The organism is Psychrobacter cibarius, from assembly GCF_016107535.1.
Lineage (GTDB): Bacteria > Pseudomonadota > Gammaproteobacteria > Pseudomonadales > Moraxellaceae > Psychrobacter > Psychrobacter cibarius.
In genome coordinates this window covers 1-57,671 of sequence record NZ_JABASQ010000018.1, presented here as the reverse complement: position 1 = coordinate 57,671, position 57,671 = coordinate 1, and the positions used below count along the sequence as shown (strand labels likewise).

Below are 57,671 nucleotides of genomic sequence, written 5' to 3'. Positions count from 1 at the left end.
CTCTTCGGCAAATATCTCAAGGTCATCACGGCGCGCCATCGTACCATCAGCATTGATGATTTCGACAATCACTGCTGCGGGCTCAAGCCCTGCTAGGCGTGCTAAATCACAACCAGCTTCGGTATGTCCAGCGCGGTGCAAGACGCCACCATTTTGAGCCATGATTGGGAAGATATGTCCAGGCTGGACGATGTCTTCAGGTTTTGCCGAAGAAGAAACCGCGGCTTGAATAGTACGTGCACGGTCAGCAGCAGAGATACCCGTGGTAACGCCTTCAGCGGCTTCGATAGAAACCGTAAAGTTGGTGCTAAATTTTGCTTCGTTACGATCAGACATCAGCGGCAACGCCAACTGCTGGCAGCGTGCTTGTGACAAGGTCAAGCAGACCAAACCACGTGCATGAGTAATCATAAAGTTAATATCTTCGGGGCGCACATGGGTCGCTGCCATAATGATATCACCTTCATTTTCACGGTCTTCATCATCCATTAAGATGACCATCTTGCCAGCACGAATGTCTTCGATAATCTCAGGAATCGTATTTAAACTCATAGTAAGTCTCAATATTTTATTATTTATAGATAGGTGTGATGTGGAATATAAAGCATTGTCTGTCTATTGTAGCAGTAGATGCTACAGAGCGCTGTTGCGGTTAGGCAAAGTGCATGGAATCAAATTGATCCACCGTAGACATTATCTAATCATTGCTCATATATCAATATGAGGACATTTTAACGCTTTTCAGCCCACTGTGCTGCTTCATCTCAAAACTATATGGACCAGTCTGTCAAATATAGTGATAAGTATTACTAATGGTCACGACGATTCATGTATTCAATGGTGTATTAAGCAAAGGGCTAATCGACCATGTGAGCCATCAGTCATTACTGGCTGCTTGGCTTTTTAGCCAATCCATAAACTGTTTGCTGTGTTGCTCGCGTTGGTTGTCGGCAAATTCATAAAAGCTGCTACCAACTAAATTGTCTGGCAAATAGCTTTGCGGATAATAGTGATTGGGATAATCGTGTGGATAGGCGTAACCTTGACCATAGCCTTGATTGCGCATCAGTTTGGTTACGCCATTACGTAGGTGTAGCGGCACAGGAGAGGCATCTTTTTCTGCCAACGCCATCGCAGCATTGATGGCTTTATAAGTGCTGTTACTTTTGGCACTGGTCGCCAGATAAACCACTACTTGCCCCAAGATAATACGCGCTTCTGGCATACCAATTGATTGCACACTACGTAATGCTGCATCGGCAAGGAGTAAAGCATTAGGGTTGGCATTACCAATATCTTCACTGGCCAAGATGACCAAACGCCGCGCGATAAAATCAGCAGGCTCACCGCCAACTAACATCCGCGCCATCCAATAAAGCGCAGCATCAGGGTCTGAGCCACGTACGGACTTTATCATCGCCGAGATAATATCATAATGCTGATCGCCATCTTTGTCATAGCGTACCAGCGCGGTCTGAGCGACACGAGCGACCAATTCATCGTTAATGACGAGCGGTGATTGCTTAGTGTCCGCCGTTTGAATAGCAAGCTCTAATAAATTCAGCGCCTTCCTCGCATCGCCATGCGCCAGTTGACTGATAGTGTCCTGTGCTTGTAAATCAACCGTCAAATTCTTCAGCACTGAATCTTCTGAAATTGCTCTTTGCAATACCGCACTGATTTGCTCAGGCGTCAGTGGCTCTAAACGATATACTTGGCAACGTGATAGCAGGGCATTATTGACACTAAAAGAAGGGTTTTCAGTTGTCGCACCAATCAAGGTAATATCACCAGATTCGACCGCGCCCAGTAAGGCATCCTGCTGAGCCTTGTTAAAGCGGTGTATCTCATCGATAAAAACCACAGGTGATTCAAATGCCAATGAGTCCTTATTGTCTAACACTTCTCGCAGCTGTTTGACCCCAGTATTCAAGGCAGACAAGGCATGAAAAGGCCTGCCAACAGCATCAGCCAACAGCATGGCAATAGTCGTTTTGCCGATGCCAGCTTCACCATGCAAAATAATCGATGGCAGATGCCCTTGTTCGACCAAACGCAGCAAGGGCGCACCTGCCGCTAGTAGATGTTCTTGACCAATGATTGCATCAAGTGTCGTTGGGCGCATACGCTGGGCAAGGGGTGTATCGGCATGAAAATTAGGCGGCATAGAAATCTCTATTATCAATTTAAACAGCTATCAATTAGTTCATAACGACAGTGATTAATGGGTTTTTATTGCTGCATCTAAATGACTACATCCTAGATTACATTCATCATTGCTATGGAAAAAGACCATATCTGTCTGTTTGGCATGATTTTCGCACTAATGAATATTAGACATGAGTAGTAAAAGTAGGCTAATTTATAAAGATGCTATTTAGTATGTGTCTTGGTATGTGTCTTGGTATGTGTCTTGGTATGTGTCTTGGTATGTGGCATACACGATAGGCTAACGCAGATTTACGTTAATAAAAGTCAATCAAGTGTACAGCTTATGTCCCAAATACTTTGATTTTTATGCTTTTATCCCTATTAACGGTTCAACAGCATTGATAGATCGCAGATATCACGCGCGATTTACGACCTATCATTTGTGATCATCCATTCATTAGGCATAAGGTATTACCGTCATGATGTCTCCGCCGATATTGCAGCGCTTGTTCGCTCGCTATTTATATCGCAGTGCCAAGCAGCAATCACGTTTGCTTACTACAGGTGAGATAGCGCTGGCGCGTTCAGTATTTGGCGACAGTATCAATCTCGATGAGGTTCAGCTCAAGACTGCTTGGTGGGTGTTGAAACATTATGCCGTTAGTCCTAATGGCAATATTTATTTTAACCCAGCAGATTGGATAATAGATTTTAGCGATGCTTCATTGAGTAAAAAAAGCTGGCTGATACATGAATTAACCCATGTATGGCAATTACAGCAAGGCTTAAAAGTGGTGCGCGGTGCACTTATTGATCGCCGTTATGATTATGTGCTCAAGACAGGCAAATCCTTCTTTAACTACGGTATCGAACAGCAGGCGCGTATGGTTCAGGATTATTTTATTCGTCGTCAGCGTGGACAAGACTGTCAAGCATTAGAAACTTGTATTCCATTTTTAATTGTGAAGTCTGACGACAATATGAAGTGATATCCATTGGCAATGGATTGCCATGACGACTTTGGTTTTTATTATTTTGCCTTAACAAGGACACGTACCCTTATGTTTAAATTTTTGTCAAAAAAGCCCAATTATAAAATGAATAAAGATGTGGTTGATGATTCTATCAATCAAAACAACAACCTTTTACAGCACTCGTCAACCTTGCTTGCGGCAACACTCAGCGGCGTATTGCTGTTAAGTGGTTGTCAGCAGCAAGCAGAGACTCAACCTGCGCCAGAAGACAGTCAGAGCGTTGAAAAAACGAGCACTGAAGACAGTCAGCCTATGCGCCCAAGTGATTCTGCTGCTACCCGTATAAAGCAGTTTCAGCCTATCTATGTCGCGCAAGCACAAAGGCTACAGCGTCGTTTACAAGCAGAGTATGAATCCTTACAAGCCGCTGATAGCTCAGATAGTGAGGATTCATTGCTGATAAATGATGATACTGCTGCTAGCGATACTAATACTAATAACGTGATGAAGAATAACAGCGATACAACTGATAGCAGCTCACTATCTGCTAACACCACAGATGATGAAGTGGATATCCCCGCTGAGGCTGATATCAATACCAGTACGGAAGTTGGCGAGCGTGATTTAACGGTGTTAAAGCGCATTAGCCTTGAGCCGCGTAAGCCCGTCATGCTAACAGAAGATCAAATCATCGAAAGCTACCAGAAAGCGATGGAAGCGCTTTATCAGCCTGTGACGACGCCTCTTAGCGCAGAAGATGTTGATACGTTAATTAATATCGCGACGTTAGTACCGCAATTATTTGAGCATGCAGAAATTGCTGGTAGACTCAGTGCCAAGAGCCCAGCATTAGCGCGTTTGATTATTCAGCATCAGGTTTGGGAGCAGATAGAAGCTCAGCAAGTGCTTGATATGCAGCAGATGAAACTGAATCAACAAAAAGAATTTGAGACGCTTATGACTAAGTTTAATGACACCATTAAAGGTTATGATGAGCAAATTGCCAAATATGAGCAAACACTAACAGAATTCCAGTAGCCGCAATTCTGTCACTCAACCAGTTATTCATTCAGTAACCGATAGGGTTTTTATAAAATGTAATGTGGCTAACCGTATCAAATGAGACAGTAAGAACCATAAAAAAAGAACCATAAAAAATCCCGCACGATGGCGGGATTTTTTATGGTTCTAAAAACTAAAATATAAGTGACTATTTACGGTCTTCAACTTTAACGAAGTCGCGATGCGTTTCACCAGTGTATAACTGACGTGGACGACCAATTTTGAACGGTGTGCTGTGCATCTCTAACCAATGGCTGATCCAACCAGAAGTACGAGCCAATGAGAAGATTACGGTAAACATTGACGTCGGGATACCGATGGCTTTTAGGATAATGCCCGAGTAAAAATCAACGTTTGGATACAAGTTACGCTCAACGAAGAACGGGTCTTCTAAAGCGATTTTCTCAAGTGCCATGGCAAGCTCAAGCTTAGGATCATTGATGCCCAATGCGCCTAATACTTCGTCACAAGTTTCTTTCATCACTTGTGCGCGTGGATCAAAGTTTTTATAAACGCGATGACCAAAGCCCATCAGTTTCACTTCACGGCTTTTCACTTTTTCCATGAATTCAGGCACATTTTCAACTGAACCGATCTCATCTAACATCTCAAGCACGGCTTCGTTCGCGCCGCCATGTGATGGTCCCCAAAGGGCGGCGATACCAGCAGCGATACACGCATAAGGGTTTGCGCCAGTAGAACCAGCTAGACGTACCGTAGACGTTGACGCGTTTTGCTCGTGGTCAGCATGCAAAGTAAAGATTTTGTCCATGGCGCGAGTGATGACGTCATTGGTTTGGTAATCAACATCAGCAGGCGTGGCAAACATCATGTATAAGAAGTTTTCAGCATAGCTAAAGTCATTGCGTGGGTACATGAACGGTTCGCCTTGCGAGTATTTATAACTCATCGCAGCAAGCGTTGGCATTTTAGCGATTAGACGGATAGCCGTGATTTCACGATGCTCTTCGTTACTGACGTCTAATGCTTCATGATAAAACGCGGATAAAGCACCAACGACACCAACCATAATGGCCATTGGATGTGCGTCACGGCGGAAGCCTTCAAAGAACTTGCGCAACTGATCATGAACACCCGTATGCTTACGGATTTTTTCAAAGAAATCTGCTTTTTGCTCAGCGTTCGGCAAGTCGCCATGAATCAAGGCATAAGCCACTTCTAAATATTCAGCATTGTTTGCCAATTGATCGATAGGGTAGCCGCGGTGTAGTAGCTCACCTTTACCGCCATCAATATAAGTAATCTTTGATTCAACAGGAGCGGTTACTTTAAAACCAGGGTCATAAGACCAAAATCCTGATTCTTGTAGAGCAGCAATATCTAGAACTGGACGCCCTAAAGTACCTTCGATAATAGGAAACTCGTATTCTTTACCATTGACGGTTAGTTTGGCATTAGTGTCAGCCATAAATTGCTCTCCATTGGTTTTAGCTTGTTAGAATAAAATTACGACAGACGCACACCCTCGGTCTATCGTTAGTCAAATCATAAAAATGCATTTAACTCATTTAATACGCAGGGTATATTAGCAGTAATTACTTATGATTTGAAAAGACTTTTACCATCAATAGCACCAATTGGCACGGTTTAGTCGTGTTTATTCACTGTAATTTTTGTATCAAAATATGTCTGATTGGTTATTTTGCTTAGAAAGCTTGTTTTTATGACAGTAAGTACAGCTACATTATCTGCATAATTTTTAAAGAATTTTACGATAATAATGTAGCAGGTTTGATTAATATTCGGGTTAAAAACAGACAGAGTATGCGTAGTAGACGAATTGAGTTTGGCGCAAATTCCCTCAAAATTGAGCAATTTTGGCAAATACGTATGACCACTGTCTATTTATTTGTTAACCCAGCGTTTGCCTTTTACTACTTAGGGGATAAATTTGTAATTATCGCCCAGTCATTTTATAATTGTAGGAACTTAACTGGCACTCGCTTTGTGCAAATTGATAAGTGGTCATGATGTAGTGTCGTTTTTCTATTCATACTCGTTTATAGCTGAGTAGCACAAGAGCAACGACGCACTAGCGTTTTGATAGACAATATCTGTAATCCAGGGTTTGAATGCTTTTGTTAACTGTTCTATTTTTAAGTCATTAGTAAAAGGGCTGTATTGATATCGATGACGGAGTAGCGCTGTCTTTATTGATATGACCAGTAAAAATAGACTAGTTAATCGATCTTACTCATGTTTATTTTCTTTGTTGTATAATAGACGGGTTGTTTTATAGACCTGTCGATTTGACGAGCGATATTAAACAGTTTATCAATACCTTGTACCCCACGATCCTTTCTTCATATTTAGCGCAAACTAAACGAAGTCAGCTAGCTCTTCCTTACTTTATTCGTCTCGTGTGTTGCTCAATGCTTAATCGACATCAGTGATATCAAGCGTTGATAGCAGATACAGGAGTATAACCGCAAAAAGGATGCCCGCTGTGAAAAGCAACCGACCTATTGATCTGCCTTTAAGCCAAGTGATTAGCGTTAATCGCTCACCGATTGCGATCGCCTCTATCTTGCATCGTATCTCTGGCATTATTTTATTTTTATTGATTCCTGTCATGCTGTGGTTACTACAGAACTCATTGGCTTCGGCTGAGAGCTTTGAAACCGTATTTGACAATGTACTTGTGCGCTTCTTAGCATGGATATTTGTTGCCGCGATTGCTTATCACTTTGTGATGGGTATTAAGCACTTATTCGCTGATATGGGCATGAACGAAGAGCTAAAATCTGGCCGCACTGCGTCTATGGTTAGTTTTGTGATTGCAGCGATTCTAATTGTCGCGTCATTTGTATGGGTGATGTTCTAATGATAAAAAATGATTCAGGAATCAAAAGTGCGACTGGTCTGACTGGTTCAGGCTCACGCGATTGGATTATCCAGCGTATTAGCGCTGTCGTTTTAGCCGTTTATAGTGTGGTATTGCTGGGCTTCTTTTTGACGCACGGCGATGTTACTTATCTTGAATGGTCATCATTCATGACCAGTTTACCGATGCGTCTATTTAGCTTGGTGGCGGTGCTTGCCCTAGCTGGTCATGCTTGGGTTGGTATGTGGACCGTGTTCACCGACTATATTACCACGGGCAAATTGGGCTCAAGCGCAGCAGGTCTACGCTTAGTGCTACAGTCATTGATGATTATCGCTATTTTAGTGTTTCTATTTTGGGGCATTATGATTTTTTGGGGTACTGGTTTCGGTGTGGTTGCTGTTTAACGATAGCCAATCCCCTATAATCTGGATACGGTGTCAGGCTCGCTTAGTCAACTATTTGTAGTTCTGGTGACTCGCCCTCCTTGTATCCATATTATATTGAACAGACTATGTATTGATAATATTTATTTATCTGTAACTTGATTTATCTGTAACTTGATTTATCTGTAAAAATAACGGACGTGACTAGCAAACGTCAAAGTCATCCGTTAGTAGCCAAAAATAGTCATAGCCCATCATAGCGTTGGACATCATTGACTTAGCCAGTCACTTATATAATAGGTGCGCTATGGTTTAGTCAGTGAACGAACCCAATATAACGATAGATATGCAAATTAGGTGGTTAAAGGTTGTGAGCGTCATCTACTTTTATAATTGCAAATAGTGGCAAGACAATAAAGTGTTTTGTCCAGCAATAGGATGATTTTGAGACAGCCTTTTTATTTACTTCTAAGCATTAATAGGCATTAGGAAAACCGTAATGGCAACTAGACAAGATAATACCATTAGTAATATTAAGACGCTAAACTACGATGCAGTCATCGTTGGTGGCGGTGGCTCAGGTATGCGTGCTTCACTACATTTGGCAGAAGCGGGCATGAAAGTTGCCGTTTTGACCAAAGTATTCCCAACCCGTTCGCACACGGTTGCGGCTCAGGGCGGTATCGGCGCAAGTTTGGGCAACATGAGCAACGATAACTGGCATTTTCACTTTTATGACACCGTTAAAGGGTCAGATTGGTTGGGTGACCAAGACGCGATTGAATACATGTGCCGTGAAGCGCCTAAAGTCGTCTATGAGCTTGAGCACATGGGCATGCCGTTTGACCGTAACGAAGACGGCACGATTTATCAGCGTCCGTTCGGTGGTCATACCTCAAACTATGGCGAAAAAGCCGTACAACGTGCGTGTGCTGCAGCTGACCGTACGGGTCACGCGCTATTACATACGTTATATCAGAAGAATTTGCAGCAAGGCACTGAGTTCTTTATCGAGTGGATTGCGCTTGATTTGATTAAAGACGAAGCGGGTAATATCAACGGTGTTATCGCGCTTGAGCAAGAGACAGGTACGGTTGCCGTATTCCAATCACCGATTACTGTCCTAGCGACAGGTGGTGCAGGTCGTATCTTTGCTGCTTCTACTAACGCTTATATCAATACTGGTGACGGTATTGGCATGGCAGTTCGTGCTGGTATTCCATTACAAGACATGGAGTTTTGGCAGTTCCACCCAACGGGCGTTCATGGTGCAGGCGTATTGTTAACTGAAGGGTGCCGCGGTGAAGGCGCAATCTTACGTAACAAAGATGGCGAAGCGTTCATGGAGCGTTACGCGCCAACCGTGAAAGATTTGGCACCACGTGATTTGGTTTCTCGTTCTATGGATCAAGAGATCAAAGAAGGTCGCGGCTGTGGTCCAAACTCTGACCATATCGTAATGGATATGACCCATTTGGGTGTAGAAACTATCATGAAGCGTTTGCCATCGGTATTTGAGATTGGTAAAAACTTCGCTAACGTCGATATCACCAAAGAGCCAATTCCCGTTATTCCAACCATTCACTATATGATGGGCGGTATTCCAACCACCATCCATGGTCAAGTCATTAAGCCTGATCTAGAAGCAGGTACGGATGAAGACGGTCTATATGCAAAAGGCAACGTGGTTAAAGGTCTTTATGCTATCGGTGAATGTGCTTGTGTCAGTGTTCATGGTGCCAACCGTTTAGGTACTAACTCTTTGCTTGATCTATTGGTATTTGGTCGTGCTGCTGGTAAGCATATCGTTGATGAATTCCATCATGCCGATCATAACTATAAGCCTCTAGATCCACGCGTGCTAGATTATACGGTGGGTCGTTTAGACAAGCTGCAACAGTCGACTGAAGGCTACAATGCCCAAGACGTGGCTGACGAGATTCGTGCAACCATGCAAGCGCATGCGAGTGTGTTCCGTACGCAAGCGATGATGGACGAAGGCGTTGAGAAGATTTTAGCGCTTGGTGACAAGATTGAAAAAATCCATCTGGCTGATAAATCACAAGTATTTAACACAGCGCGCATTGAAGCATTCGAAGTGGCTAACTTGTATGAAGTGGCCAAAGCGACGATGGTATCAGCGGCAATGCGTCACGAAAGCCGTGGTGCTCATAGTGTGTCTGACTATGACCGTCCAGAAGATGATGATTACGCACCAAATGGCCGTAATGACCACGAGTGGATGAAGCATACCTTATGGTATTCTGAAGGCAATCGCATCATTTATAAGCCAGTTCGTAAAGTACCACTAACGGTTGATTATATCGAACCGAAAGTTCGCGTCTATTAATTTTAGACTGCGCAATTTAGCGATACGAACAGCGTAAACGTTTTATTTTTTATTCATTTATTAAAAGGTGACCGCCAGCTACATGCTCATGCCAGCGTGACAATATGATTAGTTGATATTTGATAATTACTGTCAATATGGGCTAATCAATAGCGCTGATATGCTGCAACCTTTGTATGCCCGCCATCACCTACGTGTGGAGTTTAGCATTATGAGCCGAGGTACTCGCACCATCGAAATCTATCGCTACGATCCTGATCTGGACGCAGCGCCGCGCATGCAAACGTATACGATTGAGTTGCTAGACTCAGATCGTATGTTGCTTGACGTGTTATTACGCCTGAAAAAGGAAGACGAAACACTGACCTTCCGTCGCTCTTGCCGTGAAGGTATTTGTGGCTCTGATGGCATGAACATCAATGGCAAGAATGGTCTAGCGTGTCTCATTAACATGAACACTCTGCCAGAAAAAGTCACGGTTCGTCCATTACCAGGTCTACCTGTTGTTCGCGATTTGGTTGTTGATATGAACCAATTCTATGAGCAATATGAGAAAGTACATCCGTACTTGATAAATGATCAGCCAGCACCGCCGACAGAGCGTTTGCAGTCACCTGAGCAACGCGAAAAGCTAAACGGTCTGTACGAATGTATTCTATGTGCATGCTGTTCAACCAGCTGCCCATCGTTCTGGTGGAACCCTGATAAATTCTTAGGTCCATCAGCACTACTGCACGCTTATCGCTTCGTGGCTGATAGCCGTGATGGTGATACGCAAGCACGTTTGGCGCGCTTAGATGATCCATTTAGTCTATTCCGTTGCCGCGGTATCATGAACTGTGTATCAGTTTGTCCAAAAGGCTTGAACCCAACCAAAGCAATCGGTCATTTACGTAATATGCTCATTGACCAAGCAGGTTAATCGTTTATAATTGTCTGTTTTTTTGCAGATAGCGTACGAAAAACACCACCTAATCATTAGGTGGTGTTTTTTATGAACAATAATCTGAGATTCTTTGATTGTCTTTCAGTGCCAGATAGGGCTTATAGAGACGATTATTCGACATGGTTAAAGGTAAGGCTGGGCTATCAATACGTTGGTTGTATGTAAGAAGGCATGATATATACGTCAGCAATCTATCAAAAAAGCGAAATAGGACTCCACCCGGCATTAGGGCGGAGGGGAATGTCACTTAGTATTTATTATATTCGGTGGTGTGTCAAAAAATATGTTGACTAAAATTTGAACAATTTTTGAAGCCTTGAAAGCTCTATGGAATCAGAGAAATTAGCATAGACTTCGTATTAAATTTTTTCGTCACCATACTTTTTAGAACACCGCCTTATATTCTTATACAGATTAGTTACTGAAATAAATCGTGTTAATCTTTAGTATTGATAACATGTCAGACGAAAATGAATTGGTGTTATGAAAATCAGTAAAGCGTATAAGTTTAGGCTTGAGCCTAACGCAGAGCAAGAGGTTATCTTAAATAACCTTGTTGGTTCTGCGCGCTTTGTTTGGAATCAAATGCTGGCCATATCGTTTGAGATGTTTGCTAAGAATGAGTTTATTAATGCAACGAATTTGGTTAATAAAATCATGGATATTAAAGCCAATCCTGATTTTGCATTCTTAAAAACAAGCTCCAATGCGGTATCTTTACAACAGAAAGTTCGTGATCTCGCTTCTGCTTGGTCGCGCTTTTTTGACCCTAAAGTTCATGCAAGGCTGAAAGAAAATAACAGAAAACCTAGAAAAACTAAATGCCTCAAGCTTGCCGACGGCACTGAAATCCAACTACGCCCACTCATGCCGCGTTTTAAACGTAAATCAGATGGTCGAGATTCAATCCGCTTGGTTCAGTTTGATAAATATTGCCGCGTTAATGGCAATCGCGTCAAATTACCGAATGGTATTGGCTTGGTGAAGTTTAAAAAATCTCAAGAGATCATAGGTGTCATAAAGAATATCACCATCAGTAAGAAATCCGGCCAATGGTACGTGTCTTTCGGTACGGAGCGTGAGGTTGAAACACCGACCCATCCGTCCAAAACCGCCATTGGTATTGATTTAGGGATTACTAAATTTATCACTACCTCAAACGCTGATATTATTCAGCCCAAAAATAGCTTCAAAGCTAATCAAGTCAAGATAGCAAGGCTACAGCGCCAATTAAGCCGCAAGGTCTTATTTAGTAATAATTGGAAAAAGCAAAACCGTAAAATCCAAAAGCTTCACCATCATATCGCCAATATTCGCCATGACTACTTGCATAAGATCACCACTGACATCAGCAAAAACCACGCCATGATTGTCTGTGAGGATTTGAAAGTAGCTAATATGTCGAAATCAGCAAGTGGTACGCTTGAAAACAAAGGTCGCAATGTCAGAGCCAAATCAGGATTGAATAAATCAATTCTTGATCAGGGTTGGGGTATGGCGTTGACTATGCTTGAGTATAAACAGCAGTGGCAAGGTGGATTATTGATCCAAGTAAACCCAAGATTTACTAGCCAAACCTGTTTTGAGTGCAAGCATGTTGCCAAAGAAAATAGACGCACCCAAGCAAAATTTGAGTGCGTTGAATGTGGTTATATTGCGAATGCTGATGTTAATGCAGCTCGTAATATTCTTACGGTAGGACATGCCGTTTTGTCTGTGGAGGGAGGACGCGGTAAAGGTCGCCCGATGAAACAGAAAGCTTGTGACCTTCGTGAGAAAGTCACCTAAGAGCTTTTGCTTTTAGAATCCCACACTTGAGCTTGTCGAAAGTGGCGGGAGTATGTCAAATAATTGGTGTTAGAAAAAAGTATTCAGCCAGAGATATTCACCACGTAAAATGTTAGAATAGCGTATTATTTTAATAATTAGTTGTTTTGAAGAGCAGCTATCAGTTGCCACTATTCTGTCTTACTAATAAATTCGTAGTAAACTGGAATGATGTACCTGAAATGATAGTAGATATTCATTACCTAAATAGTTATTATTGAACAAACAAACTATGGCGTAAAACGCTGTCGTGCTACTCTATACAGCAGTGTATGTTCGCTTCAAAAGCAATGATAGCTTGGAAATAACAATATAAGTCAGTGAGAGTAGCCAAATGATAGGCTAGCTGAACGATTCATTAAATGTTTATCTTTAATGAGTTGGTTATCATTGATTTCAGTATATATAAATTAATGTTGTGAAACGAGTAAGATAAGAAAACTGCACGTTCACAAATAATTCTATTTTTAATAATAGGTATTGCAATGAGATTTATTATCACTATGTAGGATGATTGTCTGTATAAGCAAAATGACAGGCACACGTATTACTCTTTTATAGTGATAACTGTAGTTTATAAAGCAGTACTGAATAGAAGACGATTGAGTTTTTATAGCATTAAGTATGTATATATCTAACATACAACAGATTACACAATAATAAGCACGATTCCATTCATTTATCTATCAAATAGACGATTATTATGAATAGTATAACTAAAGAAGCAGCAAGCCTAGGACATACAGAACTGGCTGCTGACAACGCCAGCTATATAGAAGCTCTTTATGAGCAATACCTAAATGACCCTGATAGCGTCGATACCGATTGGCAAACGTATTTTGAACAATACAAATCGCCGAACGATGCACAGCACAACGCTATTAAGGAACAGTTTTTGTTGCTTGCCCGCAACCAAACTGCTAACAAACCTAGCACTTCAGCGCCTGATACAAATACAGGCAATTTAACTGATTGTGCTAATCCTAAGCAAATGGCTGTGCAGCAGCTAATTTCAGCTTATCGCCGCCGTGGTCACCGCCGCGCCAAGCTCGATCCGTTAAATTTACATCCACGTGCTGAAGTGGAAGATTTGACGCTTGCTTATCATAACCTTTCAGAAGCTGATCTTGATACGGTATTTCCTACTAACGATTTAAATATCGGTAAAGATGAAGCGCCATTGCGTGAAATCATCGAAATTATGGAACGTGTTTACTGCCGCTACATTGGTACTGAATACATGCACGTTACCACCAGTACCGAAAAACGCTGGATGGAAAAGTATCTAGAAACCAACCTAGGTTACATCAAGTTCGATAAAGAAAAACGTTTATCTATACTTGAGCGCTTAACAGCAGCTGAAGGGTTAGAAAAATACTTGGCACGTAAATATACGGGTGTGAAGCGTTTCGGACTAGAGGGCGGCGAAAGCTTTATCCCTGCTATCAATGAAATCATCCAACGTGCAGGCGGTTATGGCACTAAAGAGATGGTCATTGGTATGGCTCACCGTGGACGCCTAAACCTATTGGTCAATATCTTAGGCAAAAACCCTGCGGATTTGTTTGACGAGTTTGATGGCAAAGTACAGCCAGAAAAAGGCTCAGGTGACGTTAAGTACCATAATGGTTTTTCATCGAATGTGATGACGCCAGGCGGTGAAGCGCATTTGGCTTTGGCATTTAACCCGTCACATCTTGAGATTGTCGCGCCAGTATTGCAAGGTTCTGTACGCGCACGTCAAGTTCGCCGTAATGATGAGCCTTTAATGGAGCATACCGATGGTAACTCAGTATTGCCAATCGTCATTCATGGTGATGCGGCGTTTGCTGGTCAAGGTGTGGTTCAAGAAACGTTCCAAATGTCACAAACCCGTGCTTATAGCACTGGTGGTACTGTACATATTGTGATCAATAACCAAGTCGGTTTCACGACCAGCCGTCAAGAAGACGTGCGTTCGACTGAGTACTGTACTGACGTTGCAAAAATGGTACATGCACCTATCCTACATGTGAACGGTGATGATCCTGAGTCGGTCGTATTTGCCGCGCAGTTAGCATTAGATTACCGTCACGAGTTTGATAAAGACATCATTATCGATCTGTTCTGCTATCGCCGTAATGGTCATAATGAAGCCGATGAGCCGTCAGCGACTCAGCCACTCATGTATGCAGTTATCAAGAAACTACCAACGACTCGTACGATTTATGCACAAAAACTCATCGAAGACGGTATCTTGAATGCTGAAGAAGAAAAGCAGTATGAAGATGACTATCGTGAGTCTCTAGACCGTGGTGACTATGTTGCAAACTCATTGGTCAATGAGCCTAACGAAGAGTTGTTCGTCGATTGGAAACCTTATTTAGGTCACGATTTGGTGGATGATTGGGATACCAGTGTCGACATTGAGATTCTAAAAGGGTATGGACGTCGTATGGCGGAAATGCCAGAAGGCTATAAGTTACAACGCCAAGTCCAAAAAGTAGTTGAGCAGCGCTTGGCCATGCAGACAGGCGAAGAGCCATTAAACTGGGGTGCAGCTGAAACGTTGGCATACGCATCACTAGTCGATAACGATAAAGTATTGGTACGTATCACTGGTGAAGATGTGGGTCGCGGTACTTTCTCACATCGTCATAGCGAAATCTATAATATCAATGATGGCAGTATGTATGTGCCATTGGCTCATATGAGTGACACTCAAGCCCGCTTTGCCACTTATAACTCATTGTTATCAGAAGAAGCGGTATTAGCATTTGAATATGGTTATGCAACGACAGTACCAAATGCCTTGATCGTTTGGGAAGCGCAGTTTGGTGACTTCGTCAACGGCGCGCAGGTGGTGATTGACCAGTTTATTTCAAGTGGTGAGACCAAGTGGCAGCGCGTTTGTGGTCTAACTATGTTATTACCACACGGTTTTGAAGGTCAAGGTCCTGAGCATTCATCTGCTCGTCTTGAGCGTTTCTTACAGCTATGCGCTGAAGACAATATGCAAGTAATAACGCCAACGACACCTGCACAGATCTATCATGCGCTACGTCGTCAAGCAGTTCGCCCAATTCGTAAGCCATTGATTGTCATGTCGCCGAAGAGCTTACTACGTCATAAGCTAGCCACTTCAAATCTTGAAGAGCTGGCGAATGGTAAGTTTGAAACGGTACTGCCAGAGATGGACAACCAAAATGCAGACCAAGTCACTCGTATGGTGCTTTGTGGTGGTAAAGTTTATTACGATTTGCTTGAGCAGCGCCGCGCCTTAGGTCTAGATCATGTCGCTATTGTTCGTATTGAGCAGCTCTACCCATTACCAGAGCAGCGTTTGATGGCTGAGATTGAAAAATACAGCAACTTGGCTGAGATCGTTTGGACGCAAGAAGAGCCGCTGAACCAAGGCGCTTGGTATTATTTAGCACCGCATATGTTCCGTATCGTCGTACCACACCCAACCAAGGCGAAAGTCATGGAGCCAGTGGCGCGTCCTGCGAGTGCAGCACCTGCCACAGGGTCACCGAAACTGCATGCTCAGCAGCAGCAAGCGTTGATCGCTGGTGGTCTTGGTATCAGTGTCGATGAGTTGGCTAAGTAACAGATTATTGAAGATAAATGAATCAGGCGATAACAGTCAGTATGTTGTAATAAAATCTAGATAGTATTATCTAAGATCGCTATGCAAGATGGCACTGACTGCCTATCACGACTTAATAACAAATATGAATATCCCAATCTAAGGAGTATATCGATGGCTGATATCAAAGCCCCCGTTTTTCCAGAATCAGTTGCCGACGGTACTATCGTTGAGTGGCATGTCACTGAAGGTCAGCAAGTCAATCGTGATGACCTATTGGCTGAGATCGAAACTGATAAAGTTGTATTAGAAGTTGTAGCGCCTGATAACGGCGTTGTGACCAAAATCGTTAAGCAGGTTGATGATACCGTGTTGTCTGACGAGATCATTGGTCAATTCGAAGCTGGTGCAAGCGCCAGTGCAGATAATGCTCCTGCGGTAGATCCAGATCAACCAGCAGCGCCAGTACAAGCCAAGCAAGCAGCAGATGGTGGCGAGCCTGTCCAAGCAACAGATAAAAAAGACGAAGCGGACCATAAAGATCAAAGCCCAGCAGTGCGTAAAGCAGCGAAAGAGTCTGGCGTAGATCCTAAAGAAGTGGAAGGTAGTGGTCGCGGCGGTCGTGTGACCAAAACCGATATGGCTAACCCAACATTGAAAGCAGACAGCAGCATCAAATCTGATAGCGGCCGTCCAGTAGCTGAATCAATGGGTGAGCGTACTGAGAAACGTGTTCCAATGACACGTCTACGTAAGACAGTCGCCAATCGTCTGCTAGCAGCTTCACAAGAAACGGCGATGCTAACGACGTTTAACGAAGTGAACATGAAGCCATTAATGGACATGCGCGCTAAATATAAAGAACAGTTCGAAAAACGTCATGGCGTACGTTTAGGCTTTATGTCATTGTTCGTGAAAGCGGCAACCGAAGCACTTAAACGCTTCCCAGCAGTAAACGCTTCACTAGACGGTGATGACATTGTTTATCATGGTTTCTACGATATCGGTGTTGCTGTATCATCTGATCGTGGTTTGGTTGTTCCAGTACTACGTGATACCGATCGCATGAGCATGGCTGATGTTGAAAGCCGTATCCGTGAGCTTGGTGGCTTGGCTCAAAAAGGTAAACTTGGTCTAGATGACATGACTGGTGGTACTTTCACTATCTCAAATGGCGGTGTATTTGGCTCATTGATGTCAACACCGATTTTGAACCCACCACAAACAGCTATCCTAGGTATGCATGCGATCAACGACCGCCCAATGGCTGTTGATGGTAAAGTTGAAATTCTACCGATGATGTATCTTGCATTATCTTATGACCATCGTATGATTGATGGTAAAGAAGCGGTACAGTTCTTAGTCACTATCAAAGAATTGGTTGAAGATCCAGCCATGTTGCTCCTAGACCTGTAAGCTTTTAAGCTTGTATTGGCAACTGCTGATACAAGCTTTTTAACTTTAGTCTAAACAGTGGTGCTCGTTGTTTATTAATAAATAAGAATGTTTCTACTTTATGGTGTATTTACCGTAAAGTGAAAAAATTTGAACCAAATATGGCTTATTTATTAACGAGACAATCCTCAGTTTAAACGATATTTACAATTAGAACGATAATTAGAAATAGGAACGTACTATGAAAGACAATTATGATTTAGTCGTCATCGGCGGCGGTCCTGGTGGTTATGAAGCCGCTATCCGTGCAGGTCAGTTAGGTATGAGCGTTGCTTGTATCGAAAAGCGTGTTTATAAAGGTGAGCCAGCACTTGGCGGTACTTGCTTGAACGTTGGTTGCATCCCATCAAAAGCACTACTTGATAGCTCGCATCGTTACGAAGCGACGAAGCATGACCTTGCTGAACATGGTATCAGCACTGGTGACGTTGCTATTGATATTGAGCAAATGATTGCTCGTAAAGAAGGCATTGTTAAGCAATTGACGGGCGGCGTTGCGGCACTATTGAAAGGCAATGGCGTTGACTGGCTACAAGGCTGGGGCACGTTAGAAGACGGCAAAGGCGCTGATAAAAAAGTTAAGTTTACCGCCCTTGCAGATGAAGCAGAAACGACCATCACTGCTAAAAACGTGATTCTTGCGGCAGGTTCTGTGCCGATCGATATCCCAGTTGCTAAAACTGATGGCGATCGCATCGTTGACTCTACTGGCGCCCTTGATTTCACTGCTGTACCTAAACGTTTAGGCGTGATTGGTGCTGGTGTTATCGGTCTTGAGCTTGGTTCAGTATGGCGTCGTCTAGGCGCTGAAGTGGTTGTTTATGAAGCGTTGCCAAGTTTCTTAGCAGCTGCTGACAAAGATATCGCAAAAGAAGCGGGCAAAATGCTGAAGAAGCAAGGTCTTGATATCCGCGTTGATACCAAAGTAACCAATGCTGAAGTCAAAGGTGATCAAGTTGTTGTCACGAGCGAAACCAAAGGCGAGTCATCTGAAGAAAGCTTCGACAAACTGATCGTTTGTGTTGGTCGCCGTGCATACTCTGAGAAACTGCTTGGTAATGACAGTGGTATCACGTTGACTGAACGTGGTCTTATCGACGTGAATGATCAATGTAAAACCAATCTTGATGGTGTTTATGCCATCGGTGATTTGGTTCGTGGTCCAATGCTTGCGCATAAAGCAATGGAAGAAGGCATGATGGCCGTTGAGCGCATTCATGGCGAAAAAGCCCAAGTTAATTATGACACGATTATTAACGTCATCTATACCCATCCAGAAATCGCATGGGTTGGTTTGACTGAGCAGGAAGCTGAAGCAGCTGGCTATGAAGTCAAAACTGGCTCATTCAACTTAGCAGCTAACGGCCGTGCACTTGCTCAAAGTGAAGCGGAAGGCTCTGTGAAAGTTGTTGCTGATGCTAAAACAGATCGCCTGTTAGGTATGCATGCTATCTCTGCTGGTGCTGGTGACATCGTCCATCAAGGTATGATCGCGATGGAGTTTGTCTCTAGTATCGAAGATTTACAGCTGATGACATTCGCGCATCCAACTATTTCAGAAGCAGTGCATGAAGCCGCTCTGTCTGCAGATGGCCGTGCTATTCACGCGATTCAGCGTAAAAAGCGTAAGAAATAAGTCGTTATTTTGATCAGTACCAACTTATAACCTGATCGCGGTGGGGTTGTTATGACTGCCACCACGGTCATGAGTGCGCCATATGCCTGTCTAATATGTATATACGCGCACTTGTTTTCACTTTTTATTAATTGTAAAAAATAAAGGATACAATCAATGAATTTACATGAGTATCAAGCAAAAGAGCTATTAAAAAGCTATGGTTTGCCGATTCAAGAAGGCATTATTGCCTATAACGGCGACGAAGCTGCTGCTGCTTTTGATAAAACGCCAACAGACATTGCGGTTATTAAAGCGCAAGTACATGCTGGTGGTCGCGGTAAAGCGGGTGGCGTAAAGCTGGTTAAAACTCGTGAAGAAGCCAAGCAAGTTGCTGAAGAGCTAATCGGTACCAATTTGGTTACTTTCCAAACTGACGCTGATGGCCAACCAGTTAACTTCGTATTGGTTGCAGAAGATATGTATCCAGTACAAACTGAGCTATATCTTGGTGCAGTCGTTGATCGTTCTACGCGTCGCGTAACGTTCATGGCATCAACTGAAGGCGGCGTTGATATCGAAGAAGTCGCAAATGAGACACCAGAAAAAATCTTTAAAGTAAACGTTGATCCTTTAGTTGGTTTGATGCCTTTCCAAGCACGTGATGTGGCATTCAAACTAGGTTTAGAAGGCAAGCAAATCAATCAATTCGTTAAATTGATGACAGGCGCGTATCAAGCATTTATCGATAACGATTTTGCATTGTTAGAAATCAACCCATTAGCCGTTCGTGAAAATGGCGAAATCGTTTGTGTTGATGGCAAAATTGGTATCGATTCAAACGCACTGTATCGTTTGCCTAAAATCGCAGCACTACAAGACAAGTCACAAGAAAATGAGCGTGAGCTTAAAGCGGCTGAGTTTGACCTAAACTATGTTGCTCTAGAAGGCAATATCGGTTGTATGGTTAACGGTGCTGGTCTTGCTATGGCAACGATGGACATCATCAAATTGTATGGCGGCAAGCCTGCTAACTTCTTGGACGTTGGCGGCGGCGCAACTAAAGATCGCGTTGTTGAAGCATTCAAGATTATTCTTGAAGACAGCAGCGTTGAAGGTGTTTTAATCAACATCTTCGGTGGTATCGTACGTTGTGACATGATTGCAGAAGCGATTATTGCTGCTATCAAAGAAGTTGACGTGAAAGTACCTGTTGTTGTCCGTCTAGAGGGTAACAACGCTGAAAAAGGCGCGCAAATCCTAGAAGAGTCTGGTCTGAAATTGATTTCTGCCCAAGGCTTATCAGATGCGGCTCAAAAAATTGTCGATGCTGTTAAAGCTTAATATATTTGAGGCATAGTCCTCTAAATATACGTGCTTAAGCATAGTAGTCAACGCGTAATAGCAGCTTGTTGATATAAATTTATCATTAACATTTAATGCATAACACATCATCAAGTGGCTATTGCAAGACAACCGAATACAAGGAATAAATAATGAGTGTATTAATCGATAAAGATACCAAAGTATTGGTACAAGGTTTCACTGGTAAAAATGGTACGTTTCACTCTGAACAAGCGATTGAGTACGGTACTAAAGTCGTCGGCGGCGTAACGCCAGGTAAAGGCGGTCAAACGCATTTAGGCCTACCAGTATTTAACACGATGGCAGAAGCTATGGAAGCCACCCAAGCTGACGCTTCTGTTATCTATGTACCAGCACCATTTGTACTAGATTCTATCGTTGAAGCGGTAGATGCTGGTGTTAAATTGATTATCGTTATTACTGAAGGCGTGCCTACTTTAGACATGCTAAAAGCAAAACGTTATATCGAAGAAGCTGAAGGCGTACGCATGGTTGGTCCTAACTGCCCAGGTGTTATCACGCCAGGTCAGTGCAAAATCGGCATCATGCCAGGTCATATCCATTTGCCAGGTAAAGTGGGTATCATCTCACGCTCTGGTACATTGACTTATGAAGCCGTTGCTCAGACCACTAAGCTTGGTTTTGGTCAATCAACTTGTATCGGTATCGGTGGTGACCCTATCCCTGGTATGAACCAAATTGACGCATTGAAACTGTTCCAAGAAGATCCACAAACTGAAGCGATCATTCTAATCGGTGAGATCGGTGGTACTGCTGAAGAAGAAGCCGCTGCTTATATCAAAGACCATGTGACTAAGCCAGTGGTTGGTTATATCGCTGGTGTTACCGCTCCAGAAGGCAAGCGTATGGGTCATGCAGGCGCGATTATCTCTGGTGGTCAAGGTACTGCTGAAGAGAAATTTAAAGCGTTTGAAGATGCTGGTATCGCGTATACACGTGACCCATCTAAGCTTGGCGAGAAGCTAAAAGAAGTTACTGGTTGGTAGTATAGACATAAGTCTATAGCCAAACTACTGAAACTACATTGAAAAAAAGCGAAGACACCCCTACAATGGGGTGTTTTTTTGTATAAATAACTGCAAGTCAATTCTGCAATCACTAAGTGTCCGAAATTTTTTATTTACCTGATTTCATTAGATATTGTTCATTAAGAGATAAATAGTTATGAAAGATCAAAGTATTAGAGAGTCTATTGTCGAAAGCTTACCTATCGATGAAGAACGAAAGCGAGTCTTAAATCGCAGGTTGGATAAATTAAAAAGAGATCCTAAGGATTTTCTACGGAGTTCATATAGTAAGCGTAGTGCACAATTGATAAGTAAGACGCCTATAAAATATAAAGGTAGTAATAATTTCACTGTTGTATCGGCAGTATATAATGTTGGGAAATATCTAGATGATTATTTTGATAGCTTAGTAAACCAAAGCTTAAGTTTCAAGAGACATATTCAGCTTATATTAGTAGATGATGGCTCTACTGATAACTCTGCTGAGATTATTAAAAAATGGCAGAAACAGTATCCTAAAAATATTACCTATCTATATAAAGAAAATGGTGGTATTGCTTCTGCACGCAATTTAGGTCTTAATTCTGTAAAAACTGAATGGGTAACGTTCATTGATTCAGATGATTTTGTGAAGAATGATTATTTTAAAATTATTGATGATGCAATTACTAAAGACAACTCTATAGAAATGGCTGTTGGGAATTTAATGTTTTATTTTGATGAAAATAAAACCGTTAAAAATACTCACTCATTAAAATATAGATTTAAAAATGAAAAAAATATAGTTTCTGTATTAAATATGGATGATAACATCAACCTTTTTGTTACAGTAACATTTTTTAAAACAGAACATATAGTGAAAGAAAAAATATATTTCAGTGAAGATATCAAACCAAATTTTGAAGATGGGAAGTTTATTGCTGACTATTTACTAAGTTTAAATTCCGGTAATGTTGCTTATTTAAAAGATGCTGTATTCTATTATCGCAAAAGAAGCGACGGAAACTCAACCATCGATACGTCATGGCAGAAAAAGGAAAAATTTTATAATATCTTAGCTTTTGGTTATATTCCTATGCTTGAAGGATATAAATCAAAATATGGTTATGTTCCAAAGAATATACAATGGACAATTCTCTATGAGTTGTCTTGGCATATAAAAACAATTTTAAACCAGTCGGGAAAAATAAATTTCCTAGAAGAGAGTCAGAAACAAAATTATTTTCAATTAGTTAAGAGTATATTTAATTATATTGATATAGATTATATAGTAGATTTTAATTTGATAGGGGTTTGGTTTTTATATAAAGTTGGTATGCTAGGAGCCTTTAAAAATACTAAACCAGACTTTCAGATAACATATATTGAAAATGTAGATAAAGAGAAAAAACAAATATTAATAGTTAGCTTTAATTATTTAGATACATTAAGGTCTTATAGACTGAATGATACCGACCAGCTACCCAAGCATTCAAAGGTTGTTAAGCATACTTTTGCTAATCAGCTTTTCGTCTATGAGCAACGTGACTGGATTGAGTTTGAATCAATGGAGGATAATCTAGATGTTTATATGGATAATAAACCTGCGCGAATATCCTTATTTGGCAAGCAAAATAGTCATGGTTTAAAAATTCAGGAAGTTGTGAAAGCTTATACACCCTCTGATAAATATAAAAGTGATGACAGCTGGATATTAATGGATAGAGATACTCAAGCTGATGATAATGCAGAACACTTATACCGATATATTATGCAAAACTATCCTGAGCAAAAGTGTTATTTCGCACTAAGTAAGGACTCTGCCGACTGGAATCGCTTGAAAGCTGAAGGTTTTAATTTAATAGATTTTGGCTCAAATGATTTTGAGTTTCATTTGTGTAAAGCTTCTAAAATTATTAGCAGCTATTTCGATAGCTACATATCTAATTATTTTGGGGATGAATATGAACATAGTAAGAAGTTCATATTTTTACAGCATGGCGTTATACATACTGATATTTCTAAATGGTTAGATTATAAGCGTAATATGCTTTGCTTCGTTACATCTACTTTAGCGGAATTTCATGCAATTGCTGCGGATAATAGTCCTTACCAAGTTGGTTACAAGGAAGTAGTACTAACAGGTTTACCTAGACATGATCAGCTTTTAATTAACAATCAGCAAGATAGTAAAGTTATTTTGATTATGCCTACATGGCGTGCCTCAACAATGGGAAAAGTTATCGGGAGTGGTCATACAAGAGTAGTAAATGAATACTTTATGGATAGTGATTATGCTCAGCACTGGTATCGTTTGCTGCATAATGAAGCTTTGGCAAAATTAGCTAAAGAACGTGATTATAAAATCATATTTGCTCCGCATGCTAATGTTGAGCCTTATATTAACGATTTTAATGTGCCTAGCTATATTGATACTTGGCGAGCTAGCACAGCTACTACGAGTATTCAAAAGCTATTCCAAAAAGCCAGGATTATGATTACTGATTATTCATCAGTAGCGTTTGAGATGGGATTACTGGGTAAGACAGTCATTTATTATCAATTTGATCAGCAAGAATTTTTCTCTGGCACACATACTACTCAGAAGGGCTATTTTGATTATGAGAATGATGGTTTTGGCCCTATTGTTACAGAAGAAGGAGCTCTGATAACAGAGCTAGAAAAAGTTTTGAAGAATAATGGTGAACCGTCAGAACCTTACCTTACAAGAATGCGAGAGACCTTTGCCTATCGTGATACTAATAACTGTAAACGAGTCTACGAAGCTATTATTGACTTAGATCGTCCTGACACTTCACAAGTGCCTGTCGATATCATTATGGAGTATGCACAGAAAGCTATAACTCACGAATCTTGGGATCTTGCACTGGAACGTATTGAGAATGCTCTTCAGCATTCTGCTATTACGCCAACGCAAGTGGAAGAAATTACACGAATAAAAGAATCCGTGCTTCAAACGGGCTATCAGGACGAACCTGTTAGATTAGCAAATATCTTATGGCATGAAAAACGTCTGCAAGAAGCCTTAGACGCACTTAAACAGATTGATGATACAGAAGCCTCAGATGAGCTATTGCGTCTACGCGTCAGATTGGCTATCTTAAATAATGACTTTATGTTAGCTCGAGACTCACAGAAGCTATTACTTGAAAATTACAATGAAACTTGTACTATCGAAGACTGGCAGTTCTATACACAGTTAGCTCATGTATAATTAGACAATCAAACTCAAAAAAAGAGAGCTTATCTAAGCTCTCTTTTCATAGGTGTAGCAACTAGATGGTTATTAAAAAAGAAACTATGTTAGAACAATATCGACGCAAATTTAAGAAGCTGAAAAATGATCCAGGTATTTTTTTTAGAGATTATTTTAATAAACGCTATCCTATTACCAATACAGAAATGGGTGTTAGCGAATCTACAGAAACTGCCTTTTTGGAATATTCAAACATCAATACTGTCGCTATGCCTGACGATAGAGCTATAGATGTGGTATTTACTTGGGTCAACAACACAGATAAAGCATGGAAAGACAAGTACGACAAATTTGAGCAAGCTTATGATCGCGTTCAAATTGGGTTACATGCTACTGATAAAGCTCGTTTTGAAGATCATAATGAGCTCTATTATTCGGTAAAAGCAGTAAAAAAATACTTACCGTGGGTTAGACACATCTATATCGTTACAGACAATCAGACACCCCAATGGTTAGATGGAATGAAAGGGGTGACAGTCGTGGATCATATCGAAATCATAGACAGTCAGTATTTACCAACATTTAACTCACATGTGATTGAAGCTTTTTTATATCGTATTCCTGGTTTATCAGAGAACTTTATCTATTTTAACGATGATGTTTTTGTAGCAAAAGAGTTGCCTCAAGAGCATTTTTTTTCGGCAAATAATATTAGTTCCTTATTTGTATCAACTAAAAATCTTTATGATATGCGAAAGAGAGGGGTTGAAACACCAACTTTAAAAGCATCATTTAAGAGCATCGATCTCATCAATCGACATTATTCTTACGATATAAAGAACACACTGGTACATACTTATTTTCCACTGAAAAAATCAGGTTATGAGCGCGCATGGGCTTTATTTCATGATGAAATCATCGAATTTCTGCCTAACAAATTTCGTGGGCACAATGATATTAATATGGCGTCATTCTTAGTCCCTTGGCTATTGTACTGTGAGGCTAAAGCGATCGAAAAAATCGATATTTGTTATTATTTTAATATACGTACACGTCATGCATTAACACGTTATGAAAAATTGTTGAAACTAAAAGAACGGAACGCTTCACCGCATTCTTTCTGTGCTAACGATTTTACGAGCAATAAAGACAATAGGCTGCCAGATTATCATGAACGTTTGATAGCGATGTTAGAGACGTATTATAAGTAGCTATGATAGTTACATATTATATAAAATAAGTGCTGGTAATAGCTGGACAGTAGAAGCTTGATACAATTGTTAAGTTTCATTATACAATTAATGGATCACGTTGATAATGACTCATTTATCTATAGGTATACAAGGCCATAGCGCAATATAGTTATCGCACGCTGGTTTGTCTTAAAATATCTATTTCACACAATAAAGAGTTTTTGAATAATATGATGAAAAATAAAATACTAGTCACGGGTGGTGCGGGCTATATTGGCACACACACCTGTATCGCCTTGCATGAAGCTGGCTATGAGATTGTAGTTTACGACAACTTATCTAATAGTAGTCGTGAAGCCATCAATCGTGTCTCAGCTCTCATTGGTAAGCCTATTGAGTTTATCGAAGGCGATATTCGCGATGCTGAGTCACTTAGACAAGTATTTTTATCTCATCATTTCTTCGGCGTGATTCACTTCGCTGGACTAAAAGCAGTTGGCGAATCTGTTGCCAAGCCATTGCTATACTACAATAACAACGTCAGTGGTACCATTACCTTGCTAGAAGTTATGGCAGAGTATGATGTCAAAAATCTTGTTTTCTCATCATCAGCAACAGTTTATGGTGACCCCGAATCGCTGCCTATTGACGAGAATTCACCGCGTTCTTGTACCAATCCTTATGGACAAAGTAAACTGACGGTCGAGCATATCTTAGAAGATCTTGCTGTATCGGATTACAGTTGGAACCTGATACCTCTTAGATACTTTAATCCAGTAGGGGCGCATCCATCAGGGCAGATTGGCGAAGACCCTAATGATATCCCAAATAACTTAATGCCCTATATCTCACAAGTAGCCGTTGGCAAGCTTGCCAAACTTAATATTTTTGGTAATGACTATCCAACTATTGATGGTACTGGCGTGCGTGATTTTATCCATGTTACTGATTTGGCGCAAGGTCATGTCGCTGCGTTAAATTATTTAGAGCGACAAGTGGCACCAGTAGGATTTTTACCGATTAATTTAGGTACTGGTAAAGGTACTTCTGTATTAGAGCTAGTAACGGCATTTTCTAACGTTTCTGGACAACCAATTCCTTATCAATTTGCAGAACGCCGCGCAGGTGACATAGCCAGCTGCTACGCGAGTGCTGATAAAGCGAAAAACCTGTTAGAGTGGCAAGCAAAATTATCAATTACTGATATGTGCCAAGATAGCTGGCGTTGGCAAAGTATGAATCCGAATGGATATAATCTAGCTTAGTTTTTATAAAATATAACCTTTATCTCACACCTCTTTTAATAAAGTTTAAAAATTATGAAAAAAATAACTCACGCCGTCATCCCTGTTGCAGGCTTTGGTACACGTATGTTGCCATTGTCTAAAGCTGTGCCAAAAGAGCTATTGCCACTTGGCAATCGTCCTGCCATTCATTATGTGGTTGAAGAGGCGATTGCTGCTGGTATTAAGCATATTGTCTTGGTTGGTCATGCACAAAAGAGCGCGATTGAAAACTACTTCGATATCAATGCTGAGCTGGACAACCAGCTGCGTCATAAAGGTAAAGATGAGCTAGCCGATAGCTTAAACTGGCTACCAGACGATGTGACGGTTTCGATGATACGTCAAGGTAAAGCATTAGGTTTGGGTCATGCGGTACTCGCGGCTCGCCCCATTATTGGTGAGCATGATTTTGCCGTATTATTGCCCGACGTTGTGCTTGATCCTTTTACGGGCGATATGGCTGCTGATAACTTAGCCTTTATGATTGATGCTTTTGCTGAAGATAACCATTCACAGATATTGGTTGATAAAGTCGCTGATGAAGATGTGCATAAGTATGGTATTGCCAAACTGCATGAAGCGTTTAGTGAAGTGAATAGGGAAGATGATAAAGCAAATATAAATGCCAGCTTCAAAGTCGCAGGATTTGTAGAAAAGCCTAACTTAGCCGATGCACCCTCAAAATTAGCAGTCGTTGGTCGTTATGTCTTTAGCAATCACATTTTTGACTATCTGGCCAATACCAAAGCCTCGGTCGGTGGTGAAATTCAGCTGACCGATGCGATTGATGCCTTGATTAGTGAATACGGCGTGAATGTCACGACCATGCGCGGCGACAGCTATGATGCAGGCGATATGCGCTCATATATGCAGGCATTTATCTATTTTGCCGAGCAGCAATTAGCAGAAGATGAATAGCTGATGGATGAAATAAAGGGCAATAGCGCTTATAACAGTGCTCGAAACTCTACATACTGGCAGCAACTACAAATGCTAGCGAAGCAGCCATGGTCACTGGCAGCATTGTTTGCGCAAGATGCCAGTCGTGCAACGCGCTTTAGCATGCAAGCTGGCGCGCTATATATGGATTATAGCAAGCAATGTATCGATGAGCAGGTATTGGCAAGTCTGTTGCAGCTAGCAGAAAGTTGTGAATTGTCCACACGAATTGATGCGTTGATGCAAGGCGCTATGGTGAATACCAGTGAAGCGCGTGCCGCTTTGCATACAGCGCTCCGGCTACCAGAAACAGTAACATTACCAGTCGATGGGCAAAATATTGTCGCTGATGTGCATGGCAGTCTTTCGCAAGTAGCGCGCTTATCTGAACGTGTTCGCAGTGGTACATGGCGCGGGTTTTCTGGTCAAGCTATTACGGATGTGGTTAATATTGGGGTGGGTGGCTCTGATCTTGGTCCGCTTATGGCGACTACCGCGTTGGATGAGTGGGCAGATACCGACATTGAAGTACATTTCGTCTCTAATATGGACGGTACTCAGCTTGATAATTTGCTCAAGCACCTCAATCCTGAGACCACCTTGTTTATTATCTCATCCAAATCTTTTGGTACGGTGGACACCTTATCCAATGCAAAGACGGCCTTGTCATGGTTGCTTGCCACTGCCAAGCTGCGTGCAGGTACTGAAGACAGTGTGCTACGCCGCCACTTTATTGGTATCTCCGCTAACAGCGAAAAAATGAGTGCTTGGGGTATTCATCCTGAGCATCAGCTACAGCTTTGGGAATGGGTTGGTGGGCGTTTTTCTTTATGGTCGGCGATAGGACTGGCGATTGCCATTCGTATCGGGATGGCTGGGTTTAAAGAATTGTTAAGCGGTGCCCATAGTATGGATGAGCACTTTGCGCAGACGGATTTTGCAGAGAACGTGCCCGTATTATTAGGGCTACTTGCTGTTTGGAACAGTACCTTTTTACAGGTAAATGCTCATACCGTGTTGCCCTATGATGGTCGTCTCAGCTATTTACCAAGCTACTTAACCCAGCTTGAGATGGAGAGTAATGGTAAATCAGTTACCCAACACGGTGACCATATTGACTACGATACCTGTCCGATTCTGTGGGGCGAGATTGGCTCCAATGCTCAGCATGCCTTTTATCAGCTGCTACATCAAGGCACACAGCAAGTGTCTTGTGACTTTATTGCTTGTGCGCGCCGTTATAGTGGTCAATCGCAGAACGCGCCATTACAGCAGCAGCATGAGCTGTCTTTAGCCAATTGTCTAGCACAAAGCCGAGTGCTGGCTTTTGGTAATGCCGCGCTTCAAGAGACTGAGGTTCAAGTAGCTTCTGCTGCGGATAAGTATAAATATTACCGTGGCAACCAGCCGTCAACAACATTGCTAATCGATGAGCTGACGCCGCATAGTTTGGGATCGCTGATTGCACTTTATGAGCATAAAGTCTATGTCATGGCCAGCATTTGGGATATTAACCCGTTTGATCAATGGGGTGTCGAGATGGGCAAGCAAATGGCGGAGTCCGTACATCAAGCCATGCAGCAAGCAGGTGAGAGTCAGTTTGACAGCTCCACTAACCAGCTGTTAAAACATATTCAGCAGCTGTCTTGATCGCTTTGCTACTAAGTCAATAATTATTAAAGGTGAACGCATGAGCGCTGTTTCTATAAATGACAATATACCTAAATATACGCATGAATCTAGACCACAAAGCACTGCAAGCAAGCAAGTTTGTGTGCTTATTGGTCATAGTATTGAGGCCATTACTAGCGCCGTGGTGCTGGCAAGTCTCGGTCATCGCGTGCATCTTTATGCAGATATTGAGCTATTGACGCAGCAAATACAACAATACGGCTTTGAGCATCATTTGCAAGCACTGTGGCAAATGTATGAGCAGCAGCAGGTTATTATCAGTACAGCATTACTGGCTAGCGCTGACACGTTAATACAATATTATGAAACGACAAATTTTAGTGACAGTCGTCACACCAATGAGAGCAATGAGAGTAGTAAGATTGACGACCAAAGCACCGTTGCGCTTTATTGGTTGTTTTTAGACAGTATCAAGCCAGCATGGGCAGAAGCCAGCTGGATTACCGCCTTCAACCACAGCCATCAGCAATCGTTACCCGTGATTATAAGTGGCACTGAGAAACTAGGGGTTGTCTCAGCACTGGCGCAAAATTTGCAGCGCGCGTGGGTCTACTATGTGCCGTTTGTATTCTTGCAAGACGGTGATGTTTATAGCTCAATGCTAAGTCCTTCACTATGGTTACTTGGTGAAAAAACAGCCAACAGTAGCCAGCATCTAGAAGTGTTGAAGCCGTTAATGCAGCATGCGCGTGCCGCTCATCACGCTGATATCGCAACGATAGAGTTTGCCCGTAGCAGTATCATGGCGATGCTGGCGACGCGAGTGAGTTTTATGAATGAGATGTCACGCTTGGCGGACAGTCAACAGATTGATATCAAACAAGTTAGCCGTATCATGGGGCTAGATGAACGCGTTGGTAGCAGCTATCTACAAGCAGGCTGGGGCTTTGGTGGTAACACACTACCCACTGAACTGGCTAAGTTACAGCAGTCCAGCCAAACGCACAGTTTAGATATGCCGCTATTACAGTCAGTCATGCACATCAACGAAGACCAAAAAGAGCTGATATTCCGTAAATTCTGGCAGTATTTTGATGGCTTTATTGACAATAAAACCGTGATGATTTGGGGTGGTAGTTATAAAGCAGGCTCGGGACGGACGGCAGGTTCAGCCATACATCCATTACTAGCATTGCTGTGGTCTTACAATATTCGTACTTTGGTTTATAGCGATAAAGCACAAGATGAACTTGCCGCGCTTTATCAGCAGCAACCATTACTGCAATTGATTAATAGCCCTTATCAGCAGCTAAATACCGCACAGGCAATTTTTATCATCAGTTGGTCGCCACGAGATCAGCTAGATATTGCACAGCTTAATCAACAAGCAATACCAGTATTTGATGCGCAAAATGCACTGACACGATTGCAGATCGATAGTCTGGTAGGTGACTATATGGGCATTGGTCGGTCTAAATAGCTTTATTCCAGTTTTTCTATCATCAAAAAAGCTCGTTGATAATTATCAGCGAGCTTTTTTTGGTTTTTAATCGAAATTATCCGTATTAATTTACGCTAGTACAGCACCTTGTACCGCTAGCCACTGTTGAATCTCTTTAACTTTAATAGCTAACAATTCTTCATTGCCACGACTTTCAATGTTTAATCTGATCAGTGGTTCGGTATTTGAGGCACGCAGATTAAAGCGCCATTCGCCAAAGTTAAGACTCAAGCCATCAAGTATTGATTTGGTCGGATTTTCGCTGCTAAATTTTTCTTCAATAGCGCTAATAATCGTTGGCGCATCATTTGTTGTGAGACGAAAATTAAGCTCGCCTGAACTTGGATAGGCTTGAATATAGCCAGTAACCAATTCTGATAAGGTTTTTCCGGTGACAGACAACAGCTCGATGGTGAGCAGCCAAGGAATCATGCCGCTATCACAGTAGAAAAAGTCGCGAAAATAGTGATGCGCTGACATCTCGCCACCATAAACTGCACCAGAATCACGCATCACTTGCTTGATAAAAGAGTGACCAGATTTACTGATGACAGCCTTACCGTTATGTTCCTTAATCACGGATTCAGTATTGTAAATGACACGTGGATCGTAGACGATTGGCTCATTTGGGTACTTATTCAAAAATGCTTGAGCGAGCATTCCAACTATATAGCTACCATCAATAAATTCACCATGTTCATCAAATAAAAAGCAGCGGTCAAAGTCGCCATCAAAGGCAATGCCAAGGTCGGCTTTATTTTCCAAAACAGCTTGCTGAGTCGCCACTCTATTGGCTTCAATCATAGGGTTGGGGATGCCATTGGGGAAGCTACCATCTGGTGTATGATGCAGTTTAAGCACTTCAATTGGCGCACCAGCTTGTGCAAGCTTATCAATCAACAAGTCAACCACAGGCCCTGCACTGCCATTGCCTGAGTTAATCACTAATTTGAGGGGTTTGAGCTTATCGGTATCGATAAAAGTCATGACATGATCGACATAAGCGCTTTTATCAGTTAATAATTGCAACGTTCCTGATCGGTTTTTAGTGATAAATTGCCCAGATTCTGCCAATGCTTGAATCTCTGCCAAACCATCATCAGCACTGATTGGTTTTGAATGTTCCTTAACCAATTTTAAGCCGTTATAGTTAATAGGATTATGGCTGGCTGTGACCTCAATACCACCCAATGCCTGATAATAACTGGTGGCAAAATAGACCTCTTCTGTACCGCTCATGCCCAAGTCAATCACATTGACACCAGCATCGAGAATACCAGCGATGGTCGCTTGTTTTAATTGCTCGCTTGAATGGCGAATGTCACTACCAATAACGATGACAGGTTTTAGATTTACCATATCATTGTCATGAGCCTCAACCGCCGCACCATAACGCTGAAATAAAATCTGTGCAAAAGCACGACCAATACGGTAAGCAATGGCTTCGTTTAGATTTACCCCAAGCTCGCCGCGAATATCATAAGCTTTAAATGAATCAATAATAATGGGATTAAATGCAGTTTCTGGCTGATAACGAATGGTCGCAGACGTAGACATAATGATAAAATTCCTTGCGCATGTGCAGTGGTAAAATAATAAAATAGATAGCATAATTATAAGCTAATAAGCGTTCAATGCTACACTAACTGCTAAATTGAACGATAAGCAAAAATATAAGAGCCTCCCTTATGAATACTCTCGACAATAAAATAGTAGCGCCTACACCAGCACAAGGAACGCCAACTGCTAGTGGTGAATTAGACGATTTATTGGCTTTGATGGCACGGCTACGTGTTGACTGTCCGTGGGATAAAAAGCAAACCAATCACAGCCTTATTCCTTATGCCATCGAAGAAGCTTATGAGCTGGGCGAAGCGGTACAAAGTAATGACGATGAGGATATCAAAGGCGAGCTGGGCGATGTGCTGCTGCAAGTGGTGTTTCATTGTCAGATGTATGCTGAGCAAGGTCGCTTTGGCATGAGCGATGTTATCACCACTTTACAAGAAAAGCTCATTCGTCGTCACCCACATGTTTTTGAGGCTGAAACCCTTGAAGATGACACGGCGGTAAAAGCTCGTTGGGATGAGATTAAAGTGGAAGAGCAGCAAGCGCGCGAGGCACGAGGCAAACCAAAACGTCGTTTAGACAATACCAAGGCGGGCAGTGCGCTCATGCAAGCGCAAGATGTGCAAAAACAGGCGTCAAAGTTAGGGTTTGACTGGGAGGGCGTTAGCGGTGCTTTTGATAAGCTAGATGAAGAGATTGCCGAGTTAAAGGCTGAATTGATAGATAAATCAAAAGATGCTGCTGAATATAACATAAGCAAAGCCAATATTAGCGATATTGAAAAAGAGCTGGGTGATTGTATGTTTGCGCTCGTCAATGTGGCGCGTAAACTCAATCTTGATGCAGAAGCAGCCACCTTAACGTGTGTGCATAAATTCAAATCACGTTTTGGTTATATTGAAGCGCAGTTAGCTGCGACTGGCAAGCGTTTAGAAGACAGCGATATAACAGAGATGGATGCGTTATGGGAAGCGGCGAAACAACATGAACGATCGTCATGAACGTTTATCATAAGGTCTCATTTGTTAGCTTAGTCAATATGGCTGTTTTCAGTCTAATATTGGCGGTTTTTATGTTGAACAGTGTTCAAGCTGCGCCTTGTTTTGATAATCCTCAAAGGGCTTATAAATATCTATTGGCGCAAGAAAGTGCCAAAATACAGGTACGTGACCAAGCCACCATTAATATCAATCGTGCTAGTGAAGGCGCGCTCGTTTCATTAAACGGTATCGGCAGCAGCAAAGCCCAAGCGATTATTTTATATCGTGAGATGTTTGGTAGTTTTCAGACCGTTGATGAGTTGGTAAAGGTTAAGGGTATTGGCGCAAAAACGGTTGAGAAAAATCGAGCACGTTTACGCGTACAAGATTAAGGGTGGTATTTTGCTTTAACCAATTCAAGTAGAATTCCCCTACCTCTATAAATTGGGATGAATGCCCATTAATGTGTTAGATTTACTTCTGTATTATAAGTAAATCAAGTAATATAGTCTTATGAGCAAACAAGTATTAAAAGCCTATAAAGTCAGACTCTACCCTAATGACGAACAGCAAGTATTCTTTGCCAAGTCGTTTGGCTGCACGCGCTTTATCTGGAATAAAATGCTGAGCGATAAGATTGATTATTATGAAGCGACTAAAACTACCCTAAACAACACACCCGCTCAGTATAAAAAACAGTTTGAATGGTTAAAAGAAGTGGATAGTCTCGCCTTAGCCAATGTACAGCAGAACCTACGCAGCGCCTATAACAAGTTTTTCAAACAAGGCTCGGGCTTCCCTAGGTTCAAGAAAAAAGGCATTAAAGACAGCTATACCACTAATAATCAAAAAGGCACAGTTTCGGTCACTAACAACACCATCAAACTCCCTAAAATTGGTCATATTAAAGCCAAGTTCCCAAATAAAATAAATGGTTTAATCAAAAGTGCCACTGTCTCAAAAACTCCATCAGGTAAGTACTTTATCAGTTTACTGGTTGAAACAGTGGTTGATGAATTGCTTAAAACTCATTCAAACATCGGCATTGATTTAGGATTAACCGACTTTATCGTCTTATCGGACGGTACGAAAGTGGCTAATCCTAAATTTCTATCAAAGCTTGAAAAAAAATTGGCTCGTCAGCAAAATATTTTAGCCAAGCGTAGAGAAGTTGCTAAAAAAGAGGCGCGAAATCTGTCAGACAGTCGTAACTATCAAAAGCAGAAAATCAAAGTTGCCAAAATTTATGAAAAAATAACCAATGCCCGAAAAGATTTTCTACATAAACTCTCATTCACTATCATCAAAAACCACGATGTTATTGCCATAGAGGATTTGAACGTCAAAGGCATGGTTAAAAGCCGTAGTTTAGCTAAAGCCATTAGTGACAGCTCATGGTCATCATTCATCAGTATGCTGACGTATAAAGCTGAGTGGTACAGAAAAATGCTTGTTAGAATAGACCGATGGTATCCATCGTCTAAGACCTGCTCAAACTGTAATCACTTACTGTCTAAAGCTGAACTGCCATTATCACTACGCCAGTGGCAGTGTCCGTCTTGTAAACAAGATAATGACCGAGACATCAATGCCAGTATCAATATCCTCAATGCGGGGTTGATAATGGCAACAATTAAAACCGTCGGTGCGACGGGGTTAGCTTAGTCAATTTGCTTAACCGCTGATACAGAATATCGTATCAAGTATGAGTATTACCTAAGAAGCCCCCACCTCTATAGATGGTGGGTAGTACATTTAACCCCAATATTGACAAAATAGCACGTAAGTAAATGTCATAACACACCTACTACGCGCAAAATTTGTTAAACTAGCAGGTACATCCGCCTGATAAACGCTGTGTTCATCAGGGGTGGTTAAAGAATACCGGCGAGGAGTAGATGCATGGCCGAGCGTGCCGCCAAGCAGTTAGAACTGAATAAATCTGAATTACCCAATTCCATTACTGACGTGATTGCCACCTTAAACCGAGCTGGGTTTGATGCCTATATCGTCGGTGGCGGCGTGCGTGATACCTTATTGGGTTTACGTCCAAAAGACTTTGACGCTGTCACTGATGCCAAGCCGCATGAGATCAAAGACGTCTTTGGCAAGCGCTGCCGCATTATCGGTCGCCGCTTTCAGTTGGCGCACGTGTATTCAGGCCGTGAGTTGATTGAGGTTGCTACCTTCCGTGGTCCACCAACCAATGATGCTAATACCAATCAAGACGGTATGATCCTGCGTGATAATGTTTGGGGTGATATCAAACAAGACTTCTCTCGTCGTGATTTTTCTATCAACGCGCTTTATTATCAACCGCTTAAAGGTGTGGTTCATGATTTTTGCGGTGCGCTTGACGACATTGATAATAAAATCATTCGTCTGCTCGGCCATGCGCCAGTGCGTATCGAAGAAGATCCAGTACGTTTGTTGCGTGCTTTACGTTTCAAAGCCAAGCTCGGTTTTGAGTTTGATGACGAGTTAGCCGATCAGTTTCATGATGGCAATTGGGCATTGCTTGAGCAAATATCACCGCATCGTCTCTATGATGAGACGCAGAAGATGTTTACCGGTGGTTATCTGGTGCCATTATTGCCGCTATTGTTTGAGTCGGGGGCGATTGATAGCTTAATCATCTACCCACCATCTGAGCCAAGCGCATTGGTCAATCAAGTCGCTATTAATACTGACAAACGTATTGCTGCGGGCAAAAGTATCAATCCGGCGTTCTTTTATGCTGCGCTATTGTGGGAAAACTATCTGCATCAGTTGGCAAAAGCCAAGAAGCGCAATATGCCGTTTGCTGAAGCGCAAATGCACGCCGCTGGTAAAGTGATTGATCGTCAACGTATCAAGACCGCGATTCCTAAATTTGCAGAGCAGTTTATCCGTGATATCTGGATATTGCAGCCAAGACTTGCAGCCCCGCGTAGCAAACAAATCGTTCAGCTGTCTGAGCATCCACGCTTTCGCGCAGGTTTTGACTTTTTGTTATTGCGTGAGCAATGCGGTGATGCTGAGCATCCGTTATCAGAGTCGACCAATGGTATGGGCGATTGGTGGCAGACCTATCAGACATTGTCTGAACGAGAGCAGCAGCAAGTCATTGATGATTTTGATGAAAATATTCGTCGCGGTGCGTATAAAAAAGGGCAACAAGCGCAGCGTGGTCGTGGGCGTAATCATCAAAATTCAGAGTCAAATAGCATCGATCACTCAATATCTCATCAAAAAAATACCAAGCACAGCAAAGCCAATGATACTGGTGAGCAGGGTAGGAATGAGCAGAATATGGTAAATGACCCGTCAAATATTCCAGCACGCCGTCGCCGCGCTGTCAGTCAATCAGCCTCTGTTAAGCAATCTGGTAGCAATAACAACAAGTACTATGAATCGCAGCAAGTAAGTCAAGACAGCCATGAGCTTGCTCAGTTACGACAGCTATCCCTTGCCAATAGCAGCAACCAAGCGGCAAATAAACGCCATCATTCCAAGCCTGCACCACTCTTTGTAATTGAGAACGAAAAAGTTGTGCCACCATTGCAGAAGCAGCTATCAAATGGTGATAAACCTGATAGTCGTCAAGAGGCGGCGCAGAAAAAACCTGCCCATAAGAGTGTATTAACTGAGAAAGCGCTAAAAAATCAGGATACTAGTTCTGATGCCAACTCTTATAGTAAGGCTGATAGTAAACCTGATCGCTCAAATCAAGCTCAGCAGCCAAAAGCAACACAGTCAGAGGTTACGCCTTCGTTTGTGGCTCGCTCGGTAGCAAGATCGCCTGCGCTCGTCAGTATGAATAATGAGCCGATACCGCATAAGCGTCGCCGTCGTCAGCCGAGTGCAGATAGTATAAATATTGCTAGTAATACAGAGGCGCAAGTAACGACTAACAACGATGTTAAAGCTGTAGCAAAGTATGCAAAAAAAGCACCTAAGCCAGCAGCCCAGCTTACTGATAAAACAGATGTTCCGGCTAAAAAAACGGTTGAGCGCAAAAAAGTGGCGAAGGTTACGACACCTGAAAGCGCTAAAAAACCAGCCAGAACGACAGAAGCAAAGTCTGTTAAAACCAGCCAAGCTGCTAATGGCAATGTTGGTATGAGTAGTGTGAATGACAATAAAGGCCCTGTCCCATCGAAACGTCGCCGTCGCCAGCCTAGTACTGACAATGTCTAATATTACTAATGATGCGGGCAACGCGAATTGGGTAACCTGCTACTTAGGTTTGGGTAGCAATTTGTCTAACGACTTGGGTTCACCGATAGAACATTTGCAGCAGGCAATCGCAGCGATGCAAGAGCATAAGCAAATACGTGCGGTTCGGGTTTCTTCGTTTTACGCTTCAGCGCCTATGGGGCCGCAAGATCAGCCTGATTTTGTTAATGCCGTCGCTGGGTTTGAGACGATATTGCCGCCTCTTGAGTTGCTTGCTTACTGTCAACAGTTAGAAAAAGAGGCTAAGCGTGCACGAATACGGCGTTGGGGTGAGCGTAGTTTGGATGTCGATATTTTGTTATACGGTGAGGGTGAGGCGCAAATCACTGAGCCACAATTAACCGTACCGCACGCTGGATTGTTTGAGCGTAATTTTGTCTTATTACCACTGCGAGAGTTAGCTCCAGCGCTTATCATTGCTAGCAAGTCGATAGATGACTATCCGCCTAGCAAAGATTGGACAGGCTTAAAACTACTGTAGCCAATCTATTGTAAAAGAGTGACAGCGTTCACCTCTTTTAAGGTAAATCACCTATACCAGAGGATTGCTAAGAGTTTTGGTCACAATCAGAATAAATAGCTAATAGCTAATAGCTAATAGCTAATAGCTAATAGCTAAAGGTGCTAAAAGGTACTAAAGGTTAATCGAGGATCATATGACGACGTTATCTACTTTAAAAAAATTCAAAAAAGATGGCACCAAGTTCACTTGCTTAACGTGCTATGACTCGATGTTTGCACGCATGATGGAAAAGGCAGAGATTGATACGATTTTAATCGGTGACAGTTTGGGCATGGTGGTGCAAGGTCACGACTCAACGTTACCCGTGACTGTCAATGACATGGCTTATCATACAGCCAATATTGCCCGTAGCAATAAACACGCGCTGATATTGGCTGACTTGCCATTCATGAGCTATGTGACCCTGCCAGAAGCGGTTGCCAATAGTCGTCAGCTGATGCAGTCGGGCGCGCATGTGATTAAGATTGAAGGTGGTAGTGAGCTTTGCGATTTAATCACGACTTTGGCGCAAGCAGGGACGCCTACTTGTGTGCATTTAGGATTAACACCGCAATCAGTCAATGTGTTTGGTGGTTATAAAATCCAAGGTCGTGGTGACGAAGCGGCTGATCAATTGCTTGCTGATGCGAAAGCAGTCGTTGCGGTAGGTGCTGCGCTGTTAGTGTTAGAGTGCGTACCTGCTGAGCTTGCAAAAGCAGTGACGGAAGCCGTCGCAGTGCCAGTTATTGGGATTGGTGCTGGTGCGGATACGGATGGTCAAGTGTTGGTCATGCATGACATGCTAGGTATGGCACACGGCCGTGTCCCGCGCTTTATTCATGACTTTTTGACCGATGAACGTAATAGCGCGCACAGTATCGAAGGCGCATTTGCCCTTTACCAGCAGTCAGTACGTGAAGGCAGTTTTCCAACCGAGCAGCACCAGTTTAGCTAACATTTTAGTTTTTACGATTATCAGTAGAAGAATAGTTAACCATGCCAATCATTCATCATCATATCTCCGCATTGCGTACAGCTTTACAGTCTTATCGTGGACAAAAAAATGACAATCAAGATGGCCCACAGCGCATCGCTTTAGTGCCAACGATGGGCAATCTGCATGCTGGCCATCTTGAATTAGTAAAAATAGCCAAGCAACATGCTGATATCGTGGTGGTTAGTATTTTTGTCAACCCTACTCAATTTGGCGCGGGAGAGGATTTTGATAGTTATCCTCGCACGCTTGATGAGGATGTCGCTAAGCTAGCAACGGTCGATACTGATTATGTGTTTGCGCCCAGTATTGAAGAGATGTACCCTGTCTTACCGCCGCCGACTTCCGTTCTTGCAGGTGCTATTACCACTCAATTATGTGGTCAATCACGCCCTGGGCATTTTGACGGTGTTGGTATTGTCGTCTCTAAACTGTTCAATATCGTACAACCGGATATGGCTGTTTTTGGACAAAAAGATTATCAGCAATTAGCGATTATTAAGCAATTGGTACGTGATTTAAGTTATCCCATTGAAATTATAGGGGCACCTATTGTCCGCGCTGCAGATGGTTTGGCACTCTCATCGCGTAACCAATATTTAAGTGCTACTGAACGTGAGGTAGCACCTGTTATCCATCAAGCGCTACAATATTTAGCAAAGCAGTTAGAAAAAGGCGAACAGAGCCAACAAGTTGTTCAGTCGTTGCTAGCAGAAACGCATCAGCGTATTACGGATGCTGGCTTCATTATTGATTATTTAGACATTAAAACCGATACGCTAGAGTCACTCACTAATGATACTGTAACTTTTAATGTAGAAAATAAGAGTTTGATGATTTTAGTCGCTGCTTGGCTAGGACGTGCACGTTTGTTAGACAATCAATTGGTGACGGTGGATCAATCGTTGTGACATAGTAATTCGCAGGATGCAATGGACTAGAATGGGTGAATCATGGATGTGAGTCAGGGTGAAAATAACAGTCAATCTGAGCAGGCAGCGTGTAAAATAGCAACCGATAAGCTCAGTATCCTAGTGGTATCAGGGCGTTCAGGCTCAGGTAAAACATCAGTATTAAATATCTTAGAAGATTTAGGATATTATTCTATTGATAACTTACCGTTATCCTTATTGCCGGATGCTGCGCATAAATTGGTCAATGAAAGTGGGATTCGTCGTATTGCGCTTGGTGTTGATATTCGAACACCGCGAGCGGATCTATCCAACTTTGCAGAGATGCATGCATCCTTAAAGAAAACATACGGGGCGCATGCGGTCAAAGTAGTGTACGTGACCGCGCAAGAAAGTACCTTGATAGCACGTTTTAATGCGACACGCCGCGTACATCCGCTGATGTCACAGGATATTGATAGTGACAATGCCAAGCACATTGCTTTTAATCTACCTGCCGCGATTAAAAAAGAAGTGGAGCTGTTAGAGCCTATCGCAGGTCATGCCGATATCAGAATTGATACCAGCAATTTGAATATTCATCAATTGAAAGACAGCTTGCGTGAACATGTCGGCGTGGACAATCAGATTGTGATTAATCTGCTGTCTTTTGGCTTTAAATATGGCAGTCCTATTGATGCAGATTTTGTCTTTGATGTGAGAATTTTGCCGAATCCGCATTGGAACCCTAAATTGCGTACTTCGACAGGTCTAGACACGGAAGTTGCCGCATTCTTTGCCGACTATCCAGAAGTGGCTGAGATGACTGATGATATAGATAAGTTTTTAACCCGTTGGTTACCCGAATTTTTACACAATAACCGCCATACAGTGACAGTGGCTATTGGCTGTACTGGTGGTAAGCATCGTTCAGTATTCATCACCGATAATTTACAACGTCGTCTTGCCGATGTTATGCCGCAAAGTATAAAAGTGCTGGCGAAACATCGTGAAAAAAATCGTTGGTAGTTATTGGTAAACACTGGGGCATATCTTCATTTTTATGACTATTCCTAAAATGAGAGCATGCCCCTGTTAATTTTATTATTTTGGAAAGCTTTTATGATTGACTGGAAAGAACAGGATATGCGCGTCTCGCGCACTGAACTCAAAAAGGCCCATGAGCGCTTGCAGAAGTTGTCGATACCACTTGCCAGCTTATCGAAAAAGCAACTCAAAAATCTGCCAGCTAGTGACTATTTTATGGCAGAACTCATGGCATTGGCCGATATCACCAGCGCTAATGCTCGTATTCGCCAAACCAAGCGCGTTGGTAAGCTGATTAGTGAAGAAAACCGCCACGAATTGGTAAAAGCGTTATTTGATGCGTTTTTCCCTAAAGAACAGGTCTCAAAAATAGAAAGTTGGTTTGAGCGTTTAAATATTAATGATGAAGGGACGCTTAAGCAGTTCGTTAAACAATACCAAGCATCTGAACAAAATAGTATGTATCAATTACTGTTATGGATTGAGTACGCCAAACATACCCAAGACGATGAGCTGATGGCAGAGTCTAAAGCAGATTTAGCCAGTTATATTCGTGAAGTCACTATTTTGTCGCAATTGAAAAAAGAAAAATAATAAGGTGATAGCGGCTAAATAGCTTTGACCACTATTTATACAATATCTCCACTTATAAATTAATTTAGTCTGCAAATAAAAAAAGCCAATCATCAAGTGATTGGCTTTTTTATGGGTAAGAGCATTTAGGTACAAATGACACTTGCAGATAAATGCTAGTCCCTAATTTATAACGGTACCTAATTTATATTAGTACTTAACCTATTTCTTTTCAGCACGAACTTTGTCAACCAAATAGTCAACGACTTTAGGTACAGTGGCACTTTCACCAGTTACAACGTATTTGCCTTGCACGACGACTGCTGGCACACCAGAGAGCTGATAACGCTTAGCACCTGCTTGTGAACGACCAATTTTCGTACCAACGGCGAATGAATTATAAAGGCTATTGAATTTCTTCTCATTAACGCCTTTCGATGCATACCATTTGCTTAATGATGATTGGTCAAAGATTTTCTTACCATCTTTGTGAATGGCATCAAATAATGCGTCATGAGTCTTGTCTTCAAACCCTAGCAGCTGAGCGGCATAGAAACCACGAGCGTTCGCTTCCCAGACAGGGTTAAGCGCTGCTGGCGTTTTGAAAAAGGCAACGTCTTTGTCTTTGTTTTTAGCCCATTTTTCCATATGTGGGTTAAGAACGTTACAATGCGGGCAACCATACCAAAAAAACTCACGAACAATGATAGCATCACCGCTGATTTTTTCTGGATTGTCTAGCACGCGATAGTCTTTTCCGGCGACATAGTCGGCAGCTTGTGCGCCCATAGTGGCAAATCCAATGGCCATGGCCAGACCAGTCAGTGTGATGACACGTTTCATACTTTATCCTTGAGGTGTGAAAACTTAGGGTTTGTTGAGATGTTTTAGTATCGTATGGTTTTGGGTATAGCGCACAAGTTTTTAAAGTGCCCAAACGAGACAGTGTCGAGTATAATCGAACTATAGCGACGTATCGACTATAATAACGTAAAACATGGTTGCTTGTGAATCCGATTCTTAACTAATGGTTGTAAAGCTGTGAGCCATTATTTAAGGCTTATTTCACCGCGTTTTTTGGAATTTTTTTAGCGTTTTATTATTTAGGTTTTAGACTGTTTGAGGCATCTATCCTCTAAAAAAACGGTACAGAAAATATGAACGTTTGCTAAGAGTATTCACAATCGGTGACGATGTACTCACGACAAAGCTGCCGCTCTCATGCTAATATTAGGTACATAATTGTGCACTGTATATGATTATAACGATAATGACAATAAAGGAAAAATGCAATGAGCTCAGCTCTATCTTCCTCGCCTTCTTTGAATGAGCAAGCAAACAGCAGTCTTGATGATACAACGGCTACCGCCATTAATGTAGATCCTAGCGAAGTCGACAAGTTTAATAAGTTGGCAAGCGAATGGTGGAGTAAGACGGGTGCATTTGCGACTTTGCATGAAATAAATCCACTGCGTTTAAATTGGATAGAAGAAAACGTCAAGTGCAGTTATCAAAATAACAGTGCTGATACAGATATTCATAAAACGGCTGAAACCGGCTTGGCTGGAAAAAAAGTGCTCGATGTCGGCTGTGGCGGCGGTATATTGTCAGAGTCTATGGCACGTCGCGGTGCGGATGTGACAGGGATTGATTTAGGTACCGAAAACCTAAAAGCGGCAGCGCTGCATGCAGAGCAAAGCGCTTTACATGAGACGCTGCGCTATCAGCATATCCCAGTAGAAGAACTAGCCAAAACTCATGCAGGTCAGTTCGATATAGTGACTTGCATGGAGATGCTCGAGCATGTGCCTGATCCCAGCTCGATTGTGCAGGCGTGCTTTGAGTTATTGGCACCAGGCGGTGTCTGCGTATTATCGACGATCAATCGAAACCCTAAATCATATCTGTTTGCCATCGTTGGCGCAGAGTATGTGTTGCGTTTGCTCGATCGTGGCACTCATGACTATGCCAAATTTATCACGCCAGCCGAATTAGATAAAATGGCAATTGATGCGGGATTCACACGTCAAGATATCATTGGCTTGCATTATAATCCGCTGACCAAGCGTTATTGGCTGGCTCAAAATGTCGATGTTAATTACATGATGGCAGTACACAAGCCACTGGCTTAAGCTGAATGCCGTATTTGGTTGTTTTCATGTCATATTATTTCACTCAACACCTTATCTATATTAAGAGCATTCACTATGAGCCAATTTGTAAAAGCGGTTTTATTTGATCTCGATGGGACATTAATCGATACGGCTGCTGATTTTGTCCGTATTATCGGTAAAATGAGCCGCGAAAATGATTGGCAAGCACCCCCTGAAGCAGAAATTCGCGAGCAAGTTTCTGCTGGTGCTTCAGCGATGGTACAGTTGATGCTACGTCATAACGATCAAATTGAGGTTAGCGAAGAAGCTTTGCAGGAGTTTCGCCAACAGTTTTTAGATGATTATGAAGCTGAGATATGCGTCGATAGTTGTGTGTTCGCTGAATTAGAAGATGTGTTGACTGCTCTTGAAGAAAAAGGGGTGCCATGGGGTATTGTGACCAACAAGCCGCGTTATCTGGCAGAGAAGTTACTAGACAAGATGCAGTTAGACGGGCGCTGTTCTGCTTTGGTCTGTCCTGATGATGTGTCTCGCTCAAAACCCGATCCAGAGCCTATGTATGCGGCGTTAGAGAAGCTTGGTATCCCTCGCGGCGCCGCTGAAAGCGTGATTTATGTTGGCGATCATATCCGTGATATCGAAGCTGGTAATGCCGCTGGCATGCCGACGATTCTAGCTGCTTATGGTTATATTCCGCCTGAAGATCAAAAAAACCTAAAGAAATGGGGTGCAGATTATATTACTGATACGCCTGAGCAATTAAATAAACTGTTGCTCTCTTCTGGTAAATTTGACTATTTATAAATAAAATTATAAATCGAGTCCGCCACACTCTATGTTTTTAAAGAAACACGATAAATACTTAGCATCCCAACTATTAAACGATAAGCAGTGAGCAATGCCATGAGTGACAATATTAACCAGTCAGCTAGTCAGCAAGACCACCAGAAAACCGTTCAAAGTCTAACTCAACCGTTAACTCATAATGATATTCGCAACTTTGTACCATCTGATAATTGTTTAGATGGTAAGACTATTTTGGTCACGGGGGCAGGTGACGGTATCGGCCGCGTTGCCGCGCTGACTTATGCTCGTTATGGAGCGACAGTCCTGTTATTGGGACGTACCAGCAGCAAGCTTGAATATGTTTATGATGAGATTGAAAGTCTTGGTGGCAAACAGCCTGCCATGCTACCGATGAATCTAGAAGGGGCAACCTATGCTGAAATGCAGCAGTTAGAGGGGTTGATTAATAAAGAAGTCGGTCAGCTCGATGGCATCTTGCACAATGCGGGTATGCTTGGGCAGCTAACCCCACTTGAGATGTATGACGTCGATACTTTTGCACAAGTTATGAAGGTGAACTTTACCTCGACGTTTATGCTCACCCAAGCACTGCTACCACTACTTAAAGATGCTGAGAATGGCTCTGTTATTTTCACCTCTAGCACGGTCGGTACACATCCTCGCGCGTTCTGGGGTGCTTATGCGCTGTCCAAGCAAGCCGTAGAAGGCATGAGTGATATCTTTACCCAAGAGACACAGAATACAACTAATTTACGTTTTAACTGTGTCAATCCTGGTGGCACTCGTACCAATATGCGCGCCCATGCTTATCCAGGAGAGAGTCCTATGAGCCTAAAAACACCTGAAGATATCATGGCAGGCTATGTTTGTCTGATGAGTGATGCCAGTATCGGGGTACGCGGGCAAGTGGTCGAGCTACAGCCAAAAGATTAGTCATGTGATTTTTTGCTAGGAAATGTCATTACTTAGCGCATTTATTCGCATACTTTCAGATTGAGGCATGCTCTAGTAGGTTGCAATTAATTATAAACAACCCCATCTATTTGTTATTAAAGCGATTTGTAATATCTGATTATCGTAAATAGGATAGAATTATGGCAGGTGGTTGGTCAAGAGATGGTGCTGAGCATGAGCAAATGGATGCAACGGTAAATGATGCATTAGAGCGGGCAAGACGTGCGTTGCCAACTGGCATCAGTGCCGAGATGTGTGATGAATGCGGCAAGCCTATTCCAGAAGCACGGCGGTTAGCAGTGCCTGGTATTCAGCATTGCGTCAGCTGTCAGACAGAACTTGAACAAGAGGCGAGAGCCGCTGAGCTGTTCAACCGGCGCGGTAGCAAAGACAGTCAATTACGTTAAAAAAGAAAAAGGGCAGGCATTGCTATATCGAACAGCAATGTCTGCCCTTTTTTTGTCTATTACTATCAAAACCGCGAAAGAGGACGCCATCCGACATTAGGGTGGCGGTGAATTTCGCATCATTTTTAATGTTTAAATTACATAATATGCGCCTGAATCTGGTAGAATAATTAATTATTATAATACCTTGTAACTTATAAAGAGTGTTAGATGAAAATCAACAAAGCGTATAAATTTAGGCTGGAGCCTAATACGGAGCAGGAGATTATTTTAAATAATCTTGTCGGCTCTGCACGTTTTGTTTGGAATCAAGTGCTGGCAATCTCATTTGAGATGTTTGCTAAAGATGCGTTTATCAATGCCACCAACCTCGTTAATAAAATCATGGATCTAAAAAGCAACCCTGATTTCGAGTTCTTAAAAACCAGCTCAAATGCTGTCTCTTTACAACAAAAAGTACGTGATCTGGCATCGGCTTGGTCGCGTTTTTTTGATCCTAAAGTACATGCCAGGTTAAAAGAAAATAAAAAGAAACCTCGCAAACCTAAGTTCTTTAAATTGGCTGATGGCACAGAGATTCAACGACGACCATTGATGCCACAATTTAAGCGCAAATCAGATGGGCGTGACTCCATTCGCTTGGTTCAGTTTGATAAATACTGTCGTGTTGAAGGCAATCGAGTAAAACTGCCTAATGGCGTGGGCTTGGTGACGTTTAGGAAATCGCAAGACATTATTGGCACGATTAAAAATGTCACCATTAGCAAGAAATTAGGGCACTGGTACGTGTCGTTTGGCACAGAGCGCGAACTGGATGAGAACCCACGTCACCCTGCCACAAGCGCCATTGGTTTGGATATGGGTATCAGTAAACTACTCACCACCTCAAACGGTCAGTACATCAAACCGAAAAACAGCTTTAAAGCCAATCAAATTAAACTTGCCAAATTACAGCGTCAATTAAGCAGAAAGGTTCTGTTTAGCCAAAACTGGAAAAAGCAAAACCGCAAGATTCAAAAGCTACACAGCCACATTGCTAATATTCGCCATGACTACTTGCATAAAATCACCACCCGCATCAGCAAAAACCACGCCATGATTGCTTGTGAGGATTTAAAGGTCGCTAATATGTCGAAATCAGCCAGCGGGTCGGTGGAGAACAAAGGTCGTCATGTCAAAGCCAAGTCAGGATTAAACAAATCAATCCTAGATCAAGGCTGGGGCATGATGGTCGATATGCTTGAGTATAAGCAACACTGGCAAGGCGGCTTACTTATCAAAGTAAATCCACGCTACACCAGCCAAACCTGCTCTGAATGCCAGCATATCGCTGTCGATAACAGACAAACTCAGTCTAAATTTGAGTGCGTCAAATGCATGTATGTTGCGAACGCTGATTTTAATGCAGCTCGTAACATATTAGCGGCAGGACATGCCGTTTTGTCTGCGGAGGGAGGATGCAGTAAAGGTCGCCCGTTGAAACAGAAAACTTGCGACCTTCGTGAGAAAGTCGCCTAAGAGCATCTGCTTTTAGAATCCCCCACTTGAGCTTGGCGAAAGTGGTGGGAGTGTGTCAAATAACCAGTGCCATTAGTTCACGGTCGCAGGTATCCCAATCGATAGAAGGTAGCGTCTTTATAGAAGATAAAAATGCTGTCCTATCTTTTTCTTCTGAGCGGTCGCTTTCTACCGCTGTATCGTTGTCGTTATTAGTATTTGCATCCAACTGTAATATAATCTCTAGCCGACTATCAACTTGTGCGCTGACCGTACTGGTGGTTAAGCTGTCAGGGGTAAAATTGATTTGTAGCCAGCCATCAGACGTATGAACCACGCCTTTGATACGTTGCCAGTTCGGTAGCGTTAATAACCAACTCTGTAACTCATCCGCTTTTAATATGTAGTACGCTGGCAGTCTCCAACCCGCCAACTGTAACTCTTGTTGTTTCTCATGATAACGATAAGGTAGCTCAATATCTGTGTCGGTCTGCGCATCATCTTTGTTTGTAAAAGCGTCGGATGACAAGGTGGTCGATATCGATAGGGCATTGCTCTGCGGTTGCAAACTAATAATCGATTTTTGAGGGTGAATAATATTGACTGTGCGTTGTTTCGAGATAACCTGACTGGGCTTGGTTAGCTGGGTTTTCAGCTCTGACACGCTTGATTCTGATAAAAGAATATTGGATGAGTCATTTGTATCATGAGATATCTGCTCAGATACTGCCCAAATAATTTTTACCTGTGCATTGAGCTTGGCTATCCATTGTTGCAGTGCTTGTTTTTCGCTATCGCTTAATTGAGCATAGCGATTAATGACTAACACATCGGCATCACGGACATGCGCTTGAAAACCGTCATGATGACGGTATTTATCTTGCTGCCATTGCACGCCACTCAGTACCGTTATTACTGCTTGCATATTGAGCGCTGTTTGCCAATGCGGTGCACTGAGCTGCATGATAAGCTCACGTGGATGAGCAAGCCCTGTGGGTTCGATGAGCAACCGCTGTGGATGATGCTCACTAAGTAGCCGACTGATAGCAATTTGTAATGGCAGCTGACTGGTACAACAAATACAGCCACCACTGACTTCGCGTATCGCAATATTATCTTGCTCAGGCTTACTCTCTTGCGCGCTTGCCAGCAGCGCACCATCAATACCGATACGACCAAATTCATTGATCAGCAATGCCCAGCGCTCATCGGCAGGTTTGATAGCAAGCAGCTGATTAATCACTGTGGTCTTACCAGCACCCAAAAACCCTGTCACCAAGGTGCAGGGTATGTTTTGAAAAATAATAGGTTTTTTCACAGAGACACTCATCATATAGGTCGTATTTGTGAGTAATCAAACACGACCTATATTAAATGGAAATGATATTAGCGTGTGTCCTCAATTCAATCGATAATCGGAATTTTCGAAATGAGGACACACATAGTCAAAAGTTACTCACTTTTAACGGTTTCTACTTCGGCTTCGTCAGGAACGAATACGTAGCCTACACCCCAAACGGTTTGGATGTAACGCGCTTGTGAAGGGTTGTCTTCAATCAAACGGCGCAAACGTGATACCTGTACGTCGATAGAACGCTCCATCGCACCCCATTCACGACCACGCGCAAGGTTCATCAATTTATCGCGTGTCAACGGCTCACGTGGATGCTGCACGAGTGCTTTTAGCACCGAAAATTCACCTGTCGTTAAAGTGACAACATTGCCGTCACGTTTAAGCGTACGTGTCGATAAATCAAGCGTCCACGGTCCAAACTCAACCACTTCAAGCTGATGGCTTGGTGCGCCAGGCAGCTCGCGATTTTGACGACGTAATACCGCTTTAATACGAGCCAACAGCTCTTTTGGGTTAAAGGGTTTTGGCAGATAATCATCTGCGCCCGCTTCTAGACCAGCGATACGATCGGCATCACCACCTTTGGCTGTCAGCATAATGATAGGAATGTCACCATTGTCTTCGCGTAGACGCTTACAGATACTGATGCCGTCTTCGCCTGGCAGCATCAAATCGAGTACCACCAACGAGAAAAGCTCACGCTGTAACAGTTTGTCCATTTGACTACCATCATGAGCGGTACGGACGACAAAACCGTCGTCTTCTAGAAAGCGCTGTAATAAAGAGCGCAAGCGTGCATCGTCATCAACGACTAAAATTCGTTGAGTTAAGGTATCAGGGCTGTTATTTTCAGACATACAGGCATCCTCTTATAAAAATTATTATTAGTAGAAATTATCGTTAACAGTCAAGGCTAAAGGTTATATAGTTAAAATGATATAATGATATAATGATATAAAGAAAATACGGTGTCAGGCTCGTTGAGTCTACTATTTATAGTATTTTAACGTGCTGTCCTCATCGCTAAATTATCTTGAATCGACTATACAAAAAAACCTGAGCAGAAAAACTGTCTTTATTCAATGAGTGGTCAAAAGTAAAGGTCCGTCTCAATCCATCATAAATTTGAATACTATTGTTCAATGCGTCAGCGCGTACCAATATTTGCGCCTTCGATACTTTAGTGTATAAGATTGCACCACTAATTGCATCACCCATCAGGACAAATGCTGTATGCGTTTGTTTAACAAAGCGACAGAACCTATGATATGAGACGATTTTCGTCATAAAACTAGCGATAAATAACGAAAAGATAAAAAGGATTTTTATTCATGCAGCTTTTGCTATAATGCAAAACTACATTTCTCAACGATTGATACGTCTATGAGTAGCACTGATACCTTAACGCCATCTCAAACCTCGACAAATGCACAGGTTTTGGATGCAACCACACACGCGAATATTCACGACAAGCTTGCTCGCGCGCTTGGCATTAAGACTGCTCAAGTCAATGCGTTTGTCAAACTTTACGATGAAGGCGCGACCGTTCCATTTATTGCCCGTTACCGTAAAGAAAAGACGCAGAATCTTGACGATGCGCAATTGCGCGCTTTAGAGAAGTCACTCAATTATGAGCGCGATATGGCTACCCGTCGCCTCAAGATTACTGAGCTGCTCAGCACTCAGGGCAATTTGACTGACGAGCTACAGACGCGTATCGATAATGCGACGTCGAAACTTGAGCTTGAAGACATCTACTTGCCATACCGCCCGCGTCGCCGCTCTCCTGCCGCCAAGGCACGTGCTGCTGGTCTTGATGTGGCAGCGCAAGCCGTCTTGACGCAAGCCGTCACGCCAACTGACGCATTAGCAGACTATCAAGTTCAATCGAGCATTACCGATGATAGTGGTAATGAGATCGAAGTTGATTTTAGCGATATCACCAAGCAACTTGCTGGTATACAGGCCATCATCGTTGATGAATGGACGCAGGCTTTGGCTTTGCTAGACAACTTGCGCAGTGGCTTTGCCAAGACGGCCAGTATCGTATCTGCCGTTGCTAGTGAAGAAAAACGCGAAGTCGGCGAGAAATTCAAAGATTACTTCGAGCATAGTGAAAGCCTTGCGCGTCTGCCGAATCATCGTTTATTAGCGATGCTACGTGGTCGTCAAGAAAACGTCTTGGGTCTAAAAATCGAAGGTGAAGACGCGCCATTTATCGAAAAAATTATTAAGCATTTTGATGTTGATACTAAAGCGCCAGCCGAGCGTCAAGCATTTTTGACAGAAGCGGCGACGAGTTTGTGGAAAGACAAATGGCGTCCGCATATTGAACACCGTTTATTGACGGAAAAACGTCTGACTGCTGAAGCGGATGCGATTGACGTATTTGCCAATAATTTGCAGCACTTATTAATGTCAGCGCCTGCCGGTCGCAAAGTAATTTTAGGCGTTGATCCTGGCATTCGTCATGGCGTAAAAATGGCCATCGTCGATGCTCAAGGTCACGTCATGTTAGACAGCGAAGACAAGCCTGTCGTCGCAACCGTTTATCCATTTGCCCCTGATAATAAGATGGATGAAGCCAAAAAAGTCATCGATGAATTATTGAGTACTTACCACGTTGATTTGGTGGCTATCGGTAATGGTACGGCGAGCCGCGAAACAGATGCGATGATTAAAGAAATTTTGGCTGCCAACTCTGAATTACAAGCCAAATCAGTTATCGTCAATGAGTCAGGTGCGTCTGTTTATTCAGCCAGTGAGCTTGCCACTGACGAGCTTGGTAACTTAGACGTTTCGGTACGCGGTGCGGTTTCTATCGCCCGTCGCTTACAAGATCCATTGTCAGAATTGGTCAAGGTTGATCCAAAAGCCATTGGCGTTGGTCAATATCAGCATGATGTCAACCAAACGCAATTGGCAGATAGTCTTGATAAAGTCACGCAAGATAGCGTAAATGCGGTTGGCGTTGATGTAAATACTGCAAGCCCTGCTATCTTGGCACATATCGCTGGTTTGAATAAAAACGTCGCGCAGCAAATCGTGACCTATCGTAAAGAGCATGGTGCTTTTGAAAGTCGTGAATCATTAAAAAACGTTCCACGCTTAGGCGCTAAGACCTTTGAACAAGCAGCAGGCTTCTTGCGTATCCATGGTGGTAGTAATCCCCTTGATGCCACTGGTGTGCATCCAGAAAGCTATGCGCTGGTCGATAGCTTATTGGCACAAACTGGTAAGGCATTGCCAGAAGTCATCGGTAATGACGGCGTACTAAATACGATAGATAGCACTGCACTGGCTGCTAATGATGACAATATTAGTGTAACTGCTATCATCGATGAGCTAGCCAAACCAGCACGCGACCCACGTCCTGAATTTAAGACTGCTAACTTCCGTGAAGACGTTAACAGTATTAAAGACTTGAGCGAGGGTATGCAGCTTGAAGGCGTGGTGACCAATGTGACAGCCTTCGGTTGCTTCGTTGATGTTGGCGTTCATCAGGATGGTTTGGTACATATCTCACAGATGGCCAATGACTTTGTCGCAGACCCGATGAACCGTGTCAAACCAGGCGATATCGTCTCGGTACGTGTCATTTCTATCGATGAAAAACGTGGTCGTATCGGCTTTAGTATGAAGCCAGAATCTGAAAAGCCTGCGCGCCCAGCAGCGAAAGCGGCTGAAAGTGCTGGTAATGATGAGAAGGTCAGTCGTCCACGTAGCGATCATGCAAATAGTAAACGCCCAAACAGTAGCCGTCCAGCGCCTGATAAGCGCCCGTCGAAATCTCGCGGTAATCGTCAGGATAAAGACCATGCTAATAATGATCGTAGCAAAGCGCCAAGGGCTGATAAAGCAGAAGCGCCTAGAAAAATGGGTACGCTTGGGGCGCTGTTACAGGAAGCTGGCGTGACTAAAACCAAAAAATAGTTAATATTAATAGTGATAAAAAAGGCAGCCATTAGGCTGCCTTTTTTATGGAATTTATTTAAAAATAGAAATTGTTAATGAACACTGATAACTGCTCAAACCTAACTCGCTGAATAACCTCTTTTCAATGATTTCAGTTAACAGCGGGGTTCATATCGTACTTTATTTCGTATTCTATAATTCTTCTGTGGCTTCTTCAGCTTCTTGTAATTCTTCTTGTGTGTCTAACGAGTCTTCTTCTTGCATCGCTTCTTCTTGCATCGCTTCTTCAGAATCTTGAATCAACTCTTGCTCGGCATCCATTGCTTCTTGCTCAGCTTGAAGCTCAGTAGTCATCGGCTGTTGCTCAGCACTGTTGTTAACGCTTGCTCTTGAGATAATCTGTGTCTCACTAATCTGAAATGGGCTAGATTGATTGTCTGCTGAAGCATTATTTGTATTGTCACCTTCCATCTCAAGTGTGGTGGCAGTAGCCGCTGATTGCACATCTACTGCTGCAGTATCAGCAGGTGCTGCCATAGCCAAACTTGGGATAGTGAGCGCAGCGCCAATCAGTAGCGATAAAGACAGAGTACTTTTTTTCATTAATCAATTCCTTAATTTACAATCTTATAATGTCAGCTTAAAAAATTTCAAACTTGACGCTTATGTTGCTAACTGCTGTATACAGCCGTTGCATATCACACATTCATTTAGTAATTCAAATCTATATATTTAATATATCTAACATTTAATTGGTAGACAAAATAAAATCATGATAACCATTAAGAGACTATCATGATGGATTTGGATAAAGAGCTTTATAAGCTGACCTAAATCAGTGATAAAAATCTAAAGGGGAGAATACCAACTAAACAAGCGTTAGTTCAGTAGTCCATAGATTAAAATTCTAACAGACGGATGTTATCAGGTGACTTTGTGCAACTATTGTATGGTTATTGTCAGATAGAAAAATAGTATTGTTTTCTACTTTCCTATCTCTAATTCTTATACCAATGATGTCTCAACGAATCTTGTTCGTTTATATTTCATTAGAGTCTTATTCAATAACGATATACTTGCCAGTGTTTGGATCAACGACGCGTTGTTGAGTGCTGCTACTAGGAACACGAATGACTGGGAAGGTTTGATTGATTTCAGTATTGTCGATGACATCCGCATCTGCTTCTTCACCAACGATTACAGTACGATTAGCCTCGTCTTCGATAGCAATGGCTGTACCTGACGCTGTGTTTACTCGCTTGATTTGATCTTTTGGTACGATGATGACTTCTTTGACACTATATTTAGTAGGGCGGATAACACGTGTGGTTTCAATGATGACAGGCTCTACACGGCGATCTTCGATAATCGCGAGTTGTGCTTCTGGTGCTTCAGCTTCTTTTGTTTCGCTCGTAATAGGCGTTGGAAACTTGGCACCGAAGTGGTTATCGCACTGCTGCATGCTTAAACGTACTGGATTGCCAGCCTTGTCCATATAGACGTTGACAGGCATATCAGCGGCAATAGGGACGTATTTCCCAACCAATGCACCCGAAACACCATAGCGACCATTTGACTGCCCAACCCCTAGATCACAAGCACCTGCTGAGTAATTACTGGCTGTTAAGTTGTTTGCATTGACCACTGTTTGAGGAATCATCACTTCAGACAAACGCATTTTTTTGACAGTCGCTTCACCTGCTTGGCGCTTTGGGTTTTGATAAGTATAAGGGGTATAAAATTTGGCCGAACCGTCTTTGACAGCGGTGACACACTCCTCATAACTGTCATAGCCAACATTGCCGTGGCTATCGGTAGTCATAGCGGCGTTAGCAGAGCTTGCAAACATAGCAAGACCAGATGTCATCACAGCAGCGGTTAATATATTGATTTTCATTGTTATTTCCTTTTAATTAGATGAGGGTCTATTGATTTATTCCAAATTTATGATAAATAAGTAAAACTTAATTTTTATTAATATGATTTTTATTCCACTAGAAAATTACTCTGACGCGTTTAAAGTCTAAATGGAATATTAATGAGCCAATTATTCCTCTCAAAGCTGCTATGCAATATGGGGTAAAAAGATATGGGGTAAAAAGTTGCCTAACCTTTTTTATCCTACGTCATTCACTGCAATATGGCTGTGACATTATTCTAGAAATGTGTAGCTTAATGTATTAAAAAGGCAAGAAGTGCCAATATCGTTTACCAAAGAATCACGTTATTATTATTCATTAACAATCGCTCAAAAGATTTAAATCTGAATAATGAGGAAAAATAGGCAATAAAAAACCGTATCTCGTTGCTAAGATACGGTCATTAATTAGATGTTAAGAGGTAGATTGCTTCGATTTATAAATGGGTAATCTTACGAATCGACAACTTCAAAACTAAGACCCGCATGCTCTTCTAAACGTGCTAGTAGATGATTACCCATGGCAGAGGCTGGCGTCCAAAAACCACCACCAACTTCTTCTTTGCTGATATCTTGTGCTAAGCATAACGCTGCTTGCGCTAGCATACGCGAGGTACTGCCGTAACCTGGATCTTTATCACCCGTTACTTTCGTATTGATGGTGTCTTTATTAGCTGTTTCTCCAAAGAGGCGAATGTCAAAGTAACCGTTTGCTTGCTCTTCTGCAGACGGACCAGAACCTGACTTGGGTAGCACGTGCTTAGCTAATAATTCACGGCTCGGTTTGACCATCATAGCAGTGGCAAATCCAAACAAGCCGGCGCTCATTGCATAGCTTGATAATTGACCTTTTACACCATCTTGCATCCACATTGCTTCGTCATATTTAAAGTCACGACCATATTCATAGCCAAGCAATTGGTTGGTGCGATGCACGATACGGGTATTGATACTGGCCATGACAAAAGGTGCAAGCCAGCGTTTGTGGTCACTATCGTATTCTGGCTTACTGACATTAGCTTGGCGCACGTTTGGCGCATCTTTGTCATCATTGAGTAGATAAGGATTTGCTACCTGCTTACGACGTGACTTGTCCTTTCCAACTTCTTCAAAAATAGTCGCCATCGAGGCAATGGTGCCACCTGATAGACCGCCTTTCGCCGCTTTGACACGCATATGAATCACATCACAAGCGCGACCAAATTTCTTTTCTGCTTGGGTTTGGGTAAAGTAGACGCCCAAATCCGATGGAATCGAATCAAAGCCACACGAGTTGACAATACGAGCGCCGCTTTGCTTTGCCGCGTCCTGATACTTGTCCATCATGTCTTTGATGAATATGGCTTCACCGGTGAGGTCGACATAATCTGTCCCATGAGTGGTACAAGATTTGATCAGCGGCTCACCGTATTTAAGATAAGGACCGACGGTTGAAATGATGACTTGGGTTTGTTTGGTCATCTCATCAAGGCTATCCGCATCGTCACTATTAGCAAGAATAATATCGACAGTGCTGCCAAGTTTAGATTGCAATTCGTTCAATTTTTCTTCATCACGCCCAGCAATCGCCCACGTGACATCGGAGCCCTCTTTGTCTTTAGTATTAGATAGAAACTCTGTTAAATAGTGTGCTGTAATTTGACCAACAAAGCTGGTTGCACCATATAAGACGACCGCGTAAGGACGCTTTTCATCGCTACGCTGTCGTGTATTGTTCGAGGTATCCGTATTGGTATCCATATTTATTATCCTTAATAGATGTTTTGATGAGTCGTGTGACGTTTAAAATTTGTTGCCATTTAACAGTCAGAGTTTGAGGTCTGATTTTTTGATAGAAATCAGGTTAACTATATAAGTCATGACTCAGACTTATATCTGCCTGAAAAAGATATATTAAAGTATTTTTGACCAGTAAAAATGACTTGTAAGTTACTGTTTATAGCAGATTATATGATGAAAATGTTGATGGCTAAGTGATAACTAACCATCTATACACATAACTCCCATAAAGGGATGAAAAAAAGGTTCGATGTTAAGATTTGCTACAAAGGTTACATAACCTACCGATATCATTACCAAAATGAACGTTTTCTAAAGATAAATATTGCTAATCTATGGTCGTAAGCAGTAATAATGGTTGAAAAACTAATAAGTATTAAAAAAACAAAAAGTAAAGAAAAAGGAACCTTAGAGAGAGCAAGGCAGTCATTAATAATAGTAATTATTTCTTATTAATAATTGTCGATTGCATCAATCTAAATATCTGGTTTTCTAATAATAATTTTTAAGGAGAAGGTTATGTTTCGCTGGGCTATTATTTTTGCCGTAATTGCATTGTTAGCAAGTTTGTTGGGTTTTGGCGGTGTCGCAGGATTGTCTGCTAATCTGGCATATATTTTCTTAGCAGTCGCTGTCATTTTATTTATTGTGGCATTTGTAAGCCGCAAGATGTAATTAATGACTGTAGATTGTTAAATAAAAAAAGTCCTCAATTGAGGACTTTTTTTGGTATTTAATAATGTATTTACTAGGGCGTGTTGAACATTCATAATTTCAGCCAGATATAGGCACAAGCGAGAGCCACTGTGTTCTCATAACTTTGTTTGAGCTTAT

The 57,671-nt window shown here is 42.2% G+C and carries 44 protein-coding genes (1 of these 44 running past the window's edge); 34 read left to right on the top strand and 10 right to left on the bottom strand.

What is annotated here, in order from left to right:
* Together ribBA and JFC08_RS10410 are read right to left on the bottom strand one after the other, a co-directional pair.
* Positions 1-552, bottom strand: the start of a protein-coding gene (gene ribBA / locus JFC08_RS10415; RefSeq protein WP_055123670.1) for a bifunctional 3,4-dihydroxy-2-butanone-4-phosphate synthase/GTP cyclohydrolase II. 561 nt of this gene lie to the left of the window's left edge; 552 of the gene's 1,113 nt are visible here — the first part of the coding sequence; it begins with the start codon at positions 550-552; its stop codon lies beyond the left edge, outside the window.
* A 325-nt stretch (positions 553-877) separates the two neighbouring features.
* Positions 878-2,167 (bottom strand): replication-associated recombination protein A, encoded by a 1,290-nt coding sequence (locus JFC08_RS10410; protein WP_198330631.1) that lies wholly within the window; start codon positions 2,165-2,167, stop codon positions 878-880.
* A 466-nt stretch (positions 2,168-2,633) separates the two neighbouring features.
* Between JFC08_RS10410 and JFC08_RS10405 the strand changes: the two genes are divergently transcribed.
* Positions 2,634-3,140 carry a hypothetical protein gene (locus tag JFC08_RS10405; protein ID WP_045443744.1) on the top strand — a complete coding sequence of 169 codons (507 nt, stop codon included), beginning with the start codon at positions 2,634-2,636 and terminating at the stop codon, positions 3,138-3,140.
* A 72-nt stretch (positions 3,141-3,212) separates the two neighbouring features.
* Positions 3,213-4,163: a hypothetical protein gene (locus tag JFC08_RS10400; protein WP_109590625.1), complete on the top strand. Its 951-nt coding sequence runs from the start codon at positions 3,213-3,215 to the stop codon at positions 4,161-4,163.
* 172 nt (positions 4,164-4,335) lie between these two features.
* Here the strand turns inward: JFC08_RS10400 and gltA are convergent, their stop codons facing one another.
* The gene (gltA, locus tag JFC08_RS10395) at positions 4,336-5,616 is read right to left on the bottom strand and encodes a citrate synthase (protein ID WP_055123667.1); all 1,281 of its coding nucleotides are present in this window, start codon (positions 5,614-5,616) and stop codon (positions 4,336-4,338) included.
* A 1,029-nt stretch (positions 5,617-6,645) separates the two neighbouring features.
* On the opposite strand from gltA, the gene sdhC reads away from it, so the two are divergent.
* The 16 genes from sdhC (at position 6,646) to JFC08_RS10315 (ending at position 31,298) form a co-directional block, all read left to right on the top strand.
* Complete coding sequence (gene sdhC, locus JFC08_RS10390; RefSeq protein WP_083475612.1) at positions 6,646-7,032, top strand: succinate dehydrogenase, cytochrome b556 subunit; 387 nt, start codon at positions 6,646-6,648, stop codon at positions 7,030-7,032.
* Positions 7,033-7,052: 20 nt separating this feature from the next.
* Complete coding sequence (sdhD, locus tag JFC08_RS10385) at positions 7,053-7,439, top strand: succinate dehydrogenase, hydrophobic membrane anchor protein (protein ID WP_227500963.1); 387 nt, start codon at positions 7,053-7,055, stop codon at positions 7,437-7,439.
* 478 nt (positions 7,440-7,917) lie between these two features.
* Positions 7,918-9,768, top strand: coding sequence for a succinate dehydrogenase flavoprotein subunit (gene sdhA, locus JFC08_RS10380; protein WP_198330630.1), 1,851 nt, complete (start codon positions 7,918-7,920; stop codon positions 9,766-9,768).
* A 211-nt stretch (positions 9,769-9,979) separates the two neighbouring features.
* Positions 9,980-10,690 carry a succinate dehydrogenase iron-sulfur subunit gene (locus tag JFC08_RS10375; protein WP_055123743.1) on the top strand — a complete coding sequence of 237 codons (711 nt, stop codon included), beginning with the start codon at positions 9,980-9,982 and terminating at the stop codon, positions 10,688-10,690.
* Between the two features lie 507 nt (positions 10,691-11,197).
* Complete coding sequence (locus JFC08_RS10370) at positions 11,198-12,502, top strand: RNA-guided endonuclease InsQ/TnpB family protein (protein WP_198330629.1); 1,305 nt, start codon at positions 11,198-11,200, stop codon at positions 12,500-12,502.
* A 742-nt stretch (positions 12,503-13,244) separates the two neighbouring features.
* Positions 13,245-16,130 (top strand): 2-oxoglutarate dehydrogenase E1 component, encoded by a 2,886-nt coding sequence (locus JFC08_RS10365; protein ID WP_198330628.1) that lies wholly within the window; start codon positions 13,245-13,247, stop codon positions 16,128-16,130.
* Between the two features lie 153 nt (positions 16,131-16,283).
* The gene (gene odhB, locus JFC08_RS10360) at positions 16,284-17,525 is read left to right on the top strand and encodes a 2-oxoglutarate dehydrogenase complex dihydrolipoyllysine-residue succinyltransferase (protein ID WP_198330627.1); all 1,242 of its coding nucleotides are present in this window, start codon (positions 16,284-16,286) and stop codon (positions 17,523-17,525) included.
* A 220-nt stretch (positions 17,526-17,745) separates the two neighbouring features.
* Positions 17,746-19,200: a dihydrolipoyl dehydrogenase gene (gene lpdA, locus JFC08_RS10355; protein ID WP_193216970.1), complete on the top strand. Its 1,455-nt coding sequence runs from the start codon at positions 17,746-17,748 to the stop codon at positions 19,198-19,200.
* Between the two features lie 156 nt (positions 19,201-19,356).
* Positions 19,357-20,523, top strand: a complete 1,167-nt coding sequence (gene sucC / locus JFC08_RS10350; protein ID WP_055123662.1) for an ADP-forming succinate--CoA ligase subunit beta — start codon at positions 19,357-19,359, stop codon at positions 20,521-20,523.
* A 152-nt stretch (positions 20,524-20,675) separates the two neighbouring features.
* Positions 20,676-21,551, top strand: a complete 876-nt coding sequence (gene sucD / locus JFC08_RS10345; RefSeq protein ID WP_045455414.1) for a succinate--CoA ligase subunit alpha — start codon at positions 20,676-20,678, stop codon at positions 21,549-21,551.
* 178 nt (positions 21,552-21,729) lie between these two features.
* The gene (locus tag JFC08_RS10340) at positions 21,730-24,786 is read left to right on the top strand and encodes a CDP-glycerol glycerophosphotransferase family protein (protein ID WP_198330626.1); all 3,057 of its coding nucleotides are present in this window, start codon (positions 21,730-21,732) and stop codon (positions 24,784-24,786) included.
* Between the two features lie 65 nt (positions 24,787-24,851).
* Complete coding sequence (locus JFC08_RS10335) at positions 24,852-25,979, top strand: stealth family protein (RefSeq protein ID WP_198330625.1); 1,128 nt, start codon at positions 24,852-24,854, stop codon at positions 25,977-25,979.
* A 215-nt stretch (positions 25,980-26,194) separates the two neighbouring features.
* Entirely contained in the window at positions 26,195-27,226 is a 1,032-nt protein-coding gene (gene galE / locus JFC08_RS10330) for a UDP-glucose 4-epimerase GalE (RefSeq protein WP_198330636.1), read from the top strand.
* A 54-nt stretch (positions 27,227-27,280) separates the two neighbouring features.
* Positions 27,281-28,165, top strand: a complete 885-nt coding sequence (locus JFC08_RS10325) for a UTP--glucose-1-phosphate uridylyltransferase (RefSeq protein WP_198330624.1) — start codon at positions 27,281-27,283, stop codon at positions 28,163-28,165.
* 3 nt (positions 28,166-28,168) lie between these two features.
* Entirely contained in the window at positions 28,169-29,836 is a 1,668-nt protein-coding gene (pgi, locus tag JFC08_RS10320) for a glucose-6-phosphate isomerase (protein WP_198330623.1), read from the top strand.
* A 40-nt stretch (positions 29,837-29,876) separates the two neighbouring features.
* Complete coding sequence (locus JFC08_RS10315) at positions 29,877-31,298, top strand: UDP-glucose 6-dehydrogenase (RefSeq protein ID WP_087813885.1); 1,422 nt, start codon at positions 29,877-29,879, stop codon at positions 31,296-31,298.
* Positions 31,299-31,388: 90 nt separating this feature from the next.
* Here JFC08_RS10315 and JFC08_RS10310 read toward each other — a convergent pair whose 3' ends face one another.
* The gene (locus JFC08_RS10310; RefSeq protein WP_087813884.1) at positions 31,389-32,876 is read right to left on the bottom strand and encodes a phosphohexomutase domain-containing protein; all 1,488 of its coding nucleotides are present in this window, start codon (positions 32,874-32,876) and stop codon (positions 31,389-31,391) included.
* Positions 32,877-33,007: 131 nt separating this feature from the next.
* On the opposite strand from JFC08_RS10310, the gene mazG reads away from it, so the two are divergent.
* The 9 genes from mazG (at position 33,008) to yjgA (ending at position 42,113) form a co-directional block, all read left to right on the top strand.
* A complete protein-coding gene (mazG, locus tag JFC08_RS10305) occupies positions 33,008-33,889 on the top strand; it encodes a nucleoside triphosphate pyrophosphohydrolase (RefSeq protein ID WP_087813883.1) in 882 nt (293 codons plus the stop codon).
* 71 nt (positions 33,890-33,960) lie between these two features.
* Complete coding sequence (locus JFC08_RS10300) at positions 33,961-34,260, top strand: ComEA family DNA-binding protein (protein ID WP_227697733.1); 300 nt, start codon at positions 33,961-33,963, stop codon at positions 34,258-34,260.
* A gap of 121 nt (positions 34,261-34,381) precedes the next feature.
* A complete protein-coding gene (gene tnpB, locus JFC08_RS10295; RefSeq protein ID WP_087813881.1) occupies positions 34,382-35,533 on the top strand; it encodes an IS200/IS605 family element RNA-guided endonuclease TnpB in 1,152 nt (383 codons plus the stop codon).
* Positions 35,534-35,770: 237 nt separating this feature from the next.
* On the top strand, positions 35,771-38,047 hold the full coding sequence (gene pcnB / locus JFC08_RS10290; RefSeq protein ID WP_198330622.1) for a polynucleotide adenylyltransferase PcnB: 2,277 nt from the start codon (positions 35,771-35,773) through the stop codon (positions 38,045-38,047).
* Positions 38,040-38,567: a 2-amino-4-hydroxy-6-hydroxymethyldihydropteridine diphosphokinase gene (gene folK / locus JFC08_RS10285; RefSeq protein WP_198330621.1), complete on the top strand. Its 528-nt coding sequence runs from the start codon at positions 38,040-38,042 to the stop codon at positions 38,565-38,567. The genes pcnB and folK overlap by 8 nt, the downstream gene beginning before the upstream one ends.
* 175 nt (positions 38,568-38,742) lie before the next feature.
* On the top strand, positions 38,743-39,543 hold the full coding sequence (panB, locus tag JFC08_RS10280) for a 3-methyl-2-oxobutanoate hydroxymethyltransferase (RefSeq protein ID WP_198330620.1): 801 nt from the start codon (positions 38,743-38,745) through the stop codon (positions 39,541-39,543).
* A gap of 41 nt (positions 39,544-39,584) precedes the next feature.
* Positions 39,585-40,493, top strand: coding sequence for a pantoate--beta-alanine ligase (panC, locus tag JFC08_RS10275; RefSeq protein ID WP_198330619.1), 909 nt, complete (start codon positions 39,585-39,587; stop codon positions 40,491-40,493).
* A 42-nt stretch (positions 40,494-40,535) separates the two neighbouring features.
* The gene (gene rapZ / locus JFC08_RS10270) at positions 40,536-41,501 is read left to right on the top strand and encodes an RNase adapter RapZ (protein WP_087945516.1); all 966 of its coding nucleotides are present in this window, start codon (positions 40,536-40,538) and stop codon (positions 41,499-41,501) included.
* Positions 41,502-41,594: 93 nt separating this feature from the next.
* On the top strand, positions 41,595-42,113 hold the full coding sequence (yjgA, locus tag JFC08_RS10265) for a ribosome biogenesis factor YjgA (protein ID WP_045443152.1): 519 nt from the start codon (positions 41,595-41,597) through the stop codon (positions 42,111-42,113).
* A gap of 201 nt (positions 42,114-42,314) precedes the next feature.
* Here yjgA and JFC08_RS10260 read toward each other — a convergent pair whose 3' ends face one another.
* Positions 42,315-42,935, bottom strand: a complete 621-nt coding sequence (locus JFC08_RS10260) for a thiol:disulfide interchange protein DsbA/DsbL (RefSeq protein ID WP_193836920.1) — start codon at positions 42,933-42,935, stop codon at positions 42,315-42,317.
* A 449-nt stretch (positions 42,936-43,384) separates the two neighbouring features.
* Here JFC08_RS10260 and ubiG point away from each other — a divergent pair, with 449 nt between their 5' ends.
* The 5 genes from ubiG to JFC08_RS10235 all read left to right on the top strand — a co-directional run bounded on the left by ubiG (position 43,385) and on the right by JFC08_RS10235 (position 47,892).
* Positions 43,385-44,224, top strand: coding sequence for a bifunctional 2-polyprenyl-6-hydroxyphenol methylase/3-demethylubiquinol 3-O-methyltransferase UbiG (ubiG, locus tag JFC08_RS10255; RefSeq protein ID WP_198330618.1), 840 nt, complete (start codon positions 43,385-43,387; stop codon positions 44,222-44,224).
* 75 nt (positions 44,225-44,299) lie between these two features.
* On the top strand, positions 44,300-45,010 hold the full coding sequence (locus JFC08_RS10250) for an HAD family hydrolase (RefSeq protein ID WP_087813874.1): 711 nt from the start codon (positions 44,300-44,302) through the stop codon (positions 45,008-45,010).
* 99 nt (positions 45,011-45,109) lie between these two features.
* Positions 45,110-45,946, top strand: a complete 837-nt coding sequence (locus tag JFC08_RS10245) for a YciK family oxidoreductase (RefSeq protein WP_198330617.1) — start codon at positions 45,110-45,112, stop codon at positions 45,944-45,946.
* A gap of 161 nt (positions 45,947-46,107) precedes the next feature.
* Complete coding sequence (locus JFC08_RS10240) at positions 46,108-46,374, top strand: DksA/TraR family C4-type zinc finger protein (RefSeq protein ID WP_045443167.1); 267 nt, start codon at positions 46,108-46,110, stop codon at positions 46,372-46,374.
* Positions 46,375-46,584: 210 nt separating this feature from the next.
* Positions 46,585-47,892, top strand: a complete 1,308-nt coding sequence (locus JFC08_RS10235) for an RNA-guided endonuclease InsQ/TnpB family protein (RefSeq protein ID WP_087813871.1) — start codon at positions 46,585-46,587, stop codon at positions 47,890-47,892.
* 55 nt (positions 47,893-47,947) lie between these two features.
* Here JFC08_RS10235 and JFC08_RS10230 read toward each other — a convergent pair whose 3' ends face one another.
* Complete coding sequence (locus tag JFC08_RS10230) at positions 47,948-49,204, bottom strand: CobW family GTP-binding protein (RefSeq protein WP_227697732.1); 1,257 nt, start codon at positions 49,202-49,204, stop codon at positions 47,948-47,950.
* A 119-nt stretch (positions 49,205-49,323) separates the two neighbouring features.
* Positions 49,324-50,082 (bottom strand): osmolarity response regulator transcription factor OmpR, encoded by a 759-nt coding sequence (ompR, locus tag JFC08_RS10225; protein ID WP_055123637.1) that lies wholly within the window; start codon positions 50,080-50,082, stop codon positions 49,324-49,326.
* 526 nt (positions 50,083-50,608) lie between these two features.
* Here ompR and JFC08_RS10220 point away from each other — a divergent pair.
* Positions 50,609-53,158 carry a Tex family protein gene (locus JFC08_RS10220; protein ID WP_198330616.1) on the top strand — a complete coding sequence of 850 codons (2,550 nt, stop codon included), beginning with the start codon at positions 50,609-50,611 and terminating at the stop codon, positions 53,156-53,158.
* Between the two features lie 174 nt (positions 53,159-53,332).
* Here JFC08_RS10220 and JFC08_RS10215 read toward each other — a convergent pair whose 3' ends face one another.
* The 3 genes from JFC08_RS10215 to JFC08_RS10205 all read right to left on the bottom strand — a co-directional run bounded on the left by JFC08_RS10215 (position 53,333) and on the right by JFC08_RS10205 (position 56,798).
* A complete protein-coding gene (locus JFC08_RS10215; RefSeq protein ID WP_198330615.1) occupies positions 53,333-53,743 on the bottom strand; it encodes a hypothetical protein in 411 nt (136 codons plus the stop codon).
* A 454-nt stretch (positions 53,744-54,197) separates the two neighbouring features.
* A complete protein-coding gene (locus JFC08_RS10210) occupies positions 54,198-55,037 on the bottom strand; it encodes a hypothetical protein (RefSeq protein WP_198330614.1) in 840 nt (279 codons plus the stop codon).
* A gap of 474 nt (positions 55,038-55,511) precedes the next feature.
* The gene (locus JFC08_RS10205; RefSeq protein WP_198330613.1) at positions 55,512-56,798 is read right to left on the bottom strand and encodes a saccharopine dehydrogenase family protein; all 1,287 of its coding nucleotides are present in this window, start codon (positions 56,796-56,798) and stop codon (positions 55,512-55,514) included.
* Positions 56,799-57,356: 558 nt separating this feature from the next.
* Between JFC08_RS10205 and JFC08_RS10200 the strand changes: the two genes are divergently transcribed.
* Positions 57,357-57,512 carry a DUF1328 domain-containing protein gene (locus tag JFC08_RS10200; protein ID WP_021814049.1) on the top strand — a complete coding sequence of 52 codons (156 nt, stop codon included), beginning with the start codon at positions 57,357-57,359 and terminating at the stop codon, positions 57,510-57,512.
* Positions 57,513-57,671: the final 159 nt, after the last annotated feature.

Coding starts and splice junctions, on each gene's coding strand:
- JFC08_RS10375 (WP_055123743.1), top strand. CDS start 9,980: ATGAGCCGAGGTACTCGCACCATCGAAATCTATCGCTACGATCCTGAT.
- odhB (WP_198330627.1), top strand. CDS start 16,284: ATGGCTGATATCAAAGCCCCCGTTTTTCCAGAATCAGTTGCCGACGGT.
- JFC08_RS10405 (WP_045443744.1), top strand. CDS start 2,634: ATGTCTCCGCCGATATTGCAGCGCTTGTTCGCTCGCTATTTATATCGC.
- lpdA (WP_193216970.1), top strand. CDS start 17,746: ATGAAAGACAATTATGATTTAGTCGTCATCGGCGGCGGTCCTGGTGGT.
- JFC08_RS10365 (WP_198330628.1), top strand. CDS start 13,245: ATGAATAGTATAACTAAAGAAGCAGCAAGCCTAGGACATACAGAACTG.
- yjgA (WP_045443152.1), top strand. CDS start 41,595: ATGATTGACTGGAAAGAACAGGATATGCGCGTCTCGCGCACTGAACTC.
- JFC08_RS10325 (WP_198330624.1), top strand. CDS start 27,281: ATGAAAAAAATAACTCACGCCGTCATCCCTGTTGCAGGCTTTGGTACA.
- folK (WP_198330621.1), top strand. CDS start 38,040: ATGTCTAATATTACTAATGATGCGGGCAACGCGAATTGGGTAACCTGC.
- JFC08_RS10210 (WP_198330614.1), bottom strand. CDS start 55,037: ATGAAAATCAATATATTAACCGCTGCTGTGATGACATCTGGTCTTGCT.
- sucD (WP_045455414.1), top strand. CDS start 20,676: ATGAGTGTATTAATCGATAAAGATACCAAAGTATTGGTACAAGGTTTC.
- rapZ (WP_087945516.1), top strand. CDS start 40,536: ATGGATGTGAGTCAGGGTGAAAATAACAGTCAATCTGAGCAGGCAGCG.
- JFC08_RS10200 (WP_021814049.1), top strand. CDS start 57,357: ATGTTTCGCTGGGCTATTATTTTTGCCGTAATTGCATTGTTAGCAAGT.
- JFC08_RS10220 (WP_198330616.1), top strand. CDS start 50,609: ATGAGTAGCACTGATACCTTAACGCCATCTCAAACCTCGACAAATGCA.
- ompR (WP_055123637.1), bottom strand. CDS start 50,082: ATGTCTGAAAATAACAGCCCTGATACCTTAACTCAACGAATTTTAGTC.
- ubiG (WP_198330618.1), top strand. CDS start 43,385: ATGAGCTCAGCTCTATCTTCCTCGCCTTCTTTGAATGAGCAAGCAAAC.
- galE (WP_198330636.1), top strand. CDS start 26,195: ATGAAAAATAAAATACTAGTCACGGGTGGTGCGGGCTATATTGGCACA.
- JFC08_RS10335 (WP_198330625.1), top strand. CDS start 24,852: ATGGTTATTAAAAAAGAAACTATGTTAGAACAATATCGACGCAAATTT.
- sdhC (WP_083475612.1), top strand. CDS start 6,646: ATGCCCGCTGTGAAAAGCAACCGACCTATTGATCTGCCTTTAAGCCAA.
- JFC08_RS10370 (WP_198330629.1), top strand. CDS start 11,198: ATGAAAATCAGTAAAGCGTATAAGTTTAGGCTTGAGCCTAACGCAGAG.
- JFC08_RS10310 (WP_087813884.1), bottom strand. CDS start 32,876: ATGTCTACGTCTGCGACCATTCGTTATCAGCCAGAAACTGCATTTAAT.
- tnpB (WP_087813881.1), top strand. CDS start 34,382: ATGAGCAAACAAGTATTAAAAGCCTATAAAGTCAGACTCTACCCTAAT.
- JFC08_RS10245 (WP_198330617.1), top strand. CDS start 45,110: ATGAGTGACAATATTAACCAGTCAGCTAGTCAGCAAGACCACCAGAAA.
- JFC08_RS10410 (WP_198330631.1), bottom strand. CDS start 2,167: ATGCCGCCTAATTTTCATGCCGATACACCCCTTGCCCAGCGTATGCGC.
- pcnB (WP_198330622.1), top strand. CDS start 35,771: ATGGCCGAGCGTGCCGCCAAGCAGTTAGAACTGAATAAATCTGAATTA.
- JFC08_RS10240 (WP_045443167.1), top strand. CDS start 46,108: ATGGCAGGTGGTTGGTCAAGAGATGGTGCTGAGCATGAGCAAATGGAT.
- JFC08_RS10250 (WP_087813874.1), top strand. CDS start 44,300: ATGAGCCAATTTGTAAAAGCGGTTTTATTTGATCTCGATGGGACATTA.
- JFC08_RS10215 (WP_198330615.1), bottom strand. CDS start 53,743: ATGAAAAAAAGTACTCTGTCTTTATCGCTACTGATTGGCGCTGCGCTC.
- panC (WP_198330619.1), top strand. CDS start 39,585: ATGCCAATCATTCATCATCATATCTCCGCATTGCGTACAGCTTTACAG.
- panB (WP_198330620.1), top strand. CDS start 38,743: ATGACGACGTTATCTACTTTAAAAAAATTCAAAAAAGATGGCACCAAG.
- JFC08_RS10260 (WP_193836920.1), bottom strand. CDS start 42,935: ATGAAACGTGTCATCACACTGACTGGTCTGGCCATGGCCATTGGATTT.
- JFC08_RS10315 (WP_087813885.1), top strand. CDS start 29,877: ATGAGCGCTGTTTCTATAAATGACAATATACCTAAATATACGCATGAA.
- gltA (WP_055123667.1), bottom strand. CDS start 5,616: ATGGCTGACACTAATGCCAAACTAACCGTCAATGGTAAAGAATACGAG.
- JFC08_RS10205 (WP_198330613.1), bottom strand. CDS start 56,798: ATGGATACCAATACGGATACCTCGAACAATACACGACAGCGTAGCGAT.
- JFC08_RS10235 (WP_087813871.1), top strand. CDS start 46,585: ATGAAAATCAACAAAGCGTATAAATTTAGGCTGGAGCCTAATACGGAG.
- JFC08_RS10340 (WP_198330626.1), top strand. CDS start 21,730: ATGAAAGATCAAAGTATTAGAGAGTCTATTGTCGAAAGCTTACCTATC.
- sucC (WP_055123662.1), top strand. CDS start 19,357: ATGAATTTACATGAGTATCAAGCAAAAGAGCTATTAAAAAGCTATGGT.
- JFC08_RS10400 (WP_109590625.1), top strand. CDS start 3,213: ATGTTTAAATTTTTGTCAAAAAAGCCCAATTATAAAATGAATAAAGAT.
- mazG (WP_087813883.1), top strand. CDS start 33,008: ATGAATACTCTCGACAATAAAATAGTAGCGCCTACACCAGCACAAGGA.
- sdhA (WP_198330630.1), top strand. CDS start 7,918: ATGGCAACTAGACAAGATAATACCATTAGTAATATTAAGACGCTAAAC.
- pgi (WP_198330623.1), top strand. CDS start 28,169: ATGGATGAAATAAAGGGCAATAGCGCTTATAACAGTGCTCGAAACTCT.
- JFC08_RS10300 (WP_227697733.1), top strand. CDS start 33,961: ATGTTGAACAGTGTTCAAGCTGCGCCTTGTTTTGATAATCCTCAAAGG.
- JFC08_RS10230 (WP_227697732.1), bottom strand. CDS start 49,204: ATGATGAGTGTCTCTGTGAAAAAACCTATTATTTTTCAAAACATACCC.